General features: G+C 74.7%; 49 protein-coding genes and 1 pseudogene. 17 read left to right on the top strand and 33 right to left on the bottom strand.

What is annotated here, in order from left to right:
• From LWC35_RS27665 to LWC35_RS27620, 10 genes and pseudogenes are all read right to left on the bottom strand, one after another.
• Nucleotides 1-187 (bottom strand): annotated as a pseudogene (locus LWC35_RS27665) (pyridoxal 5'-phosphate synthase lyase subunit PdxS); the annotation flags it as partial.
• Nucleotides 188-310: 123 nt separating this feature from the next.
• The gene (locus LWC35_RS27660; RefSeq protein ID WP_232873200.1) at nucleotides 311-907 is read right to left on the bottom strand and encodes a LemA family protein; all 597 of its coding nucleotides are present in this window, start codon (nucleotides 905-907) and stop codon (nucleotides 311-313) included.
• On the bottom strand, nucleotides 904-2,040 hold the full coding sequence (locus LWC35_RS27655; protein ID WP_232873199.1) for a glycosyltransferase family 4 protein: 1,137 nt from the start codon (nucleotides 2,038-2,040) through the stop codon (nucleotides 904-906). The genes LWC35_RS27660 and LWC35_RS27655 overlap by 4 nt, the downstream gene beginning before the upstream one ends.
• Nucleotides 2,037-2,918, bottom strand: a complete 882-nt coding sequence (locus LWC35_RS27650) for a phosphatidylinositol mannoside acyltransferase (protein WP_232873198.1) — start codon at nucleotides 2,916-2,918, stop codon at nucleotides 2,037-2,039. The genes LWC35_RS27655 and LWC35_RS27650 overlap by 4 nt, the downstream gene beginning before the upstream one ends.
• Entirely contained in the window at nucleotides 2,915-3,547 is a 633-nt protein-coding gene (pgsA, locus tag LWC35_RS27645) for a phosphatidylinositol phosphate synthase (protein WP_232873197.1), read from the bottom strand. The genes LWC35_RS27650 and pgsA overlap by 4 nt, the downstream gene beginning before the upstream one ends.
• Before the next feature lie 67 nt (nucleotides 3,548-3,614).
• The gene (locus tag LWC35_RS27640) at nucleotides 3,615-4,226 is read right to left on the bottom strand and encodes an HIT family protein (protein ID WP_232873196.1); all 612 of its coding nucleotides are present in this window, start codon (nucleotides 4,224-4,226) and stop codon (nucleotides 3,615-3,617) included.
• Between the two features lie 60 nt (nucleotides 4,227-4,286).
• Nucleotides 4,287-6,341, bottom strand: a complete 2,055-nt coding sequence (thrS, locus tag LWC35_RS27635) for a threonine--tRNA ligase (RefSeq protein ID WP_232873195.1) — start codon at nucleotides 6,339-6,341, stop codon at nucleotides 4,287-4,289.
• A gap of 118 nt (nucleotides 6,342-6,459) precedes the next feature.
• Nucleotides 6,460-7,839 (bottom strand): hypothetical protein, encoded by a 1,380-nt coding sequence (locus LWC35_RS27630; protein WP_232873201.1) that lies wholly within the window; start codon nucleotides 7,837-7,839, stop codon nucleotides 6,460-6,462.
• 35 nt (nucleotides 7,840-7,874) lie between these two features.
• Nucleotides 7,875-8,315, bottom strand: a complete 441-nt coding sequence (locus tag LWC35_RS27625; RefSeq protein ID WP_232873194.1) for a hypothetical protein — start codon at nucleotides 8,313-8,315, stop codon at nucleotides 7,875-7,877.
• A 181-nt stretch (nucleotides 8,316-8,496) separates the two neighbouring features.
• Nucleotides 8,497-9,933: a hypothetical protein gene (locus tag LWC35_RS27620; protein WP_232873193.1), complete on the bottom strand. Its 1,437-nt coding sequence runs from the start codon at nucleotides 9,931-9,933 to the stop codon at nucleotides 8,497-8,499.
• 380 nt (nucleotides 9,934-10,313) lie between these two features.
• On the opposite strand from LWC35_RS27620, the gene LWC35_RS27615 reads away from it, so the two are divergent.
• On the top strand, nucleotides 10,314-10,679 hold the full coding sequence (locus LWC35_RS27615; protein WP_232873192.1) for a nuclear transport factor 2 family protein: 366 nt from the start codon (nucleotides 10,314-10,316) through the stop codon (nucleotides 10,677-10,679).
• Between the two features lie 21 nt (nucleotides 10,680-10,700).
• Here the strand turns inward: LWC35_RS27615 and LWC35_RS27610 are convergent, their stop codons facing one another.
• On the bottom strand, nucleotides 10,701-11,801 hold the full coding sequence (locus LWC35_RS27610; RefSeq protein WP_232873191.1) for an alpha/beta hydrolase: 1,101 nt from the start codon (nucleotides 11,799-11,801) through the stop codon (nucleotides 10,701-10,703).
• Nucleotides 11,802-12,386: 585 nt separating this feature from the next.
• Between LWC35_RS27610 and LWC35_RS27605 the strand changes: the two genes are divergently transcribed.
• Entirely contained in the window at nucleotides 12,387-14,981 is a 2,595-nt protein-coding gene (locus tag LWC35_RS27605; RefSeq protein ID WP_232873190.1) for a transglycosylase domain-containing protein, read from the top strand.
• 36 nt (nucleotides 14,982-15,017) lie between these two features.
• Nucleotides 15,018-15,236, top strand: coding sequence for a hypothetical protein (locus tag LWC35_RS27600; protein ID WP_232873189.1), 219 nt, complete (start codon nucleotides 15,018-15,020; stop codon nucleotides 15,234-15,236).
• 21 nt (nucleotides 15,237-15,257) lie between these two features.
• Here the strand turns inward: LWC35_RS27600 and LWC35_RS27595 are convergent, their stop codons facing one another.
• Nucleotides 15,258-15,881, bottom strand: a complete 624-nt coding sequence (locus tag LWC35_RS27595) for a nucleoside/nucleotide kinase family protein (protein WP_232873188.1) — start codon at nucleotides 15,879-15,881, stop codon at nucleotides 15,258-15,260.
• Between the two features lie 40 nt (nucleotides 15,882-15,921).
• Nucleotides 15,922-18,336, bottom strand: coding sequence for a SpoIIE family protein phosphatase (locus tag LWC35_RS27590; RefSeq protein ID WP_232873187.1), 2,415 nt, complete (start codon nucleotides 18,334-18,336; stop codon nucleotides 15,922-15,924).
• 53 nt (nucleotides 18,337-18,389) lie between these two features.
• Here LWC35_RS27590 and LWC35_RS27585 point away from each other — a divergent pair, with 53 nt between their 5' ends.
• From LWC35_RS27585 to LWC35_RS27570, 4 genes are read left to right on the top strand one after another with little or no spacing between them, the layout of a single operon-like run.
• Nucleotides 18,390-19,226 (top strand): helix-turn-helix domain-containing protein, encoded by an 837-nt coding sequence (locus LWC35_RS27585; protein ID WP_232873186.1) that lies wholly within the window; start codon nucleotides 18,390-18,392, stop codon nucleotides 19,224-19,226.
• Between the two features lie 10 nt (nucleotides 19,227-19,236).
• A complete protein-coding gene (locus LWC35_RS27580; RefSeq protein WP_232873185.1) occupies nucleotides 19,237-19,611 on the top strand; it encodes a VOC family protein in 375 nt (124 codons plus the stop codon).
• A complete protein-coding gene (locus tag LWC35_RS27575; protein ID WP_232873184.1) occupies nucleotides 19,608-19,973 on the top strand; it encodes an MmcQ/YjbR family DNA-binding protein in 366 nt (121 codons plus the stop codon). Before LWC35_RS27580 ends, LWC35_RS27575 begins: the two co-directional genes overlap by 4 nt.
• Nucleotides 19,970-20,713 carry an alpha/beta fold hydrolase gene (locus LWC35_RS27570; protein ID WP_232873183.1) on the top strand — a complete coding sequence of 248 codons (744 nt, stop codon included), beginning with the start codon at nucleotides 19,970-19,972 and terminating at the stop codon, nucleotides 20,711-20,713. The genes LWC35_RS27575 and LWC35_RS27570 overlap by 4 nt, the downstream gene beginning before the upstream one ends.
• Before the next feature lie 4 nt (nucleotides 20,714-20,717).
• Here the strand turns inward: LWC35_RS27570 and LWC35_RS27565 are convergent, their stop codons facing one another.
• The 3 genes from LWC35_RS27565 to LWC35_RS27555 all read right to left on the bottom strand — a co-directional run bounded on the left by LWC35_RS27565 (nucleotide 20,718) and on the right by LWC35_RS27555 (nucleotide 22,668).
• Nucleotides 20,718-21,155, bottom strand: coding sequence for a TIGR03668 family PPOX class F420-dependent oxidoreductase (locus tag LWC35_RS27565; protein ID WP_232873182.1), 438 nt, complete (start codon nucleotides 21,153-21,155; stop codon nucleotides 20,718-20,720).
• Nucleotides 21,156-21,171: 16 nt separating this feature from the next.
• Entirely contained in the window at nucleotides 21,172-22,059 is an 888-nt protein-coding gene (locus LWC35_RS27560; protein ID WP_232873181.1) for an SMP-30/gluconolactonase/LRE family protein, read from the bottom strand.
• Nucleotides 22,060-22,152: 93 nt separating this feature from the next.
• Nucleotides 22,153-22,668, bottom strand: coding sequence for a GNAT family N-acetyltransferase (locus tag LWC35_RS27555; protein ID WP_232873180.1), 516 nt, complete (start codon nucleotides 22,666-22,668; stop codon nucleotides 22,153-22,155).
• Between the two features lie 89 nt (nucleotides 22,669-22,757).
• On the opposite strand from LWC35_RS27555, the gene LWC35_RS27550 reads away from it, so the two are divergent.
• The 4 genes from LWC35_RS27550 (at nucleotide 22,758) to LWC35_RS27535 (ending at nucleotide 28,100) form a co-directional block, all read left to right on the top strand.
• Nucleotides 22,758-23,759 (top strand): pirin family protein, encoded by a 1,002-nt coding sequence (locus tag LWC35_RS27550; protein ID WP_232873179.1) that lies wholly within the window; start codon nucleotides 22,758-22,760, stop codon nucleotides 23,757-23,759.
• Nucleotides 23,756-24,064, top strand: a complete 309-nt coding sequence (locus LWC35_RS27545) for a GNAT family N-acetyltransferase (RefSeq protein ID WP_232873178.1) — start codon at nucleotides 23,756-23,758, stop codon at nucleotides 24,062-24,064. Before LWC35_RS27550 ends, LWC35_RS27545 begins: the two co-directional genes overlap by 4 nt.
• A 162-nt stretch (nucleotides 24,065-24,226) precedes the next feature.
• On the top strand, nucleotides 24,227-27,283 hold the full coding sequence (locus LWC35_RS27540; protein ID WP_232873177.1) for a DEAD/DEAH box helicase: 3,057 nt from the start codon (nucleotides 24,227-24,229) through the stop codon (nucleotides 27,281-27,283).
• Nucleotides 27,276-28,100 (top strand): SWIM zinc finger family protein, encoded by an 825-nt coding sequence (locus LWC35_RS27535; RefSeq protein WP_232873176.1) that lies wholly within the window; start codon nucleotides 27,276-27,278, stop codon nucleotides 28,098-28,100. The genes LWC35_RS27540 and LWC35_RS27535 overlap by 8 nt, the downstream gene beginning before the upstream one ends.
• 162 nt (nucleotides 28,101-28,262) lie before the next feature.
• Here LWC35_RS27535 and LWC35_RS27530 read toward each other — a convergent pair whose 3' ends face one another.
• The 10 genes from LWC35_RS27530 to LWC35_RS27485 form a co-directional block, all read right to left on the bottom strand.
• Nucleotides 28,263-29,174 (bottom strand): ABC transporter permease, encoded by a 912-nt coding sequence (locus tag LWC35_RS27530; protein ID WP_232873175.1) that lies wholly within the window; start codon nucleotides 29,172-29,174, stop codon nucleotides 28,263-28,265.
• Complete coding sequence (locus LWC35_RS27525; protein WP_232873174.1) at nucleotides 29,171-30,034, bottom strand: ABC transporter permease; 864 nt, start codon at nucleotides 30,032-30,034, stop codon at nucleotides 29,171-29,173. The genes LWC35_RS27530 and LWC35_RS27525 overlap by 4 nt, the downstream gene beginning before the upstream one ends.
• Complete coding sequence (locus tag LWC35_RS27520) at nucleotides 30,034-30,888, bottom strand: ABC transporter ATP-binding protein (RefSeq protein ID WP_232873173.1); 855 nt, start codon at nucleotides 30,886-30,888, stop codon at nucleotides 30,034-30,036. The genes LWC35_RS27525 and LWC35_RS27520 overlap by 1 nt, the downstream gene beginning before the upstream one ends.
• 37 nt (nucleotides 30,889-30,925) lie before the next feature.
• Nucleotides 30,926-32,047 (bottom strand): ABC transporter substrate-binding protein, encoded by a 1,122-nt coding sequence (locus LWC35_RS27515; RefSeq protein ID WP_232873172.1) that lies wholly within the window; start codon nucleotides 32,045-32,047, stop codon nucleotides 30,926-30,928.
• Nucleotides 32,048-32,340: 293 nt separating this feature from the next.
• The gene (uvrA, locus tag LWC35_RS27510) at nucleotides 32,341-35,271 is read right to left on the bottom strand and encodes an excinuclease ABC subunit UvrA (RefSeq protein ID WP_232873171.1); all 2,931 of its coding nucleotides are present in this window, start codon (nucleotides 35,269-35,271) and stop codon (nucleotides 32,341-32,343) included.
• Between the two features lie 358 nt (nucleotides 35,272-35,629).
• Nucleotides 35,630-36,304: an MBL fold metallo-hydrolase gene (locus LWC35_RS27505; protein ID WP_232873170.1), complete on the bottom strand. Its 675-nt coding sequence runs from the start codon at nucleotides 36,302-36,304 to the stop codon at nucleotides 35,630-35,632.
• Between the two features lie 51 nt (nucleotides 36,305-36,355).
• Nucleotides 36,356-36,712, bottom strand: a complete 357-nt coding sequence (locus LWC35_RS27500) for a hypothetical protein (RefSeq protein ID WP_232873169.1) — start codon at nucleotides 36,710-36,712, stop codon at nucleotides 36,356-36,358.
• 135 nt (nucleotides 36,713-36,847) lie between these two features.
• Nucleotides 36,848-37,534, bottom strand: coding sequence for a GAP family protein (locus LWC35_RS27495; RefSeq protein ID WP_232873168.1), 687 nt, complete (start codon nucleotides 37,532-37,534; stop codon nucleotides 36,848-36,850).
• A 65-nt stretch (nucleotides 37,535-37,599) separates the two neighbouring features.
• Entirely contained in the window at nucleotides 37,600-38,916 is a 1,317-nt protein-coding gene (locus LWC35_RS27490) for an AI-2E family transporter (protein WP_232873167.1), read from the bottom strand.
• An 83-nt stretch (nucleotides 38,917-38,999) separates the two neighbouring features.
• Nucleotides 39,000-39,284, bottom strand: coding sequence for a hypothetical protein (locus LWC35_RS27485; RefSeq protein ID WP_232873166.1), 285 nt, complete (start codon nucleotides 39,282-39,284; stop codon nucleotides 39,000-39,002).
• Between the two features lie 236 nt (nucleotides 39,285-39,520).
• Between LWC35_RS27485 and LWC35_RS27480 the strand changes: the two genes are divergently transcribed.
• Complete coding sequence (locus tag LWC35_RS27480; RefSeq protein ID WP_232873165.1) at nucleotides 39,521-40,864, top strand: LCP family protein; 1,344 nt, start codon at nucleotides 39,521-39,523, stop codon at nucleotides 40,862-40,864.
• A 16-nt stretch (nucleotides 40,865-40,880) separates the two neighbouring features.
• Here LWC35_RS27480 and LWC35_RS27475 read toward each other — a convergent pair whose 3' ends face one another.
• The gene (locus LWC35_RS27475; protein WP_232873164.1) at nucleotides 40,881-41,069 is read right to left on the bottom strand and encodes a hypothetical protein; all 189 of its coding nucleotides are present in this window, start codon (nucleotides 41,067-41,069) and stop codon (nucleotides 40,881-40,883) included.
• A 4-nt stretch (nucleotides 41,070-41,073) separates the two neighbouring features.
• Nucleotides 41,074-41,442, bottom strand: a complete 369-nt coding sequence (locus tag LWC35_RS27470) for a hypothetical protein (RefSeq protein ID WP_232873163.1) — start codon at nucleotides 41,440-41,442, stop codon at nucleotides 41,074-41,076.
• 77 nt (nucleotides 41,443-41,519) lie between these two features.
• On the opposite strand from LWC35_RS27470, the gene LWC35_RS27465 reads away from it, so the two are divergent.
• Nucleotides 41,520-43,655: a S9 family peptidase gene (locus LWC35_RS27465; RefSeq protein ID WP_232873162.1), complete on the top strand. Its 2,136-nt coding sequence runs from the start codon at nucleotides 41,520-41,522 to the stop codon at nucleotides 43,653-43,655.
• A 7-nt stretch (nucleotides 43,656-43,662) separates the two neighbouring features.
• Here LWC35_RS27465 and LWC35_RS27460 read toward each other — a convergent pair whose 3' ends face one another.
• Both LWC35_RS27460 and LWC35_RS27455 read right to left on the bottom strand, forming a co-directional pair.
• Nucleotides 43,663-45,198: an MFS transporter gene (locus tag LWC35_RS27460; RefSeq protein ID WP_232873161.1), complete on the bottom strand. Its 1,536-nt coding sequence runs from the start codon at nucleotides 45,196-45,198 to the stop codon at nucleotides 43,663-43,665.
• Between the two features lie 92 nt (nucleotides 45,199-45,290).
• Complete coding sequence (locus LWC35_RS27455; protein ID WP_232873160.1) at nucleotides 45,291-46,199, bottom strand: MOSC domain-containing protein; 909 nt, start codon at nucleotides 46,197-46,199, stop codon at nucleotides 45,291-45,293.
• A gap of 102 nt (nucleotides 46,200-46,301) precedes the next feature.
• Between LWC35_RS27455 and LWC35_RS27450 the strand changes: the two genes are divergently transcribed.
• Nucleotides 46,302-46,676, top strand: a complete 375-nt coding sequence (locus LWC35_RS27450) for an FKBP-type peptidyl-prolyl cis-trans isomerase (RefSeq protein WP_232873159.1) — start codon at nucleotides 46,302-46,304, stop codon at nucleotides 46,674-46,676.
• A complete protein-coding gene (locus LWC35_RS27445) occupies nucleotides 46,673-47,290 on the top strand; it encodes a metallophosphoesterase family protein (protein WP_232873158.1) in 618 nt (205 codons plus the stop codon). Before LWC35_RS27450 ends, LWC35_RS27445 begins: the two co-directional genes overlap by 4 nt.
• A 57-nt stretch (nucleotides 47,291-47,347) precedes the next feature.
• On the opposite strand, the gene LWC35_RS27440 is transcribed toward LWC35_RS27445, so the two are convergent.
• Together LWC35_RS27440 and LWC35_RS27435 are read right to left on the bottom strand one after the other, a co-directional pair.
• On the bottom strand, nucleotides 47,348-48,448 hold the full coding sequence (locus LWC35_RS27440; RefSeq protein WP_232873157.1) for a TerC family protein: 1,101 nt from the start codon (nucleotides 48,446-48,448) through the stop codon (nucleotides 47,348-47,350).
• A 233-nt stretch (nucleotides 48,449-48,681) separates the two neighbouring features.
• Complete coding sequence (locus LWC35_RS27435; protein WP_232873156.1) at nucleotides 48,682-50,406, bottom strand: purple acid phosphatase family protein; 1,725 nt, start codon at nucleotides 50,404-50,406, stop codon at nucleotides 48,682-48,684.
• Between the two features lie 594 nt (nucleotides 50,407-51,000).
• Between LWC35_RS27435 and LWC35_RS27430 the strand changes: the two genes are divergently transcribed.
• Nucleotides 51,001-54,267 carry an alpha/beta fold hydrolase gene (locus tag LWC35_RS27430; RefSeq protein ID WP_232873155.1) on the top strand — a complete coding sequence of 1,089 codons (3,267 nt, stop codon included), beginning with the start codon at nucleotides 51,001-51,003 and terminating at the stop codon, nucleotides 54,265-54,267.
• Nucleotides 54,264-55,214 (top strand): ABC transporter permease, encoded by a 951-nt coding sequence (locus LWC35_RS27425; protein ID WP_232873154.1) that lies wholly within the window; start codon nucleotides 54,264-54,266, stop codon nucleotides 55,212-55,214. Before LWC35_RS27430 ends, LWC35_RS27425 begins: the two co-directional genes overlap by 4 nt.
• On the opposite strand, the gene LWC35_RS27420 is transcribed toward LWC35_RS27425, so the two are convergent.
• Nucleotides 55,215-56,522 carry a GAF domain-containing protein gene (locus LWC35_RS27420; protein ID WP_232873153.1) on the bottom strand — a complete coding sequence of 436 codons (1,308 nt, stop codon included), beginning with the start codon at nucleotides 56,520-56,522 and terminating at the stop codon, nucleotides 55,215-55,217.
• Between the last annotated feature and the right edge of the window lie 118 nt (nucleotides 56,523-56,640).

Raw genomic sequence — 56,640 nt, 5'->3', positions numbered from 1 at the left:
CCCGCTCGAGGGCCATGACCGCGACGGCACCGGCGTCCTCGGCGATCTTCGCCTGCTCCGGCGTGACGACGTCCATGATCACGCCGCCCTTGAGCATCTCGGCCATGCCGCGCTTGACGCGGGCCGTGCCGAGCTCGGTGCTGGCGGTGCCGGCGGCGGTGTCGGACTGGGCCTGCTCGGACGACACTTTCGGTGCTCCTTCTCGGTACGGTTCCCGGGACCCCGGGCATGCTGCCGCCGCTGGTCGGCGGCCCGTTCGTCGATGGTACGCGTCGCGCGCGGCCGGTCACGCCCGCAGGTGGCGCACCCCTCAGCCGACCGGGTCGGCGGGCCGCACCACCGGCCGCACCGTACCGGCCGGCCGGGCGACGGACTCGGCGATCTCGAAGTACCCGGGCAGCGGTGCCGTGCCGTGCAGCCGCAGCCACCGGACGAGCCGGCGCGACCGCAGGTCCAGGGTGTCCCGCACGGCGTCGTTGTGCACCCGCCGGGCCAGGACGACGAGCCGCTCGGCGTCGGCGAGCTCGGACCGCAGCTCCGGGGCGAGCCGCGACCGGTCGACGCCGCCGAGCGCACGGGAGAGGGCGTTCTCGACGATCTCGCGCGCCTCGATGCCGTCCTCGCTGCGCCGCGGCAGCCCGCGGACGGTGCCCGCCCCCGCGGCGCGGGCGGCCTCGCCGAGCGCCGCCGGGACGCTGCCGGGACCCGCCTCCGAGGTGCCGAGCACCTCGGCGACCCGGATCGCGACGTCCGCCCGCCGGGCCAGCGACCGCTCGAGCCCGACGCGCGCGGCGTCGGTGCGCCGGTGCAGCCGGTCGAGCCGACGGCTGCGGGCCACGCACAGCACCGTCACCGCCACGACGACGGCCACCACCACCAGCAGCAGGAGCACGAGCAGCCAGCTCACGCCGCACCCCCGGGGAAGGCGTCGCGCCCCGCGACGACCTGGCGCGGGTCCGCCGCGACAGCCGCCTGGTAGACCTGCAGGACCTGCGCCGCGACGACCGGCCAGTCGAAGTCGGCTGCCCGCATCCGTCCCGCCGCCGACAGCAGCACTCGACGGTCCCGATCGGCGAGCAGCGCGCGCAGGGCCGTGGCCAGGGCCGTCGCGTCGCCGGTGGGGACGAGGACCCCGGCGGGCTCCGGCTCGCCCAGCACCCGCCGGAAGGACTCGAGGTCGCTCGCGACCACGGGGGCGCCCGCGGCCATGGCCTCGGTGAGCACCATGCCGAAGCTCTCGCCGCCCAGGTTGGGGGCGCAGAAGACGTCGACGGACCGGAGCGCGGCGGCCTTGGTGTCCTCGTCGACCGCACCGAGGACGTCGAGCCGGTCGGCGACCGGGCCGGCCTCGCGCCGCAGGTCGGCCGGGTCCCCCCGCCCGACGACGAGCAGCCGCGCATCCAGCGACCGCAGCGCCTCGAGCAGCACCGGCATGCCCTTGCGCGGCTCGGTGAACCGCCCCACGAACCCGATCGTCGGAGTTCGTGGATAGCCGGGGAGCATCGGACCGGCGGCGAACCGGTCGACGTCGACGCCGTTGGGGATCTCGATCGCGTCGCCGCCCAGGTGCTCCACCTGGACCCGCCGGGCCAGCGACGAGACGGCGATCCGGGCGGTGACCTTCTCCATCAGCGGCCGCAGCACCCCGCCGAAGGCCTGCAGGGTGCGGGAGCGCTCGGTGGAGGTGTGGAACGTGGCGACGATCGGGCCCTCGGCGGCGAGCAGGGCCAGCACGGAGATCGAGAACGTGGTGGGTTCGTGCAGGTGGAGGACGTCGAACGCGTTCTTCTCCAGCCAGCGCCGGGCCCGCGCGTAGGTGACCGGGCCGAAGGTCACCCGCGCGACCGAGCCGTTGTAGGGGACGCCGAGCGCCTTGCCGGCCGAGGTGACGAAGTCCGGGACCGGGGTGTCCTCGTCGGCCGGCGCGAGGACCGAGACCGCGTGTCCCAGCGCGCGCAACGCCCGCGCCAGCTCGACGACGTGCGTCTGCACCCCGCCCGGTACGTCGAGCGAGTAGGGGCACACGATGCCGATCCTCACCGGTGGCTTCCCGGGGTCAGCTCCTGGAGCATGTGCCAGTCCTCGAGGTGCGCCGCGATGTGCTCCTCGAAGGCCCGGGCCAGCTCCAGGGTGGCCTTCGGCACCGCGGCGCGGTCCGGGACCGCGATCGCCGGGGAGACCGTGGCGCCCCAGCCGCCGGGCCGGAAGTACGTCACCGCGGCGTGCAGCTGGGCCCCGGTGAGGGCGCAGAGCGACGCCGGCCCAGACGGGAGCCGGATCGTGTCGCCGAAGAACGGCACGTCGATCCCGGCGCCCGCGAGGTCCCGGTCGGCGATCAGGCAGACCAGGCCGCCGGCGCGCAGCCGGCGGGTCAGCGCGAGGTGGGCGCGCCGCCCGTCGTCCTGCGCGACGATCTCGAACCCGAGCGACTCCCGGTACCCCACGAACCGCCGGTAGACGGCCTCCGGCTGCAGCCGCTCGACGACGGTGGTCATCTCCGCGGGGAGCCCGTGCCGGCGCAGCTCCTCCAGCACGTACACGCCGGCGACGTCCCAGTTCCCCGCGTGCGGCAGGGCGAGCACGACCCCGCGGCCCTGCTGCATCGCGGAGATCGCCACGTCGAGGCCGGTGGTCGCGTGCCGGGCGTGGATGGTGCCCGGATCGAGCGCGGGCAGCCGGAACGCCTCCTGCCAGTACCGGGCGTAGCTGCGCAGGGCCGCCCGGACGAGCCCGTCCAGCTCGGTCTCCGACGCCGCCGGCCGTACCCGGCGCAGGTTGCGTCGCAGCCGCTCGACGCCCGCGCCCCCGCGCCGCCGGGCCAGGTCGGCCCCCACGCGGAACGCGACCTGGGCGACGGGCGCCGGCACGCGCGGCAGCGCGCGCCAGGCCGCGGTGAACCCGAGGTCGGCGAGGGTCACGAGGGAGGCTCCTGAGACCGGGCCGCCAGGGCCTGCGCGCTGCGGTACACCAGCACGATCCGCTGGCCGACCGTCCACACGGACGCGGCCGCGAGCCCCCACAGCAGCACGTGCAGCGCGTAGGGCACACCGATGCCCTGCAGGAAGATCCCCACCAGCACGACGATCAGCCGCTCGGCCCGCTCGACCAGCCCGCCGTCGGCACCGAGCCCGGCACCCTCGGCCCTCGCCTTGACGTAGGAGATCAGCTGCGCGCAGACCAGGCAGGTCATCGCCGCGATCCCGAGGGTCCGCTCCTCGCCGACGCCCAGGCACCACCAGGTGACCCCGGCGAACAGCGCGCCGTCGGCGATCCGGTCGCACGTGGAGTCGAGGACCGCGCCGAACGGGGTGCCCCTGCCCCGGGCCCGGGCCATGGCCCCGTCGACCAGGTCGAGCAGCACGAACAACGTGATCACGAACGGCGCCACGATCAGCTCGCCGCGCGGCAGGAACCACAGCGCGGCCGCGGACGCGCCGACGGTGCCGACGACCGTGACGACGTCCGGCGTGATCCCGCGCCCGACCAGCGCGCGGCCGATCGGGTCGGTGACCCGGTTGACGTGGACTCGGGCGACGACGTTCAGCATCGGGTGGGGCCGACTCCTGCCGGTCTCGTACGGCACCCCGCCGCGGTCGGCGGTGCGGATGACCAGCCTAGTCCCGTGGCCGGTCACTCCCCGTGTCGGGCCGCGGGGCGCCGTCGGTGCCGGCGGCCGGCTCCCAGTCCGGCTCCCAGGCCCCGGCGAGGAGCTCGCGGGTCTCGGACAGCAGCTGCGGGATCACCTTCGTCTGCCCGACGACGGCGATGAAGTTCGCGTCGCCGCCCCACCGGGGCACGACGTGCTGGTGGAGGTGCTCGGCCAGCGAGCCGCCCGCCACCGTGCCCAGGTTGAGCCCGGTGTTGAACGCGTGCGGCGCCGCGACCTTCTTCATCGCCCGGATCGCGCGCTGGGTGAACAGCGTGAGCTCCGCGGACTCGGCGGCGGTGAGGTCCTCGAGGTCGGCGACGTGCCGGTAGGGCAGCACCATCAGGTGGCCCGGGTTGTACGGGTGCAGGTTGAGCAGTGCGAACACGCTCCGTCCCCGCGCGATCACGAGGCCCTCCGCGTCGGGCAGCGACGGGATGCGGCAGAACGGGCACCCGCCCTCGCCGGCCTCCTTGATGTAGGCCAGCCGGTGCGGGGTCCACAGCCTGCGGAACCCGTCCGGTGTGCCGACCCCCTCGATGCCCTCGATCTCGGGGGCTCCCCGCTCGGGCTCGGACACGCCGTCGATCCTAGTCACGCGCCGGCCCCCGCCCCGCGGCGACACCGGCCGAGGGGCCGGTCACAGGGTGAAGGTCTCCGCGGTCGGGCTGACGTTGGAGCGGCTCGCGATCCAGCTCGTGACCGCCTCGACCGCCTGCGCGACCGGCACGCCGTTGGTCTGTGAGCCGTCGCGGAACCGGAAGCTCACGGCACCGGCCTCGACGTCCCGCGCGCCGGCGAGCAGCAAGAACGGCACCTTCTGCAGCGTGTGCGTGCGGATCTTCTTCTGCATCCGGTCGTCGCCGGCGTCGAGCTCGACCCGCACCCCCTTCGCCCGCAGCTGCGCGACGACCTCCTCCACGGCCGGGACCTGCTCGTCCGTGACCGGGATCGCGACGACCTGGGTCGGGGCGAGCCATGCCGGGAAGGCGCCGGCGTAGTGCTCCAGCAGCACGCCGAAGAACCGCTCGATCGAGCCGAACAGGGCGCGGTGGATCATGACGGGCCGCTTGCGCGAGCCGTCCGGTGCCGTGTACTCGAGGTCGAAGCGGTCCGGCAGCATCAGGTCCACCTGGATGGTGGACATCTGCCAGCTGCGGCCGATGGCGTCCTTGGTCTGGACGCTGATCTTCGGGGCGTAGAACGCGGCGCCGCCCGGGTCGTCGACCAGGGTCAGGCCGGTCTCCTCCGCGACCTTCCGCAGCACGGTGGTCGCGCGCTCCCAGTCCTCGTCCGACCCGATCGACTTATCCGGGTTGCGGGTGGAGAGCTCAAGGTGGAAGTCGTCGAGCCCGTAGTCGCGCAGCAGGCCCAGCACGAAGTCGAGCAGGGAGGCGATCTCGCCCTCCATCTGCTCCTCGGTGCAGTAGATGTGGGCGTCGTCCTGGGTGAAGCCGCGGGCGCGGGTCAGCCCGTGGACCACGCCCGACTTCTCGTACCGGTACACCGTCCCGAACTCGAACAGCCGCAGCGGCAGCTCGCGGTAGCTGCGTCCGCGGGCGTCGAAGATCAGGTTGTGCATCGGGCAGTTCATCGGCTTCAGGTAGTAGTCCTGGCCGGGCTTGCGGACCGTCCCGTCGGCGTTGAGCTCCTCGTCGAGGATCATGCCCGGGTACATGCCCTCCTCGTACCACTCGAGGTGGCCGGAGGTGCGGAACAGCTGCCCCTTGGTGATGTGCGGGGTGTTGACGAACTCGTACCCCGCCTCCTCGTGCCGGCGCCGCGAGTAGTCCTCCAGCTCCTTGCGGATCACGCCGCCCTTGGGGTGGAAGACCGCGAGCCCGGAACCGATCTGGTCCGGGAAGGAGAACAGGTCCAGCTCGGCGCCGAGGCGGCGGTGGTCGCGGCGCTCGGCCTCGGCGACGCGCTCCAGGTAGGCGTCGAGCGCCTCCTGGGACTCCCAGGCGGTGCCGTAGATGCGCTGCAGCTGCGGGTTCTTCTCGCTGCCCCGCCAGTACGCCGCGGCGGAGCGGGTGAGCGAGAACGCCGGGATGTACTTCGTGGTCGGCAGGTGCGGGCCGCGGCAGAGGTCCGACCAGACCGTCTCGCCGGTGTGCGCGTGGACGTTGTCGTAGATGGTCAGCTCGCCGGAGGCGTCGACCTCCATGACCTCGCTGTCCGCCTCGGTGCCCGTGCCCTTGAGGTCGATCAGCTCGAGCTTGTACGGCTCGTCGGCGAGCTCCTTGCGGGCCTCGTCGAGCGAGTCGAAGCGGCGGCGGGAGAAGCGCTGCCCCGCCTTGATGATCTTCTTCATCGCCGACTCGAGCTTCTTCAGGTCCTCCGGCGTGAAGGGCTTCTCGACGTCGAAGTCGTAGTAGAAGCCGTCCGTGATCGGCGGCCCGATGCCGAGCTTGGCCTCCGGGTACAGCTGCTGGACGGCCTGCGCGAGGACGTGCGCCGCGGAGTGCCGGATCACGCTGCGGCCCTCGTCGGAGTCCGCGGTGACCGGGACGACCTCGGCGTCGGCCTCGGGGGCCCACGCCAGGTCCCGCAGGGTCCCTTCGGCGTCCTTCACGACGACGACCGCCTGCGGCCCCCCGGTCGGCAGGCCGCCCTCGCGGACGCGGGCCCCGGCCGTCGTCCCGGCCGGCACCAGGATCGGCGCGGACGCGGGCGGGGCGGGTACAGCGGACACGAGGTGCCTCCAGGAGTGCCGTGCGGGTTGACCCCCCGATGCTAGAGGTCGGGCCCGACAGGTTTCCCGCTGGCACCCGCCGGGCTCAGCACCGCGGGCGCGGCCGCCCCTGCGCAGCTCAGGAGTGGTGCGGCAGCCCGACGTGCGCGTGCGGCTCCTCCGGCTCGGCCACGACCCGGCGCAGCGGCGGCGGGCTGCCGGGGGTCACGGGGCTGAACCAGTCCACCTCGCTCAGGCCGGGCCGGTCGGCGAGGCCTGCCAGGTCGGCACCGGGCTCGTCCGGAATCGGGTCGGGCCGCGCCTCGCTCCGGCCGGCGGGGCCGCTCTCGGCGACCGCAGGGCGGTCGGCCGGGGCGGGGCGGTCGGCGGGCTGGTCGGTGGCCGCAGGACGGTCGGTGGGCGCGGTGTCGGCGGGGGCGGTTTGCTCGGCGGGGGCGGTTTGCTCGGCGGGGGCCGGACGGTGCGCCGTGGGGGCGCCGCCGTTCGAGGCGGCGGGGGCACACCACCCGCGGGCGCCGGGACCCGCCGGCACGAGCCGGGCCAGGGCGACCGCCGTGACGGGTGCGGGCACGCGGGAGTCGCGCGCGCCAGGGCCCGTCCCGGTGGAGGGGACCCGGGCGGAGGCCGACCCCGCACGGACCGGCCCGGCACCGGCTGACCCGGCACCCACCGGCCCCGAACCCACCGGCCCCGAAGCCACCGGCCCTGCACCGACGGGGCCGGGGCCGTCCGTGCCGTGGGCGGTGAGCAGCGAACCGTGCGGTCCCGGGCCGGGGGGTGTCGAGCCGGCCGGGGTGCCGGCCGGACGGGCGACCCAGGCCGGCACCGGCGCCGCCGCGGCCCGGCCTGCGGCCGGGCTCACCGCCCTCCCGACCAGGGCGGGACCCGCGACGGGCCGCCCGGGTACCGGACCGATCGGACCGGCAACGGCGCCCGGAGCGGCCGCCGGGACGGGACCGGCGGTGCTCGCCGTCCCGACCGACGCGGACGGGCCCCCGGGCGCCGCGGAGGAGACCGCCGAGGACACCGCAGACGACACCGCAGACGACACCGCAGACGACACCGCAGACGACGCAGCGGCGGGCGCTGCCGCCCGCGGACGGCGCGGCACGAAGGCCGCCGGGTCGATCCGGTCCAGCACGCGCCGGACCTTGCGCAGGTTCCGCTCCGGTGTCACGACCAGCACCGAGAGCACGATGCCGGGGCCCGCCGGGTCCGGCAGCAGCCGGATGAGGTGCAGCACGGCGGACCCCTGCTTCACGACGACCTCGGCCGGGGCACCGCGGACGACCTGGGCCAGCGCCTGCGCGGCGCGGATCACCTCGGCCTGCGCGGCGGCCACGGCCTCGGTGTCGAGCCGCGCGCGGTCGGCCGTCTCCGCGTCGAGCGTCAGACCGCTCTCGACGTCGACGAGGGCGCACGCCAGCACGGACGGCTGGCGCAGCACCTCCTTCGCCGCGACGCGCAGGACTCCGGGACTGCCGGGGATGCTCAGCACGCCTGAATTTGTATCGGGACGGTCGCGGACCGCGATCAGCGGTGGGCGTTGGCCTGGAAGTACTGGTTGTCGCCCTGCGGCGAGCGGGCGCCGGCGTTCGGGTGCGACATGTAGAACTCCTGCTCGATGACGCGCAGGTCACGCCGGGCCATGGCGAGGTTCGCCTGCGCCCGGTTGAGGACCAGGTACAGGAAGAGCTTCTCGTCCGGCAGGCCGCGGATCAGGCGGATGAGGTGGTACTGGTTGTCCAGCGTGATCAGGATGTCCTCGATCTGCTCGCGCAGGCCGAGCTTCTGGGTCACCTCGATCTTGCTCTTCACGACGTCGCTGTTGCCGGGGGCCGCGACCTCGAGGTCGAACTCGGCGCTGCCGCCGCGGGACCCGAGCATCATGCCGCTCTCGTAGTCGACCAGGGCGACGGCGAACGCGCCCTTGATGTTGGCGGCCATGTCCAGGGAATGCTCGATGGAGCTCATCGTGTGCCTCCGACCGCCGGTCGCGGGGGAACGGTTTCCGGCGGTCTTCGAAAGGTGGGACGGGGGAACCCGAAGAGTATCGCAGAATCGTTGCGCGGAGCACCGGGGGTGCATTTCCCGCGGCGCGGAGAAACGGCGACCGAGAGCGGACCGCGCGGTTCCGGCACCCGGCCGCCGGGAATCAGCGCAACCGCCTCCGCAGGCCGTCGGCCAGGCGGCGGAGCGCGTGCAGGTCCGTGGCCCAGCGTCGCTCCTGCTCGGCCTCCTCGGGCTCGCGCGGCGGCGGGATCACGGTGTCGCCCGTGCGGCGGGGCAGGGCGTCGGCGGGCGGGGCTGCGGCGTCGTCCGACGGCGACGGCCCGGTGCCGCGCGGTCCGCCGTCGGCGGTCCGCTCGGGGACGTCCCGCCGGCGGCCTGCGGCAGTGCGGGCGGCGGCACCCGGGTCCAGGGGAGCGACGGGCGCGGAGTCGCCGGGACCGGGCGTCACTCCTTTCCCGTTCCGGGTGGCGGTGGCGCCGTCCGGGACGTCCTCGGCGGCCTCGGGCGTCGTCGGGGCGGGAGTGTCGGGCGCCGGCCTGGGTCCCGGGCCTCGGTGGCGGGGTGCGGGCGAGGCCGGAGCCGCCGAGAGGCGCTCGGTGGGCGGACGCGGTCGTGAATCGCGTTCCGCCCGGCGGCTCCGCGTCCCCGTCCGGTCGGCCTCCCGCGCGCGCTCGGTTCCGGGACCGGACGCGCCCGGCGGATCGGGTGGCAACGGCGGGCGGGCCCGCTGCGCTGCCGCGAGGAACTCCGCAGCGAGAAACGGCGACCGGCTGCTGACCAGTACTTCTTCCCGCCCGTCGGCCGGCTCGCGGGGCTGCGGACGCCGGGTGGCCGGCGCGGCCGCCTCGCTGTGGGCCCGCTCCGGCTCGGCGTCCGGCGCGCCGGCAGGACGCCCGCTCCGGGGTGCCTCCGCCGGCTCCGGCGGTGCCGTCAGCACGGCAGCCGACGGGAGGGCGGCGGGTGTCGCCGGCGGTGCTGCCGGGAGGGCCGGTGCAGGCGGGGTCCGCGGCGTGGGACTCGGAGCGAGCACGCTCCGGCGCGAGCCGGCCGGGGACGCGGCGGGCGGCGCCGGTGCCGGCGCGGCGGGGAACCCGCCCGTGGAGGTCGAGCCCGGCGCCGCTCCGGGCAGGGCCGCTCCGGGCAGGGCCGACGGCGTCGCGGTGCGGACCGAGGAGGGCAGGGCGGCCGCGGCGGCCCCGGCGCCCTGCGTCCGGCCGCTCGCGCCCCGGGCACGCCCGCCGGTGACGCCCTCGACCTCACGGAGCGCGGACGCGAGGTTGGCCCGCGCCCGGACGAGCCGGAGGTACAGCACCCCCGCCGCCCCGTCCGCGAGCGGGACCGGCGCGAGCAGCTGGACCACGCGACTGCCGGTCACCACGACGGTCCGCACCGTGCCGGCGCGGGGGCCGGCGACTGCCGTCGCGCTGTCGAAAGCGTCGACCATCTCGTCTGCGGAAAGGCCGGAATCGGCGGTGCCGGAAGACGCGAGAATCGTGCGGGAATCGCGCTCCAGAACCGAGACGTACGACACCCCGGACAGTTTTCCCAGGGTGTCGATCACGCTGTCCGGAACGGGCACGCGAAAGTGTCTCACACGGTGAGGGAACCATTGGTCCGGCGCCTTTCCGGCGCATTCCCGCAGCGCCCTCCGGAGGCCGCGGATGGGCCGGACGGCGCGCCCCCGAGGGGGCCGTTCGCGCACCGTCAGGCCGTGGCCGGGGGCGGCGCGCGCACGACGGCGATCACGGATCTCGGTCTCGGCGCGAACGGCCCCGCGCCCCGGCGTGTCCGGTCCTGCGCACCGGCGCGCCCGGCCCTGCGCGAGAGATCCACGCGGTGATCGGGACGGAGGTGACGCCGCACACCTTCTGCGCCGGCGGCGGCCCGACATCCGGGCCGCCGCCCCCGACCGGACCGGCCACCTGGCGCCCCGACCGTCCGGAGTGGTCGGATGGGGCCGTGAGCGCAGCAGCCTTCCGGGCCGCCGTCGAGCGCGGCGACGCCGACGCGGCCACCGACCTCTTCACCACCGACGCGGTGTTCCACTCGCCGATCGTCCACCGGCCGTACGAGGGGCGTGAGGCGCTGCGGGCGATCCTGCGGGCCGTCGTGCAGGTGTTCGAGGACTTCCGGTACACCGACGAGTTCGCCGGGGAGACCGGGCACGTGCTGGTCTTCCGGGCCCGCGTGGGCGACCGCGAGCTGGAGGGCGTCGACATCCTGCGCGAGGGGCCCGACGGTCTCGCGGAGCTGACCGTCATGGTCCGGCCCTACTCCGCCGCCACCCTGCTGCGCGAGCGGATGGCCGCCCTGCTCTCCCCCTGACCGCCGCCCGACACGACCCTCCTACCTCGCCGTCGTCGTCGCCCTGGTGTGGACCGCGGTGAGGAAGCGGTGCACGGCCCGCACCGTGTAGGCGGTGCGGGCGGTGGGCAGGCCGTCGAAGCCGTGCTGGGCGTGCGGCAGTTCCGCGTAGCAGACGGGTTCCCGCGAGACCGCCCGCAGCCGCGCGACCAGCCGCCGCGACTGCCCCACCCCGGCGACGGTGTCCGTGTCGCCGTGCACGACGAGGAAGGGCGGCGCGTCGGGCCTGGCCCGGTGCACCGGCGAGGCGGCGCGGTAGGTCGCCTCGTCGGCGGCGTAGCTGGTCCCGATGACCTTGCCCTCGAGCAGGTTCCACAGGCCCTGGTCGTCGAGGGTGAAGTCGTGCACCCCGTAGAACGGCACGGCCGCCTGGACGGACGTGTCGGCCTCCTCGAACCCCGGCTGGAAGGCCGGGTCGTTCGGGGTCAGGGCGGTGAGCGCGGCCAGGTGCCCGCCCGCGGACCCGCCGGTCACGGCGACGAACCCCGGGTCGCCGCCGAACCCCGCCACGTGCTCGCGGACCCAGCCGAGCGCCCGCTTGACGTCGACCACCATCGCCGGCCACCGGGCGGCGGGGGCGAGCCGGTAGTCGACCGTGACGCACACCCATCCGCGCGCGGCCAGGTGCGCCATCAGCGGTACCGCCTCCTTCGTGCGCGAGCCCAGCGTCCAGGCCCCGCCGTGCACCTGCAGCAGGACCGGGGCGGGGCCGCCGTCGCGGAGCAGGCGCAGGTCCCGGCGCGCCCAGACGTCGAGCCGGTGCTCGGGTTCGGGGCCGTAGGCGACATCCTGTGCCACGACGTACCGGCCCGCACCCTGCGCCCACTCGCGCACCCGCCGCGCCGCGCCGGGGATCGGGCGGTCCAGGCCGCGGACGCCGAGCGGGGCGAGCGCCTCCTGCAGGACGACGGCGGAGCGGCGCGCGTCGGTCCGCAGCCCCGCCAGCGCGACGGCCGCGGCCGCGTTCGTGCCGACGGTCGCCAGCGCCGATGCCACGGAGCCGGCGTCGCGCGGCCGGCGCACCAGTTCCGCGACCCCGCCGGCCGCCAGCGCGGCGTGCGCCAGCGCGTCCGCGACCGGCATCTCCGACGCGGCGTGCAGGCCGCCATCTGGGCCACCGACGTCGGCCAGCGCCGCAGCACCGGCCGGCGCGCACCCGCCGCTGCCAGAACGCCCAGGATCCCCGCCACCGTGCCGGTACGCCCCATCCGAGCTCCCTCGCTCCCGTGATCGCCGTCGATCCCCCTGATCCTCGCGCGTGCCGGCCCGCGGTTCTCCCCCGCCACCTCGCTCACATCCGTCCGGCCCAGTCCGGCACCGAGATCGTCACGCACCGTCGCGACGGTGCCGCGCGACACGCGCCCGTGATGCCGTCATTCGGGTGAGTTCGATCTCCGCCCGCACCGTGCCCGCGGGGTGCTCCGTTGACCACCCAGACGGTCGCGCGGGGCCCGAACGGTCTCGCCGGGTGCTCCGCACGGCCGACGCCGGCCCGGCCGCCGTCCCGCACGGCCACCCGGGCCGGGACGGACGGCGGACGACGGGGGAGGACGAGCGAGAGTGCCCGGAGGAGGTCACGGACCGGCGCCGCGCGCGAGCCGACAGGGCCCGCCGCCGCAGCACCCGCGTCCCCGCACCGCCCAGCCGGCCCGTCCCCTGCCCCCGCCCGTGCGCCCGGACCTCCCCGGCCGCCCGGGCCCGATCCCCGGTCCGCCGGTCTCCGGTCGCCCGCTGCCGCCCCCGCCGCGGCGCGCGCCCGAGCGCCCGTCGTCGAGCCCGCTGTCCACCCCCTCGCGGTCGATCCCGTCCCTCGGGGACGCGCGGCCCGACCGCTCCCGCAGCAACGCGGCGCGCACCGGCGGCCACTCGCGGAGCGCCACGGCGCCCGCCGCCGACCGCTCCCGCGGCACCGCTCGCGCCGCGCGCAGCGGGGCCGCCACGACGGCAACGACGCGGACCACCGGGCCGACCCGCCGTGCGGCCGTCCCCCGCGCCCGCAGCCGCCGCTCCCGCACCGGCGTCGGCTGGTGGCAGACCCCGGACCCGAAGAAGGCGACCGCCACCGCCACGGGGCTGACCCCCGTCCCCGAGGCCACCGGCCCGCAGGGCCCGCTCGACGTGCTGCGCCGCCGCCTGGGCGGGTCGGCCCACCGCCGCCCGCTCACCCCGGCGCAGCGCACCGCCCGCCGGCGCCGGCGCGTCAAGTGGGGCGTCCTCGGCGGGGCCGCCGCCCTCGTCCTGCTGCCGCTGCTGCTGCTCGGGATCGGCTGGCTCGCGTTCTCCGTCCCGACGGCCGACGACGCCGTCAACAACCAGGTCGCGACCATCTCCTTCGCCGACGGCACCGACCTCACCCGGCTCGTCCCCGAGCAGGGCAACCGGACCAAGGTCACGGTCGACCAGATCCCGGTGTACGTGCGCGAGGCCGTGCTGTCCGCGGAGGACCGCAGCTTCTACTCCAACCCCGGCTTCGACTTCACCGGCATCCTGCGCGCGGTGTGGAACCAGCTGCGGGGCGGCGTCGGCGGCGGGTCGACGATCACCCAGCAGTACGTGAAGAACGCCCTGGTCGGTGACCAGGTCTCCTTGTGGCGCAAGTACAAGGAGCTGATCGTGTCGCTGAAGGTCAACCAGGAGAAGTCGAAGGACGAGATCCTCACCGACTACCTCAACACGATCTACTTCGGCCGCGGGGCCTACGGCATCCAGTCGGCGAGCCAGGCCTACTTCGGCAAGGACGTGGGCCAGCTGACCGTGCCGGAGGGCGCACTGCTGGCCGGGGTGATCCAGTCGCCGTCGCGCTGGGACCCGGCGATCGACCCGAACAAGGCCGTGCAGCGCTGGGACTTCGTGATGGACGGCATGGTGAGCCAGGGGTGGCTCTCCCCCGGCGACCGCTCCGCCGCCACCTTCCCCGCCACCCAGCAGCGCAAGGCCGCCCCGGGCAGCGGGTCCTTCTCCGACAGCCGCGGGCACGTCGTCAACGCGGTGAAGGCGGAGCTGGACTCGCTGGGCATCACCGACCAGGAGATGGCGCAGGACGGCCTGCGCATCACCACCACGATCGACCCGGATCAGCAGCGGCGGGCGGTCCAGGCCGCGCAGAAGACCCTCGACGGGCAGCCGGACAACCTGCGCTCGGCCGTGGTCGCGATCGACCCGAGGACCGGCGGGGTCAGCGCCTACTACGGCGGCGAGAACGGCGTGGGCCTCGACTACGCACGGGTGAGCAAGCAGCCCGGCTCCACCTTCAAGCCGTTCGTGGTGCTGGCCGCCCTGAGCCACGACCCGCCGATCGGCCTCGGCACGGTGTTCGACGGCAGCGAGGAGACCGGCCTGCGCAACGCGGAGGGCGCCGACTGCCCACGCTGCGACATCAAGCAGGCGATGACGCTCTCGAACAACGTCATCTTCACGAAGCTGGCGGCCAGGGTCGGACCCGAGAACGTCGCCGCGGCCGCCCGCGCGGCGGGGATCACCTCCCCGCTGGACAACCCCGACGCCCGGCTGGCGCTCGGGAACAAGGAGGTCACGCCGCTGGAGCTGGCCTCGGCGTACGCCACGATCGCCGACGGCGGCGTCTGGCACGCCCCGCACTTCATCTCGAAGGTGGTGACCGCGGACGACCGGGTGCTCTACGAGGCGCCGGACTCGCAGGGCGAGCGGCGGTTCAGCGAGCAGGTGGCGCGCAACACCATCGAGGCCATGCTCGGCGTGGCCCCGAACGACGGGCTCGGCATCGGCCGGCCGGTCGCGGGCAAGACGGGCACGGTGCAGTCCCGGTTCGAGGGCGAGAACAACGACGCCTGGTTCTCCGGCTTCACCCCGGACCTGGCCACGGCGGTGTGGATCGGCACGGACATGAACTCGCCGATCCGCACGGCCTCGGGCACCCCGGTCGAGGGCAAGACCCTGCCCGGCGAGGTGTGGCAGACCTTCATGAAGCAGGCCGTCGCGGACGAGCCGCAGCAGGACGGCTTCGGCACCTACAAGCCGATCGGCGAGCCGGCCTCGAACCTGCCCCCCAATGCGACGCCCTCCGCGACACCGACCCCCAGCGCTCCCCCGAGCGCATCGTCCGAGGTCCCGCCGCCCCCGCCGGCGGCGCCGCCGGCGACCCCGACGACGGAGCCGCGGCCGGGCGGCGGCGCCCTGCCCGACCGGGACGAGCCGCTGTTCGGCGACGAGACGCCGGTGACGACGGCCCCCGGCTCCCCGCCGACGGCCCAGCGTCAGGACTGCTCGCTCACGCCCTGCGGCTGAATGCCTCCGCGTGCGGGCGCGGCTACCGTGGGAGAGGTGAGCAGCTCGCGGCGGTTCGCGGTCGACGCCTGGCCGTCGGACCGCGCCCTGGTGCTCTACGTGCCGGAGATCGAGGCCGCCACCGCGGTCCGCGACCTGCGCGACGCCGAGTCGGCCGCGCGCGACCTGATCGCCGTGCTCACGGGCCTGGACCCGGCCGGCATCGAGTGCGAGGTCCGGTTGTCGCGGCGCGCCCGTATCGCCCCCTGGCGCTGAGCCCTCGGCCGAGCCACGCGGTCACGGTCCCAGGGTCTCCAGCACCGCGCTGGACACCACCAGGTGCGCCCGGTCCCGGGTCGCGGCCACCCGCTCGGCGTTGGGCCCGTCGACCCGCCGCACCCACTCCTCCGCGGCGGCGGGTTCCTTGCCGAACCGGACGTGCCGGTCCACGAGCCGGCGCACCCGCAGCTCCTCGCGCAGGTCGCAGAACCACACCTCGGTGAGCTCGGCGGCCACGGCGGGCCACGGTGCCTCCGGCAGCAGCAGGTAGTTGCCCTCGGTCACCACCAGCCGGGCCTCCGGCGGCACCGCGATCGCCCCGGCCAGCGGCTGCTCCAGGTCCCGCTCGAACATCGGCGCGTACACCGGGCCGGGCTCCCCCGCGCGCAGCCGGCGCAGCAGCGCGAGGTAGCCGGCGGCGTCGAACGTGTCCGGGGCGCCCTTGCGGTCCCGCCGTCCGAGCCGGTCGAGCGCGACGTCGGCGAGGTGGAAGCCGTCCATGGGCACGTGCACCGCGCCCGGGACGGCGGCGGCCAGGTGCGCCGCGAGCGTGGTCTTGCCCGAGCCAGGTGCACCGGCGATGCCGAGCAGGGCCCGTCCGCCCGCGGCGAGGGCCGTCGCACGGGCGACCGGGTCGATCATGCCGGGAGCGTACGCGGACGTCGCGCGCCGTCCGGGACCCTCAGGCCCGGTACCGCACGGCCAGCACGACGATGTCGTCGCCGGTGTCCGCGGTCGTCCCGGCCACCAGGTGGTCGCAGAAGTCCTCCAGGTCCAGGTGCGCCCCGGCCTCGACGAGGGCGAGCAGCTCGCGGGCGCCACGGTCGTCGACGTCGTCGCGCCGCTCGGCGAGCCCGTCGGTGTAGAGCACCAGCGTGGCGCCCGGCACCAGCTCGATCTCCTGGTCGTGGCGCAGCCGGTCCGGGTCCACGCCGAGCACGACGTCGACGGTGCCGGAGGCGTAGCGGGCGGCCCCGTCGGTGCCGAGGACCACCGGGAGCGGATGCCCCGCGTTGGACCAGCGGAAGAAGCGCTGCTCGCCACGGAGCAGGATGCGACCGTGCAGCAGCGTGGTGAACCGGGTGACGTCGAGCCGGGAGGCGACCCGGTCGAGCCGGCGCAGCACGTCGGACGGGGCACCGTCGCTGTCGAACGCCAGCGCGCGCAGCATGCTGCGGAGCTGCCCCATGGTCGCGGCGGCGGCCAGGTCGTGCCCGGCGACGTCGCCGACCGCGAGCGCGAGGTCCCCGAAGGGCAGCCGGAACACGTCGTACCAGTCGCCGCCGACCTGCAGCTCCGCGGCGGCCGGCCGGTAGCGGGCGGCGAGCTCGATCCCGCCGATCCCGATCTCGGGCCCGCCCGGCGGCGCGGTGAGCATCGACTCCTGCAGCGCCAGCGACACCTGGCGGGTCTGCTGGAACCGCCGCCCGTGCTCGACGGCGGCCGACGCCCGCGCGGCCAGCTCGGTGACCAGCGCCAGGTCGTCGGCGGTGTAGGGCACGCGTTCGCCGCAGCTCGCGAACAGCAGGCCCGCGATGACCCTGCCCCCGGAGAGCACCGGCGCGACCAGCCGCGAGTTCATGCGCACCTCGCGCGCCCAGGCGTACATCTCGGGTGTGCCGGCCCAGTGCTCGACGTCGAGCGGGTCGAGCTCCAGCTCCGGCCGGCCGGTCCGCACGCTGCGGGCCAGCGGGTGGTCGGCGCCGAACACGAACCGCGCCGCGCCGTCGGGGCCGATGTCGCCGGGCACCGGGGGCAGGCCCGGGGCGGCCCGGGTGACGGAGCGGCGCCCGTGGACCGGACGGCCGGCGCCCAGCGGCTCGGCCTCGTCGACCAGGTAGACCCGGCAGAGGTCCGCGAACTCCGGCACGACGGCGTCGGCCAGGGCGAGCAGCTCGGTCTCCGGGTCCAGCGCCTTGTTGACGGCGAGGGTCGCCCCGGCCAGGACGTCGAGCCGGTGCCGGGACCGGAACTCGTCGTCGATGTCGGTCTCGGTGCCGACCCACTCGACGAGCCGGCCCTCCTCGCGGACCGGGACCGCCCGCGACCGGAACCACCGGTACCCGCTCGTGGCCGTGCGCAGCCGGTGGACGTGCTCGAAGCTCGCGTCCCCGCCGGCCCGTGCCCGCCCGACCGCCGCCTCCCAGGCGGCCCGCTTGCGCAGGCGGTCCTCCGGGTGGATCGCGTCGAGGAACCCCCAGCCCGCGTACTCGTGCGGGGCCTGCCCGGTGACGACCCGGTAGCTCGGCGAGTCCTCGCGCGCGCTGCCGTCGGGCTCACGGATCCACACCGCGGCCGAGGTGGCGTCGACGAGGCTGCGGTAGCGGCGCAGCAGCGACTCGCGGGCCGCCGCCAGCTCGGCGAGCGCCCGGCGGGTCTGCTCGGTCTCGGTGATGTCCACGACGACCAGGCCCGCACCGAGCACGCTGCCGTCGCGGTCGTGCACGGGGTAGGAGTTGAGCACCCAGGTCTGTTCGGGGCCGCGCCCGTGCCAGAGCCGCCCGGTGAGCGGCGCCTCGGTGAGCGGCCGGTCCTGCTCGAGGACCCGGCGCAGCAGCCCTTCGATCCGGGCCCCGGTCTCGCCGTGGACCTCCTCGAGGGTGCGGCCGATACGGTCGTCGGCCGTGCCGCCGTCGATCGAGGTGACCGCGGCGTTCACCCGCCGGTACCGCAGGTCGCGGTCGAAGTAGGCGAGCCCGACCGGGGCGTTCTGCCAGAGCGCGTCGAGCAGCGAGAAGGCCTCGACGCCGGCCCGTGCGTCCGTGGCGTCCTGCAGCACCCCGACCACGGCGACCTGACCCGAGCCGGGCGCCGCGTGGACGTAGAGGAGGCGGCCGGTGGGCACGACGGCGGGCAGCGGGTCGCTGACCCGCCCGGAGCGGGCGCGGGCGAGCATGTCCCTCGCCGCGGCCAGGTCGACTGGCGGTCGGACGCGCTCGACGCCGTTGCGGCCGAGCACCGTGTCCGCCGACCAGCCCGTCAGCCGCGCGGCCTCGGCGCTCCACAGGAGCACGCCACCGGTGGAGTCGAGCGCGAACAGCCCGACCGGCAGGTCGGCGACGACGTCCGCCGCGAGCTGTGCCTGCGGCCCGTGCATCCGCGCATTATGGGGGTTGGCGCCGACCGGGCGATACGGGCCACACTCGGCCGGTGGGGGCGGGCGAGTACGTGACCGTGATGCCGCATCCCGCCCTGCGCCGCTACGTCCGCCGCCTGCAGGGTTATCGGGAGTACAGCGCAGCGCCGTTGCGCCGGCTGCAGGCCCCGGTCGGGTCCTGCGCGCTGATCCTGGGCTTCGGCGGCCCACTGCGGCTGGACGGGCCCGCCGGACCGTCTTCGCCGCACGCGTTCCTGGCCGGGATGCAGACCTCGGCGGTCCGCACCGAGTTCCGCGGCGACCAGCACGGCATCCAGGTGGACCTCACGCCGCTCGGGGTGTTCGTGCTGCTCCGCCGGCCCACGGCGGAGCTCACCGGCGCCGTCCCCGCCCTCGACGAGCTCGACGACCCCGGCCTCGCGGCGCTGCCCCAGCGGCTCGCGGAGGACCCGGACTGGCCGCGGCGGTTCGCCCGCGTCGAGGCGTTCCTCGCCGGGCGGCTGCTCGCCGAGCGGGTCCGGGAACCCGACCCCGAGGTCGCCTGGGCCTGGCGGACGCTCGTACACCGGGGCGGGGCGGTCGGGATCGCGGAGCTGGCCGCCGGGACCGGCTGGGGCCGCCGGCACCTGCTCGACCGGTTCCGCGCCCAGGTCGGGCTGGCCCCGAAGACCGCGGCCCGTGTGCTGCGCTTCGAACGCGCCGCCGGGCTGGTCGTCGGCGGCGGGCCGTTCGGGTCGCCGGGCCCGCGGCAGGACCTCGCCGCCGTCGCCGCCGAGTGCGGCTACGCCGACCAGGCGCACCTGAGCAGGGAGTTCCGTGCGCTGGCGGGTGTGACGCCGACGGCCTACCGGTGCGCATTCGTTCAAGCCACGCCCGCCGCGGGCTCCTAGGTTCTCCGGTATGGGCATCCACGTGACACTGCGCTACGACGACCCGCGCGCCGCCATCGCGTTCCTCACCGGCACCCTCGGACTCACCCCCGGTCCCGTCATGACCGCCGACGACGGCTCGGTCGGGCACGCCGAGGTGTTCTGGGAGGACACCGCGGTCCTGATCGGCACCAGGTCCGGCGGGGGCGACCGCTTCGACACCGGCCGCGCCGTCCTCTACCTCACCACCGACAGCCCGGACACCCTGCACGACAAGGCCGTCGGCGCCGGGGCCGAGCTGGTGTACGGGCTGACGGACCAGCCCTACGGGTCCCGCGAGTTCGCCGTCGCCGACCCGGAGGGCAACGTCTGGTGCTTCGGCACCTACCGCCCGGTGGCGCCGTGACCGCCGGCCCGACCCCGCTCGAGCGGCTGCGCGCGCTGTGCCTGGCGCTGCCCGAGGTCACCGAGAGGATCAGCCACGGCGAGCCCACCTGGTTCGTTCGCAGGACGTTCGTGTCGTTCGCCGACCACCACCACGACGACCGGCTCGCCTTCTGGTGCGCCGCACCGCCCGGGGTGCAGGAGGAGCTGGTCGCGGCGGACCCGGAGCGGTTCTTCCGGCCGCCCTACGTCGGCGCCCGGGGCTGGGTGGGCGTGCGGCTCGACGTCGAGGTCGACTGGGACGAGATCGCCGAGCTCGTCGCGGACGCGTACCGCACCGTGGCCCCGCGCACACTGATCGCGCTCCTAGACTCCCGGGCGTGAACCGGGTCGAGGTCGACGGCGCCGCGTACGAGTACGAGGACGTCCCGGGAACCGGTGTCCCGCTGCTGTTCCTGCACGAGGGGCTGGGGTCGGTGGGGCTCTGGCGCGGCTTCCACCGGCGGATCGCCGCGGCCACGGGACGGCGTGCGGTCGCCTACTCCCGCCTCGGGCACGGCTTCTCGGACCTGCCACCCGCCAAGCGCACCGTGCGCTTCGCGCACGAGGAGGCCGCGACCGTCGTCCCGGCCCTGGTCGAGGCCCTGGAGCTCGGCGAGCCGGTCCTGGTGGGGCACAGCGACGGCGCCTCGATCGCCCTGCTCGCCGCGGCGAGCCTGCCGGTGTCCGGGCTGGTGCTGCTGGCGCCGCACGTGCTCGTGGAGGAGATCGGGCTGCGGGCGATCGAGGAGGCCAAGCGCGCCTTCGAGTCCGGCGACCTGGCCGGGCGGATGGCCCGGCACCACCGCGACGCCGAGGTGTGCTTCCGCAACTGGAACGACGTCTGGCTCGAACCGGCCTTCCGGGACTGGGACCTGCGGCCCGAGCTCGCCGGGATCAGCTGCCCCGTGCTGGGGATCCAGGGGAACGCCGACCCCTACGGCACCGCCGTCCACGTCGAGGCCGTCCGCGACGCCGCCCGGGGGGACACGGACCTGTTGTTCCTGCACGGCGGCCACGCCCTGCACCTGGAGCGCCCCGCCCTCGTCGACGCGGCCGTCGCCGGCTGGCTGCGCGGCCTGTGAGGTCTCAGCGCGCCGACCAGCCCGTGACCGCCGTCGGGGTCAGGACGAGCAGCGGGCCCCGCGGGCGGGCGTCCCGGTAGGGCGGGTACTTCGCCTGCAGCGCGTCGAGCGCCCGCTCGCGCAGGTCGGCCGGATCGTCGCCACCGGCCTCGTGGACGGCCACGGTGCCGTCGACCCGGACCCACCACAGCCGTGTCCAGTCGTCGGCGTACTCGTCGACCACGACGGCGGCCCGCGGGTCCCGGGCCACGTCGGAGAGCCGGGCCAGCCGTGGCCCCCGCTTCGGCTTCACCTCGTCGACCGCGGAGCAGACCAGCCCGTCCACCAGCGCGTACGTGATCGGGACGAGCCGGGGCGTGCCGTCGGCGCGCAGCGTGGCGAGCCGGGCGACCGGGTGCGCCGCGAGCCGCTCCCGGCACGCGCGCTCGTCGAGGGACGGCACGACCCGACCCTAGCCGTCAGCTCGCGAGCGGCACCTCGACCCGCGTCGACAGGAGCACCGCGTCCCGGGTGTCCCGGCGCTCGTGCTCGAGGAAGCTCGGGGCGGCCGCGAGGAACAGGGTCCGGCCGTCCGCACCGCCCAGCGCCACCGCGTAGGTCTGCAGGTCGCCGACGGTGACCTCGTCGAGGATCTCCCCGCCCTCGCGGACCCGGATCGCCCGGTGGTGGTCGGCGTCGGCGACCCAGATGGCGCCCTCGGCGTCGGGCTCGGCGATCCCGTCCGGCACCACGGCCAGCCCCGGCAGCATCTCCCCCACGTTCCGCGTCGTCGGCAGGTCGCCGAACCTGGCCCAGTCCCGGCGGCCGCCGAGCGAGCCGTCCGGCCGGATCTCGTAGGCGGACATCCGGTTGCCGAAGCTCTCCGCGACGACCAGGGTGTCGTCCCGGGCCACGGTGCCGTTCGGGAAGTACACCTCCTCGGCCACGACCTCGGCGGTCCCGTCCGGGTCGACGCGCATGACCAGCCCGGGTTCCAGGTCGGCCCCCGCCATGAGGTCGAAGCCGAAGCACCCGACCCAGCAGCGCCCCTGCCGGTCGACCGCCATGTCGTTGAGCACCCCGCGGGCGAGCCCGCTCAGGTCGGCGTGGGTGACCAGCGTGCCGTCCGGCTCGCGGCGCAGGATCCTCCGGTCCCGCATCGACGCGATCAGCAGCCGGCCGTCGGGCAGCAGCCCGGTCCCCGACGGCTGGGCCGGCACGGTCGCCTCCACCCGCAGGTCGCGGCCGTCGGCCTCGGCACTGAGCACCCGGTGGGTGTAGAAGTCGCTCACCCAGACCCGGCCCTCGAGCCAGCGCGGGCCCTCCAGGAACGACAGCTTCTCCAGCACGACGGTCGGCTCGGTCACGCGGCCCCCTCGGGATCCGGACCCCCGCCGCGGTGCGGGGGCGACGAGGTCAGTCTGGCCCGGGCAGGACGGCGGGTCGAGACCGTCCGACGATCATGCGTCGCCGACGAGCGAGCGCTGCCAGAGCGCCGTGTCGAGGACGCGTCCGTGCTTGCGCCCGACCCCGCGCAGCATCCCGACCTCCCGGAACCCGGCGCGCCTGTGCAGGGCGACCGAGGCCGGGTTGCCCCCCGGATCCGCGATCACCGCGACGACCTGCTCGAACCCGGCCGCACGACACTCGTCGAGCAGGCGGCTCAGCAGCGCCCCGCCCAGCCCCCGCCCGGCCGCGGCCTCCGCGAGGTAGACGGTGTTCTCGACGGTCCGGCGGTACGCGGCCTTGGCGCCCCGCCAGGGCGAGGCGTAGGCGAACCCGGCCACCCGCCCGTCGAGCTCGGCGACGAGGAAGGGCAGGGCACCTGCGGTGAGCGCGGCGAGCTTGGCCTGCCAGGTCTCCAGGTCGGGGACGTCCTCGTCGAAGGTCGCGACCGTCCGCTCGACGTAGGGGGCGTAGACCGCCGCGACGGCGGGCAGGTCGTCGAGGGTCGCGGGCCGGACGGGTCGTTCCACGGGACCATGATGGAACACCACGGCACGGGCCACGGTTGAGGCCAATACTTGCGAGCTCAACCAGATGCCCGCCGACCCGGGAGGTCCCGATGCCCGCCGTCACCGTCGCCGACGTCACCGCGCTGCCGCGCGTGCCCGAGCCCGGTCCCACCGACCTCGACCGCGGCGTCCGCTCGGTCACCACCGCACCCCGCGGCTACGAGGGCGAGGGCTTCCCCGTCCGCCGCGCCTTCCAGGGGGTCGACCTGCGCGATCTCGACCCCTTCCTGCACATGGACCAGATGGGCGAGGTGGAGTACGCGCCGGGCGAGCCGAAGGGCACGTCCTGGCACCCGCACCGCGGCTTCGAGACCGTCACCTACATCATCGACGGCGCGTTCGAGCACCAGGACAGCCACGGCGGCGGCGGGAACATCACCAACGGCGACACGCAGTGGATGACGGCCGGCGGCGGGCTGCTGCACATCGAGCGGCCGCCGGAGGCGCTCGTCGCCAGCGGCGGGCTGTTCCACGGGCTGCAGCTGTGGGTGAACCTGCCGAAGGCCGACAAGTGGCTGGAGCCGAAGTACCAGGACCTCCGTGCCCGCGAGGCCGCCCTGCTCACGACGCCCGACGGCGGCGCCCTCATCCGGGTGATCGCCGGCGAGCTGGCCGGGCACGAGGGACCCGGGTCGACCTACACGCCGATGGCGATGATGCACGCGACCGTCTCCCCCGGCGCGCGGATGCGCCTGCCGTGGCGACGGGACTTCAACGCCCTGGTCTACGTGCTGTCCGGCGCCGGGACGGTGGGCAGGGACGACCGGCCGATCCGCGAGGGGCAGCTGGCGCTCTTCGGGCCGGGCGACCTGATCTCGGTGGCCGGGAACCGCGGGCAGGACTCGCGCACCCCGGCGCTCGACGTCGTGCTGCTCGGCGGGCGGCCGATCCGCGAGCCCGTCGCGTGGGGCGGCCCGTTCGTGATGAACACCCGCGCCGAGGTCCTGCAGGCCTTCGAGGACTACCAGAAGGGGAAGTTGGGCGTGATCCCCGCCTCGTACGTGCCGCACGGCGGCCTGGGCGGATCGGCTCTGGGAGGATCGCCGGCATGAGCGAACCCATGATCCTCGACGTCGCCGAGTGGTCGCGTTTCGAGATCCACGTCGACGGGAGGCTGGCCGGCTTCGCCCAGTACAAGGCGGAGCCCGGCACGATCAGGTTCGTGCACACCGAGATCGACTCGATGTACGAGGGCCAGGGGCTGGGCGGCAAGCTCGCCCGCTTCGCACTCGACGACGCCCGGACCCGGGGGCTCGCGGTGTACCCGGACTGCCCCTTCATCCGGGGCTGGATCGAGAAGCACCCCGACTACGTCGACCTCGTCCCGGTCGAGGCCCGCCCCCTGTACTCCCTCTAGTCTCGCGGTCCGCGCCCTCCTCCCCGCGGGTCGGCACTTTCGCGCGACCGAGTTGCACCTCGTCGTCGCCCGGGACGTGTCGTTCGGTGTCCTGACACCGCCGACTCGCGGGGGGTGTGCCGGGAGTGTGGAACTGTCGGGGGTGGCTCGTAGCCTGATCCCGTGTTGGTCGTCCACGCCCTCTGGTCCCCCGCCCGGGGCGTCGTGCTCTGGGCGGAGGACGGCGAGCGCCCCGCGACCACCTCGCGCCGCTCGCTGCGCAGCGCGCGGCCGCACCCGTTCGCGGTGCCGGCGTCACAGCTGGCCGGGATCCACCCCGGCAAGCAGGCCTCGCTGACCCTGCTGCTCCCCTCCCGCGCGAGCGGGCCGGTGGAGTCGCCCGAGCTGGTGCGCCGCAGGCCGACCGGGCGGCGGTCGGCCGAGGTGTCGTTGACACCGTGGACGGTGCCGGCGGTCGTGGTCGAGCCGGGCGAGCTGGCCGACCCGGCCGAGGACGTGCGCTACGGCGCCTCCGTCGCCCACCTGCGGGCCCTGGCGGCGTTCGCGGACGACCTCGCCGCGCGCGGACGCGTCCTGCCCACGCTGCGGCCCGGACCCGAGGCACGATGGCGGCCCGTCGTGCAGGGTCTCGACGCGGTGGCCCGGCGGTCGCTGGTCGACGCGCTGCCCCCGGTGGGCCGCGCCGAGCAGCGGCGCTCGGGCGACACGGCCGGCCACTCCCCCGAGCTGCTGGTCGACGCCGCGCTCGACGCGCTGGTCGACGCGGCGGTGCGCGAACGCCTCGCCCGGGCGGACGCGCCGGTCGCCCTCGTACCGCCGCGCCGCGGCCGCGTTCCGAAGACACTGCCGGCCACGGAGGCCTGGCTCGCCGCCCTCGACGGCCCGGACCCGCGGTTCGAGGCCACCGAGCAGGAGCTCGCCACGCTGGCCGACGCGCTCGCCCCGTGGGACGCCGTCACCACCGAGGAGACCGGCCCGGCGCGCGCCACCTTCCGGTTGGCCGAGATCGGGACGCTGCACGACCCGGCCGACCCCGCGGACGACCCGCTCGACCAGACCGGCGACGGCACCCGCTGGGTCCTGGAGTTCCAGCTGCAGTCGACCGAGGACCCGAGCCTGGTCCTCCCGGCCGACGACGTGTGGGCGGGCCGCGCCGACCGGCTCATCACCTCCGCGCAGGAGCTGCTGCTGGCCGAGCTGGGCCGGGCCGCGCTCGTCTACCCGCCGCTCACCGGCGCGCTGCGCCGGGCCCGGCCGGAGGAGCTCGACCTCGAGCTGGACGAGGCGCACCGCTTCCTCACCGAGGACGCCGCGCGCCTGCTCGCGGCCGGGTTCGGCGTGCAGCTCCCGGCGGGGTGGAACGGGCGGCGCCCGCTCGGGCTGCGCCTGTCGGTGTCCTCGCCGGCGGCGCCGGGCGTCGTCACCCGCGGTGGGCTGGGCCGGGAGGAGCTCGCCCGGTTCCGGTGGACCCTCGCCGCCGGCGACGAGGAGCTCGACGAGGAGGAGATCGCTGCGCTCGTCGCCGCCAAGGCCAAGCTCGTCCGGATCCGGGGGCAGTGGGTGAGCGTCGACGCCGACGCGCTGGCCCGCGGCCTGGAGTTCCTGCGCCGGCAGAACGGGCGCCGCGGTGCCGGCACGGTGGCCGACGCGCTGAGCCTGGCCCAGGGCGCGGTGGACACGCCCCTGCCGATCACCGCCGTGGCGGCCGAGGGCTGGATCGGGGACCTGCTCGGCGGCACCGCGGACCGCACGCTCGAACCGCTCGACCCGCCGCCCGGCTTCCGCGCCGAGCTGCGGCCCTACCAGAAGCGGGGACTGTCCTGGCTGGCGTTCCTCGCGTCCCTCGGCCTGGGCGCCTGCCTGGCGGACGACATGGGCCTGGGCAAGACGATCCAGCTGCTGGCCCTCGAGGCCCTCGAACGCAGCGGGGACCCGCCCGGTCCCACCCTGATCCTCTGCCCCATGTCGCTGGTCGGCACCTGGCAGCGGGAGGCCGCACGGTTCGCCCCGGACCTGCGCGTCCACGCCCACCACGGCCCCGGGCGACCGCGCGGCGAGGCGCTGCGCGAGCGGTTGGCGGACACCGACGTCGTGGTCACGACCTACGGCACCGCGTCCCGGGACATCGAGGAGCTGGAGGCGCTGTCCTGGCACCGCCTGGTGCTCGACGAGGCGCAGGCGATCAAGAACAGCAACGCCGCCCCCTCGAAGGCCGCGCGGCGGATCGTCGCCGGGCATCGCATCGCGCTGACCGGCACGCCGATGGAGAACCGGCTGGCCGAGCTCTGGTCGATCATGGACTTCCTCAACCCCGGGATGCTCGGCAGCCCGGAGCGCTTCCGCCAGCGCTTCGCCGTGCCGATCGAGCGGCACGGCAGCCCGGAGGCCGCGGAGACGCTGCGCCGCATCACCCGGCCGTACCTGCTGCGCCGGCTGAAGACCGACCCCACGGTGATCGACGACCTGCCGGAGAAGATCGAGATCAGGCAGGAGTACCACCTCACCCGGGAGCAGGCCTCGCTGTACCGCACGATCGTCGACGAGATGATGGAGAAGATCGAGGACTCGGTCGGCATCCAGCGCCGCGGCAACGTCCTGGCCGCCATGGCCAAGCTCAAGCAGGTCTGCAACCACCCCGCCCAGCTGCTGCACGACGGTTCACCGATCGGGAAGCGCTCCGGCAAGGTCGCGCGGCTGGAGGAGCTGCTGGCCGAGATCCTCGCCGAGGGCGACAAGGTACTGTTGTTCTCCCAGTTCACCGAGTTCGCGTCGATGCTGGTGCCGCACCTGTCCGCCCGCTTCGACCAGGAGGTGCTGCACCTGCACGGCGGCACGCCGAAGAAGCAGCGGGACGCGATGGTCGAGCGCTTCCAGTCCGGTGAGGGCCCGTCGATCTTCCTGCTGTCGCTCAAGGCCGGGGGCACGGGGCTCACGCTCACCGCGGCCAACCACGTCGTGCACCAGGACCGCTGGTGGAACCCGGCCGTCGAGGAGCAGGCCACGGACCGGGCCTTCCGGATCGGCCAGGGGCGCACGGTCCAGGTGCGCAAGTTCGTCTGCCCCGGCACCGTCGAAGAGCGGATCGACGCCCTGATCGAGTCGAAGAAGGCGTTGTCGGACATGGTGATCAGCGACGGCGAGGGATGGCTCACCGAGCTGGACACCGGCGAGCTGCGGTCCGTGTTCGCGCTGGGCGCGGAGGCGGTCGCCGATGAGTGACCAGCCCTTCTGGGCGCAGGAGGACCACCCGAAGCGCCCGCTGCGCGTGGAGAACGGGATCCAGATCCACTCCACCCGCGGCACGGTCGCGCGCACGTGGTGGTCGAAGCGGTTCCTCGTCGTGCTGGAGGCGCTCGGGGTCGGCGGGCGGTTGCACCGCGGCCGCAGCTACGCGCGTTCGGGGCAGATCGTGTCCTGCGAGGTCGACGCGGGGTCGGTGGTCGCGCTGGTGCAGGGCACCCGGCCGACCCCGTACAAGGTCCGCATCGGGATCCCGGCATGGGGCAAGCAGGACTGGTCGCGCGCCGAGCAGGCCCTGGCGGACGACGCGTGGTACGCCGCCGCCCTGCTGGCCGGCGGGATGCCGACGGAGATCGAGGAGCTGTTCGCCGGGCTCGGCCTCGCGCTCTTCCCCACCTCGCAGCGCGACCTGTCGATGGACTGCACGTGCCCGGACCCCACGGTGCCGTGCAAGCATCTCGCGGCGGTGTTCTACCTGCTGGCGGAGCGGTTCGACGCGGACCCGTTCGAGGTCCTGACCCTGCGCGGGCGGGACCGGGAGACCCTGCTGGCCAACCTGCGCCGCCGCCGCGGGAGCACGGCGGCACCCGAGCCCACCGGCGAGGAGGACGCGCGCCCCCTGGGCGAGCTGCTCGACGACTTCTACGCGGCCGGCCCGCTCGACCTCACCCGGTTCGCGCCGGCGGAGCCCGAGCCGGGCGCGCTGCTCGAACAGGTTCCGGAGCTGCCGATCGAGGTGCGCCGGCACAAGGTCCGCGACCTGCTCCGGCCCGCGTACGAGCAGCTCGCCGAGTGATCTCTCCGGGCTGAGAGCGCATGATGGTTCCCTCACGCGATCGCACGCCCGCCCTGATCGCACTATGGTTCCATAACGCCTGTTCAGGCCTTCCGTGAAGGCGTTATGGTTCCATAACGCCTGTTCAGACCCTCTGTGACGGCGTTATGGTTCCATAACGCGTCAGCCGGCGCTGACGCCGGCGTCCGGGCCCCAGCGGGTGAGCAGGGCGGCCTCGAGGATGGTCGCCAGCTCGTAGAGCACGATCGACGCGATCACGGCGAGGGCCACGATCGTCCAGACGCCGCCGTAGTTGCCCGAGCCCTTGTAGCCGGACAGCACGCCGCCCATGCCCGCGAAGCCCACGAGCCACTCGGCCAGCATGGAGCCGACGATCGCGCCCGGGACCGAGATCCGCATCGCCGCGAGGAACTCCGGCAGGGCCGACGGGATCCGGACCTTGACCAGCGCCGTCAGGGCCGACCCGCCGTTGACGGTGATGAGGTCCAGCGACTGCGGCGAGGCCGAGTTGAGCCCGACCACGATGTTCACCAGCACCGGGAACAGCACCACGATCGCCGCGATGACCGCGATCCCGACCTTGCCCTGGCCGAAGATCAGCAGCAGCACCGGCGCCATCGCGACCAGCGGCACGGAGCGCAGCAGCAGGGCGATCGGCATGAACGCGAACTCGACCGGCTTCCAGAGCACGAACCCGATCGCGACCAGCGTGGCGACGACCATGCCGGTGACGAAGCCGATCAGTGCGTTGAGCAGCGTGGTGCCGAGCGCGCCGAAGCTGTCCGCCCGCGCCTGTTCCGCGCTCATCGACGCCGGCCGCACCCCGCGCGGCGGGGTGTCGGAGAACAGGTACTGCACGACGTCGAGCGGCGACTTCCCGACGAACGAGGACACGTCGAACACCTGCAGCAGCGCCTGCCACAGCAGGCCGAGCACCACGAGCGCGACGACGATCGTGACCCCGGCCCGGCCGGCGCGGCGCAGCAGCGCCCGGGTGGTCGCGGCGCCGCCCGCCGTGGTCGCCTCCTGCCCGAGGGGGGCGGTGGTCGCCTGAGTGGTCGGCGTGGCGGTCATCTCGCTCCTGCCGGGACGTCGGCGCCCGTGGTCCACGGCGTGACCAGCTTCGCGACCAGCCCGACCATGACGAAGCCGAGGCCGGAGATGATCCCGCTGACCAGCGCGAGGTACCAGAGCTGGGGTGCGTCGGACTGGGACTGCGCGGCGATGACGGCGCGGCCGAGCGTCGAGTCGCCGCCGCTGCCGAGGTACTCGGCGAGGATCGCGCCGAGGAACGCCGCCGGAGCCGCGATCTTCAGGGCCGCGAACAGGCTGGGCAGCGCGGAGAACAGCTGCACCTTGCGCAGCGCGGTCCAGGTGCTGCCGCCGTAGGCCCTGATCAGGTCGATGCTCGTGCGCGGGGCGGCACGCAGGCCGAGCAGGCAGCCGACCGTGGTGGTGAAGAAGCAGCTCATCGCGGCCAGCACGACCGACGCACCCGACGGCGCGTCCCGCCCGGCCACGATCACGATCACCGGCCCGATGGCCACGAGCGGGATGCAGTAGCTGACCACGGCGATCTGGTTGGCCAGCGCCTCCAACGGCGGCACCAGCAGCACGATCACCGCCAGCACGATCGCCACGAGGTTTCCCCAGAGGTAACCGAGGGCGGCCGAGCCGACCGTCCCGCCCGCGTTGTTCAGGGTGGCCGACCACTGCCCGGCGTCGAAGAACTTGCCGACGACGGAGGGCGGCGTCGGGATCGCCCCGCTCCCCTGGTAGAGCGTGAGCGACGCGATCCACCAGACGGCGACGATCACCACGACGCCGACGATCCCGCCCACCCACGGCGGCACCGCGCGGAGGGCGGTGAACCGGCCGCCCTCCTCCGGGGAGGCGGCGGCCGGTCTGACGGGCGAGACGGCGGGCGCCGCCATCAGTGCGCGTCGGCGGGTGCCCCGCCGCGGCCGAAGAGGATCTCGGAGAGCCGGTCGACGTACTCGTGGAACTCCGGCGTGCGCTGGAGCTCCGGCAGCCGAGGCCGCGGCAGGTCGATCTCGACCACCTCGGCGATCCGCCCCGGCCGGGGGCTCATGACGGCCACGACGTCGGACAGGAACACCGCCTCCGCGATGCCGTGGGTGACCATGAGCGTGGTCGCCGGGCGCTCGGTCCAGATCCGCAGCAGCTCGACGTTCAGCCGCTGGCGGGTCATGTCGTCGAGCGCGCCGAACGGCTCGTCGAGCAGCATCACGGTCGGCTGCACGGCCAGGCAGCGCGCGATGGCCACGCGCTGCCGCATGCCGCCGGAGAGCTGCCCCGGCTTGGCCTTCTCGAAGCCGGACAACCCGACCAGCGAGACGAGGTCGTCGATCAGCCCCGGCTCCGGGGTGATGCCGGCGACCTCCAGCGGCAGCCGGATGTTGCTCGCCACGGTCCGCCACGGCAGCAGGGCCGCCTCCTGGAAGGCGATGCCCAGCTGGTGGTCGCGCTGGATCTCCCAGGTCGACCGGCCGTTGATCAGCGCGGTCCCCGCGGTCGGCGTCTCCAGCCCGGCGAGGATGCGCAGGATCGTCGACTTGCCGCAGCCCGAGGGGCCGAGCAGCGAGAGGAACGAGTTCTGCGTGGTCCCCAGGTTCGTGGACGCGAGCGCCTGCACGGACCGGCGGCCCATCGAGAAGACCTTCTCCAAGCCCTGGATGTTGATCCCGGTGGCCGCCCGTGCCTCGGCCCGGGGGTCCGTGGTGGACGACCTGCTGCCCGCGTGCCGGTCGAGGTGTGTCCCCGTCACAGCCGCCTCCTCCCGCTGCTCGCTCGTGCCGGTCCGGTCAGGCCTCGAGCAGGCTCGGGTCGGACGCGTAGATCTCGTCGAGCAGGGTCAGGTCGAACAGTTCGGCCGGGGTGATGGTGATGCCGATGTTGCCGAGGGCCTTGACGATGTTCTCCTGCAGCGCCGGGGACAGCGTGAACAGGCCGTTGGCCTGGGTGTCCGGGCTGACGACGAGCTCGTTCTGCGCCTGCATCTGCTCGGTCTGGCCGGCGACGTCCAGGCCGAGGTCCTTGCCGTAGGTGTTGACCGCGAGCTCGGCCGAGGCCTTCGGGTCCGCGACCGCGTCGTTCCATCCCTTGATCTCGGCGGTCAGGAACGCCTTGAGCTTGTCGCGGTCGTTCTCGATGGTCTCCTGCAGCACGACGAAGGTCTCCGCGGTCAGCGGCAGGCCGTTGTCCGCGAAGGGCAGGGTGACCGGGGTGAAGCCGTCCGCCTTGATGAGGAACGGTTCGTTGGTCGTGTAGGCCATGAAGCCGTCGACGCTCTTCTCGGTCAGCGGGGTCGGCTCGTACTGGACGACGACCTGCTGGACCCTGCCCGGGTCGATGTCGTTGGCCTTGAGGAACCCGGCGAAGATCTGCTGGTTCGTGCCGGCCTGGATGCCGAGGCGCTTGCCGATCAGGTCCTGTGGCGTGCGGATCGGGGTGCCCTGCTCCATGGACAGGATGCAGAACGGGTTCTTCTGGAACGTGCTGCCGATGATCTTGAGCGGCGCGCCCTGCTCGGTGATGAAGCGGGCGGTCGCGTCGGGCGCGGAGAGGCCGACGTCGACGTTCTTGGCCAGGACCAGCGCGTCGGCGCTGTCGACCGGGCCGGTCACGAGGTCGACCGAGTCGAAGCCGGCCGCCTTGTAGTAGCCCTTCGAGTCCGCCATGTACTCGCCGGCGAACTCGATGTTCTTGATCCACGACAGCTGGAGGGCGAGCGTGCCGTACTGGCCGGGAGCGGCCGAGGCCGCACCGGAGGCCGAGGCGCTCCCGGAGCCACCGCCGCCGCAGGCGGCGAGGGCGACGCCCGCGGCACCGACACCGACGCCGAGGCCGGCGAGGCGCAGGAAGCCGCGTCGGCTGGGGCCCGGACCGGTCGGGGGCTGGTGGGGCGGCGGGACGAGCAGCGTCATGGGGCGATCTCCTCCGACGTACGGTCGGCGTCCTGGGTCGGGACGGCCGGCGGGCGCACCGGTGGTGTGCCGGTGGTCGACACTCGTTCCCCCGACGCGCCGCCCCGCAGAACCTAGGAAGATCCGGGTTCGCTGCGGTTTCGCGGCTGTTACGGCGGTGATGCCGGTCGGTCGCGCTTGGGCAACACGAGTGGGTGACCCCCCACGCGCTCACCGTGCGTCGCCTGCTACGAACGCAGCGTGCCCGGGACCACCGCAGCGGTCCCGGGCACGTCCGGTCGCGACGACGACGCTCAGCTCGCCGCGGCGGCCTTCTTCCGCCGCGTGCGCCGGGCCGGGGCCGCCGGTGTCACGAGGTCCTTGAGGAACAGGCCGGTGTAGCTTCCCTCGGTGCCCGCGATCTCCTCGGGCGTGCCCTGCGCGACGACCGTGCCGCCGCCGGAGCCGCCCTCGGGGCCCATGTCGATCACCCAGTCCGACGTCTTGATCACGTCGAGGTTGTGCTCGATGACGACGACCGAGTTGCCCTTGTCGACCAGCCCGTTGATCACCATCAGCAGCTTGCGGATGTCCTCGAAGTGCAGGCCGGTGGTCGGCTCGTCGAGGATGTAGATCGTGCGGCCGTTGGACCGCTTCTGCAGCTCGCTGGCCAGCTTCACCCGCTGCGCCTCACCACCCGAGAGCGTGGGCGCCGGCTGCCCGAGCCGGACGTAGCCGAGCCCGACGTCGACCAGCGTGGTCAGGTACCGGCTGATCGAGGTGATCGGGGCGAAGAACTCCGCCGCCTCCTCGATCGGCATGTCCAGCACGTCGGCCACGGTCTTGCCCTTGTAGTGCACCTCGAGGGTCTCCCGGTTGTACCGGGCGCCCTTGCAGACCTCGCAGGGGACGTACACGTCGGGCAGGAAGTTCATCTCGATCTTGATCGTGCCGTCGCCGGAGCACGCCTCGCAGCGGCCGCCCTTGACGTTGAAGGAGAAGCGCCCGGCTTGGTAGCCACGCACCTTCGCCTCGGTGGTCGACGCGAAGAGCGTGCGGATCTTGTCCCACACCCCGGTGTACGTGGCCGGGTTGGACCGCGGCGTGCGCCCGATCGGCGACTGGTCGACCCGCACGAGCTTGTCCAGCTGCTCGACGCCGGTGATCCGGGTGTGCCGGCCCGGCACCTGGCGGGCGCCGTTGAGCTTGTTCGCCAGCACCGTGGCCAGGATGTCGTTGATCAGCGTGGACTTGCCGGAGCCGGAGACGCCGGTGATCGAGACCAGCCCGCCCAGCGGGATGTCGACGTCGATCCCCCGAAGGTTGTGCTCACGCGCACCGACGATCGTGAGCCTGCGCTCCGGGTCGAGCGTGCGGCGCACGTCGGGCACCGGGATGCTCCGCCGGCCCGACAGATACGCGCCGGTCAGCGACGTGTCGTGCGCCTCGAGCTCGGCCACCGGACCGGAGTGCACGACCTCGCCGCCGTGCTCGCCCGCGCCCGGGCCGATGTCGACGGCCCAGTCCGCGGCCCGGATGGTGTCCTCGTCGTGCTCCACGACGATCAGCGTGTTGCCCAGCTCCTTGAGCCGGGTCAGCGTGTCGATCAGCCGGCGGTTGTCCCGCTGGTGCAGGCCGATCGAGGGCTCGTCGAGCACGTAGAGCACGCCGACCAGGCCGGAGCCGATCTGGGTGGCCAGCCGGATCCGCTGCGCCTCGCCGCCGGACAGCGTGCCCGCGGCGCGGTCGAGCGAGAGGTAGTCCAGCCCGACGTCGAGCAGGAAGCCGAGCCGGGCCTGGATCTCCTTGAGCACCCGGCCGGCGATCATCGCCTGCCGCTGGTCCAGCACCATCCCGTCGAGGAAGCCGGCGCACTCGGCCACCGACATCGCCGAGACCTCGGCGATCGACCGGTCGCCCTGCTCGCGGTGCGCGAGCGTGACCGCCAGGACCTCGGGCTTGAGCCGCGCCCCCTTGCACGCCGGGCACGGCACGTCGCGCATGTAGCCCTCGTACCGCTCGCGCTGCGACTCGGACTCGGTCTGGTCCAGCCGGCGCTCGAGGAACGGGATCACGCCCTCGAAGTTGGCGTAGTAGGCGCGCTCGCGGCCGTACCGGTTCCGGTACCGGACGTGCACCTGGTCCTCGCTGCCGTGCAGCACCGCCTTCTGTGCCTCGGCCGGCAGCTTGTGCCACGGCGTGTCCATCCGGAACCCGACCGCCTTGGACAGCCCGGTGAGCAGCCGGCCGAAGTACTCGGCGGTGTGCCCGTTGTTCCACGGGGCGACGGCGCCGTCGGCCAGGCTGAGCTCGGGGTCCGGGATGACGAGCTCCGGGTCGACCTCCTTCTTGATGCCGATGCCCGAGCACTCGGGACACGCGCCGTAGGGCGAGTTGAAGGAGAACGTGCGGGGCTCGAGGTCGTCGAGCGTGAGGGGGTGGCCGTTCGGGCAGGCCATTCGCTCGGAGAAGCGGCGCTCGCGGTGCGGGTGCTCGTCGTCGAGGTCGACGAACTCCAGCACCACCAGCCCGTCGGCCAGGCGCAGCGCGGTCTCGACCGAGTCCGTGAGCCGCTGCTTGGCGCTCGGCTTCACCGACAGCCGGTCGACGACGACCGCGATGTCGTGCTTCTCCTGCTTCTTCAGCTTCGGCGGGTTGCTCAGCGGGTGCACCGTGCCGTCGACCAGGACGCGCGAGTAGCCCTGGCCCTGCAGGGTGGTGAAGAGGTCGACGAACTCGCCCTTGCGGGTGCGGACCACGGGGGCCAGCACCTGGAAGCGGCTGCCCTCCTCCATCGCCAGCACCTGGTCGACGATCTGCTGCGGGGTCTGCTTCTCGATGACCTCGCCGCAGACGGGGCAGTGCGGCACGCCGGCTCGCGCGTAGAGCAGCCGGAGGTAGTCGTAGACCTCGGTGATCGTGCCGACCGTGGAGCGCGGGTTGCGGTTCGTGGACTTCTGGTCGATCGACACCGCCGGCGAGAGGCCCTCGATGAAGTCGACGTCGGGCTTGTCCATCTGGCCGAGGAACTGCCGCGCGTACGCCGACAGCGACTCGACGTACCGGCGCTGGCCCTCGGCGAAGATCGTGTCGAACGCGAGGCTCGACTTGCCGGAGCCGGACAGGCCGGTGAAGACGACGAGGCTGTCCCGCGGCAGGTCGAGATCGACCCCGCGCAGGTTGTGCTCGCGGGCGCCGCGCACGACCAGCCGGGGAGCGTCGTGCGGGGTGCGGGCCTGGGCCACGAGGGCGCCTCCTTACGGGTCACCGGGGATCGGCGGGCCCGGTCCGCGGCAGACCGGGGACCCGCGATCGATGCTAGGCCGGGGGTCCGACAGAAAGCGTGCCCACCGTCCGGACCTCGGGTCCCGGTCGGCGGATGCGCGCCGTGATGCGCCGGGCGACCACGCGCCGGCGATGTCACCGCCCGCGCCAGGACCGCCGATCGGATCCCGTTCGGCCCTCCGCCTCAACGCCGCGGACCGCCCGGTGCTTCCCGACGCGCCCGCCGGACCAGGTGACCACTGTCGCACACATGTTCGACGGCGGTGCGGCGACCCCTGCTCCCCGCCTGCCCTCGGACCGGGCGGCGCGATTGTCAGGTCACCAGCCCCGCTCGCGCCACTCCTTCAGCGACGGGCGCTCCTTGCCCAGCGTGGTGTCGTCGCCGTGGCCGGGGTACACCCAGGTGTCGTCCGGCAGCTCGCCGAACACGCGCGACTCCAGGTCGTCCATGAGCGAGGCGAAGTCCTCGGGCGACCAGGTCTTGCCCGGGCCGCCCGGGAACAGGGAGTCCCCGGTGAACAGGTGCGGGCGGTCCGGGCCGCGGTAGAGCAGGGCGATCGAGCCGGGCGTGTGCCCGCGCAGGTGGATGACCTCGAGGGAGATCTCGCCGAACTCCACGCTGTCGCCCTGCGAGACCAGCACGTCCATCGGGATCGGCAGCTCGGGGGCGTCGAGCGGGTGCGCGATCTGCCGGGTCTGGAACATGCCCGCCACCGCGCCCAGCGCCTGCCAGTGGTCCTGGTGGCGGTGGGTGGTGACGAGGTGCCGCAGCTCGGGCCTGCCGTCCTCGGCCCCGACCAGGTCGGCGAGGCGCTCCGGCTCGGCGGCCGCGTCGATCAGCAGCGCCTCGTTGGTGGCGGTGCAGGTCAGCAGGTAGGCGTTGTTGTCCATCGGGCCGACGGAGACCTTGCTGATGGTGAGCGGGGCCAGGCTCCGCCGGATCGCCGCGCCGCCGGGGTCGGTGTGCCCGCTGTACTCGTCCAGGACGTCCACGCGCGGCAGCCTAGTGCCGTGGGCCGTCCCGCGTCCCGCCGCGGAGGCCGGTCAGCCCCCCGCCGGGAAGATCCGCGGGAAGGTGTCCACCGCGTCCTGCACGACGAGGTACCCGTACACCACGAGCGCGATGAACAGCAGGCTCGCCAGCGAGGTCAGCACGTAGGCGACGATCCGCAGCACGGTGAGGGCCCGGCCGTCGCCCGCGGCGGGCAGGCGCTGGCCGCGCGGCGGGGTGTGGGCGGGCGAGGGCCGCCCCGCGGGGGCCCAGCCGGCGCGGGTCGCCTGCTCCCCCACGGTCGCCGGTGGGGCGGCGTCGGGCGCGGCCCGCTGGTACGGGACCGGGGGTTTCTGCCCGACGGCCCGGAAGCCGCCGCTCCCGCTCGTCGACGCCCTGTGCGTGCTCACCCGTCGAACCCCCTGCCCGCGTCCCCGGTCCTGCGGGCCAGTCTGGTCGGTGGAACCACGGTTGGTCACCCCGGTGGCGGGCGTCCACCCGTTCGTGGTACGCCCGTTGCGCCCGAGCGCCTTCGCTGCGTGGTGTCAGGGCGTCCGGGCGACCAGGTCGAGGATGCCGGAGGTGAGCAGGTAGCCGCCGAGCCCGCCGAAGAAGAGCACGGTGATCGGGCGGCGGTGCACCCGGATCCAGGCGACGAGCCGCTCGAGCACCTCCCGCGCGAGCTGCGGCCGGTGCGTCGCGAGCACGAGGGCCACGATCACGGTGCTGAACCAGATCGCGTTGTACACGGCCACCTGGACGAGCCGGTCGACCGCGCCCGCGGCCGAGGCCACGATCGCGTTCAGGGCGGCCAGGTAGGTCAGACCCGGCAGGTGGGTGAGAACGCCCGCCCCGGCGGCCCCGCGCACCGTCAGCCCCTGCAGCCGCCGCTGCATCCACGTCGGTTCGTCGCGCGGCGGCCGCTCGGTCCCCCGGCTCAGCGGCCAGGGCGACGGCCACCGCGCCCAGGCCGAGATCGCGTAGGCCAGCGCCGCCACGCCGAGGACGACGTCGACGAGCGGCCTGCTCGTCGTCGTCGCGGTGCGGGCGTTGAGCCCCTGCAACAGCACCACGACCAGGACCCCGACCGCGAGGGTGAACGCCAACCCGCCCGCCAGGTACGCCGTCAGCAGCCGCCGCGGGTTCCGGCTCGCCAGGATGGCGAACAGGGCGGCGAGCGCGGTGGGCCGGAGGACCGCGGAGAGCGCCAGCACCAGCGCCTCGGCGCTCACGGCTCGGTACCCACGAGTGGACCACCGGGCACGCGGTCAGCCACCGGCGCGCGTCGCACCGGGGCTCACGGGGTGACCTTCGGGTCGCCGCGCGGCGGTTCGGGCGGCTCGGCGGGACCGGACACGGCGGCGGACTCCCCGTCGGTGCCGCTCGCCCCGCTCGCGACGCCGGCCGGCTGGGGGTGCCGGTGCGCCTTCCGGGCGTTCCTGCCCTCCTTGCGCGCGGCCTTCCGCTCGGCCTTGCGCGCGGCCTTCGCCTCCTGGTCGGCGGCCGCCTCCTCCGCCTCCTTGGGCGTGGACCGCAGCCAGGCGTCCGCCCACCGCGCCTGCGGGTCGATGTCCACGAGCAGGGCCTTGACCAGCAGGGTCAGCGGGATCGCGAGGATCGCGCCGAGCGGGCCCAGCAGCCAGGCCCAGAAGAACAGCGCCACGAAGGTGATCGTGATCGACAGGCCCACCGCGTCGCCGATGAACCGGGGCTGGAGGAGCGACTGGATCACGAAGTTCAGCGCGCAGTAGACGACCACGACCACGATCGCGAGCTGTGGTCCGCCGACGAACAGCGCGAGCAGGGCGGGCGGGATCAGCCCGATGACGAACCCGATGTTGGGGATGTAGTTGGTGACGAAGGCCAGGAGGCCCCAGGTGACGGCGAGCGGGACCTTCAACAGCGCCAGCGCGATCGAGTCGAGCACGGCGACGATGAACCCGAAGATCGTCGTGACCAGCAGGTACTGCCGTGTGCCCCAGGCGAAGTGGCCGAGGGCCCGGATGACCTCGGGCCGGTCGGCGCCGATCGAGGCCAGCCGGTCCCGCACGCCCCCCGCCTCGACCGTCAGGAAGAGCAGCAGCGCGAGGAGGAAGACGAGGCTCGACGCGAGCCCGGCGACGCTGTCCAGCAGCGAGCCCAGCAGACCGGCGAGCTTGCCGAGGTCGAGCGAGCTCGCGGCCTGCTTCAGCTGGTCGGGCCCCACCCCCGCCTTCTTGAGGGCGGAGGTCAGCGACGTGACCAGCCCGTCGGCCTGCGACGCGTACTTGGGGACCTCGGTCGCGAGCCGCGCGATCGAGGCGACGATCCCGAGGGCGAGCACGATGAGGACCGCGTAGACCAGCAGGACGAGCACGAGCGTCGTCGCCCAGGCCGGCCAGCCCTTGCGCTTGAGCCGGTCCTGGACGGGGGCCACCGCGATGACGATGATCAGCGCCATGAACGCCGGGGCGATCAGCCAGGCGACCGCCTTGACACCCGCCAGCACCACGACGACCGCCGCGGCGCCGAGCAGCACGACGAGCGCGCGGGGCAGGCCCCGCTCACGCGGCCGCGTCCCGTTCCCCGGCAGGTCGTCCGGGGTGGCGGCGGGGGGTGGCACCGGAGTCGTCACGCGGCGACGCTAGGTCCGGCCGGGGGAACCCGGCCTCACCCGCCGCGGGCGAACGGGCGCCTCCCCCCGGGCGCTCCCGCTGGTCAGGGCACCGGTACCGCTCCCCGGCGCGGGGGTTCCGCGGCGCGCCAGGCGCCCGCGCCCGCGCCCGCGGCCGCCCGTGCCTGGGCCCACTTGAGCCTGGCGAGGTCCGCGGGCGGTAGCTCCGCCCGCTTGCTCCAGCTGCGGGCCGCCTTGACCGCGGCCGCCCCGGCCAGCAGCGACCCGCCCAGGCCGGCGAGGGCGCCCACGGCCAGCAGGACCACCGCCCCGATCAGCAGCCCGTGGTCGAGGTCCTCCCACGACGGGTCCGTCCGACGATCGCTCATCCCGGTCTCCTTCCTCCTGCGGTTCCGGGCGCAGCGTCGCGCCGCCGGCGCCGCCCCCGCCTCACCCGGCCGGAGTGACCGCGGGAGTTGGGCCGGACGGGTGGAGCTGATCATCCGGCCGCCGCGGGCGCCCGCCCGAGGCCGTACGCTGGGCAAACGGCCCCGGTGGCCGTGTCTCTCCTCTGGACGGTCGCAGCGTCGGGACGTGCAGTGGTCCCTGTGCGTGAGAGGAACGGATGGAGAAGCCGTCGCGGTCCCGCACGCTGCGCCGCGTGGTCGCCGGCGCCGGGCGGACGGGCGTCGTGCTGCTCGCCGTCGCGGTCCTCGCCGGCACCGGCTACGTCTGGGTCATGTCCCGGACCTTTGCCGCGGACCTCACCACCAGCTCGGTCCTGGCCGCGCGCGCGGGAGGCCCGGCGGGGTCGGCAGGGTCGACGGCGGCGCCGCGCCGCAGCTACACGGCGCTGCTGGTCGGCCTCGACAGCCGCACGGACGCGCAGGGCGAACCGCTCCCGCCCGACCTGCTCGCCGAGATCCACGCGGGCGACGACGGCGGGCAGCTGCACACCGACACGATCATGCTCGTGCGCGTCCCGGCCGACCCGGGCTCCCCCGTCGTCACCGTCTCTTTTCCGCGCGACTCCTACGTCCCGCTGGCCGACGGCAGCGGGCGCCACAAGATCAACTCTGCGTACGGCCGCGCCTACCGCGCCGAGCAGGAGCGCCTCGAGGCTCAGGGGGTCAACGGCGTCGAGCTGGACCGGCGCAGCCGGGAGGCGGGGCGGGCGAACCTCGTCGCGACGGTCGAGGCGGTCTCCGGCACCACGGTGGACCACTACGCGGAGGTCAACCTCGCCGGGTTCGTCGAGCTCACGGCCACGCTGGGCGGGGTGGACGTCTGCCTGAACCAGCCCGTCGACGACCGGGCCTACTCCGGGGTGGACCTGCCCGCCGGGCCGCAGACGGTCAGCGGCGCCGCGGCGCTGGCGTTCGTCCGGCAGCGGCACGGGCTCGACGGGGGCGACCTCGACCGGATCACCCGGCAGCAGGCCTTCCTGGCCGCGGTGGCCCACCAGGTGCTGGCCGCGGGCACCCTCGCCGACCCCGCCACCGTGTCCGGCCTGCTCGCGGTGGTGACGCGGCACGTCGTCGTCGACGCGGGGTGGGACCTGCGACAGCTCGTCGGGCAGCTGGGCCAGCTGGCGGGCGGGGACGTCGTGTTCCGGACCGTCCCCTCGCTCCGCCCGGACCTGTGGACCCCCGTCGACGGCGTGGCCGTCGAGGTCGACGACGACCAGGTCCGGGACTTCGTGCACACGGTGCTGTTCACGGACGCCCGCGCCGACGGCACCGCGCCGGAGACGGCCGACCCCGACGCGTCGCGGGTCCGGGCGAACGGGCCGACGCCCACCAGCACGCCGACCAGGACGCCGACCACGACCACGACCGCCTCACCGACCCCGAGCGCCATGCAGAACACCGCGGCCGGCACCGCGCCGACCTCCACGATCGGGGCACCCGAGGACCAGTGGCAGCACCGCCCGCTGATCGACGCCGCCGCCGTGCCCTGCGTGAACTGAGAACGCCGGGCCGGGGTCAGCCCGCCGCGTCCTGCTCGATGCGCGCCGCGCGGTCCCGGATCCGGTCCGGCGACCACGTGGCGACCTCGCGCAGCTGCTCGACCAGGGCGATCTCGACGGCCGCGTGCACGGCCGCCGGCGACACGGCCGGATCCACCGACCGCGCCGCGGCCAGCGCGCGGGCCGAGAGGTACACGTTGATCATCCGGTCACCTCCGATGGTGCAGATGCATTCCCAACGCCGCGGACGCAAAACGGAGACGGGCCGCGGGGCGAGCGGTCCTCCCGGTGGGGCGAGCGGGTCGGCGTTCCAGGAAGGCCGCCATCCGTTCCCGGTGCTCGGCGGTGCCGAAGAGCGGGCCGCCGCCTCGGCCGCCGCGGCGAAGCCCGCCTCGGTCCCGGGGGTTGACGAACGCCTTGCCCACCTCCACGGCGAGCGGCGGCAGCGCCGCCCTCTCCTCGGCCGGGTCCAGCGCGGCCGCCGGCGGCGCCTCCGGCACCAGCCCCGCGCGGGCGGCGGTGGCCGCGTCGATCACCCGCCCGGACAGGGCAAGCAGCCGTGTCCGGTGTCGGCCCATCACCTCTGCCAGCCACCGGTCGTTCGGCAGGGAAGGCCGTCCGGTCCCTGGGGACCCGGTCCGGCAGACTGCCCCTCGTGAGCCAGCCGATCACGCCGACCCGGCCCACCGCCGAGTCCTTCCCCCGCCTGCACGCCCGCACCCGCCGGTTCACCCTCGGCGCCCCACGCGGCGTCACCGTCTCGCCCGACGGCGGCCGGGTGGTCTTCCTGCGCAGCCGTGCCGGGACCGACCCCGTGACCTGCCTGTGGAGCCTCGAGGTGGAGACCGGCGAGGAGCGGTTGACCGCGGATCCCCGCGAGCTCGACACCACCGACGTCGAGGACCTGCCGGCCGAGGAGCGGGCGCGCCGCGAGCGGGCCCGGGAGCAGGCCGGCGGCGTGGTCGGCTACGCGACGGACCGGGCCGTGACCCGCGCGGTCTTCCCGTTGTCCGGCAAGCTCTACCTCGCCGATTTCGCCGGCGGCCTCGCCCCGCGGCTGATCGAGACCGACGGCGCGGTGATCGACCCCCGCCTCGACCCGACGGGCGCGCGGATCGCCTTCGTGTCCGGCGGCGCGCTGCACGTGCACCTGATCGCCGCACGCCTGACCGAGACGCTCCTCGTGCCCGAGTCCGACGACGTCACCTACGGCCTGGCCGACTTCGTGGCCGCCGAGGAGATCGACCGGATGCGCGGCTTCTGGTGGTCCCCCGAGGGCGACGCCCTCGTCGTCGCGCGGGTCGACGAGTCCGCGGTCCCGGTGTGGCACATCGCGGACCCGGCCAACCCCGACCGCACCCCGACCCCTGTGCGGTATCCCGCGGCGGGCACCACGAACCCTGCCGTGAGCCTCGAGGTCGTGGGGCTCGACGGGCGCCGCACGCCGATCAGGTGGGACGCGGGCCGCGACGAGTACGTGGTCGACGTCCTGTGGGACGACCGCGGCCTGTTCGTGATCGTGCAGCCGCGGGACCAGAAGGCCCTGCGGATGCTCCGGGTCGACCCGGCGACCGGCGCCACCACGCTCGTCGACGAGGAGACCGACCCGGTCTGGGTCGACGCCACCCCCGGCCTGCGCGCGCACACCGCCTCCGGTGCGCTGGTGAAGCTCGCCCACCGGGACGGGGCGCACCGCGTGCTGGTCGACGGCGAGCCGGTCACCCCGCCGGAGATCCAGGTCCGCAGCCTGCTCGACGTCGACGGCGACACCCTGTTGATCAGCGGCTCCACCACGCCCGCGTCGGTGCGGCTCTGGACGTGGAGCGCGGCCGGCGGCCTGGTGCCCGCCTCGCCCGAGGAGGGCGTGCACTCCGGCCGCCTCGCGGGGGGCACGTTCGTGCGCACCTCGACCGACCTCACGTCGCCGGCCGCGACCAGTGTCCGGGCGGCGGGCGGCGAGCGGGAGATCGCCTCCTACGCCGCCGAGCCGGGCCTCGACCTGCGGATCTCCCTGCACCGGGCCGGGGAGCGACGGCTGCAGACGGCGTTGCTGCTGCCGTCCTGGTGGGAGCCGGGTACGCCGCTGCCGGTGCTGATGGACCCCTACGGCGGGCCGCACGGCCAGCGCGTCTACGCCGCCCGCAACCCGCACCTGACCAGCCAGTGGTTCGCGGAGCAGGGCTTCGCGGTGGTCGTGGTCGACGGGCGCGGGATGCCCGGCCGCGGCCCGGAGTTCGAGCGGGCCGTGCACCTCGACCTCGCCGCGCCGGTGCTCGACGACCAGGTCGACGCCCTGCGCGCGCTCGCCGTGGAGAACCCGGACCTCGACCTCACCCGGGTCGGGATCCGCGGTTGGTCCTTCGGCGGGTTCCTCGCCGCGCTCGCGGTGCTGCGCCGGCCCGACGTCTTCCACGCCGCCGTCGCGGGGGCACCGGTCACGGACTGGGCCCTCTACGACACCCACTACACCGAGCGCTATCTCGGCCACCCGGACCGGGAGCCGGCCGCCTACGAGCGCTCCTCGCTGCTCGCCGACGCCGCCACCCCGGCCTCCGAGGACCGGCCGGACCGGCCGCTGATGATCATCCACGGGCTCGCCGACGACAACGTCGTGGCCGCCCACACCCTGCGGCTGTCCTCGGCGCTGCTCGCCGCGGGACGGCCGCACCAGGTGCTGCCACTCTCCGGCGTCACGCACATGACGCCGCAGGAGGTCGTCGCGGAGAACCTGCTGCTCCTGCAGGTGCGGTTCCTGCGCGACGCCCTGGGGGTGCCCACGCCGCCGGCCTGAGCGTGTCTCAGTCGTGCGAGATGTGGTGGGGCGTCCCGTCGTCGGCGGTGGCCCCGTCGCCGCGGGTGTCCGGCGCGTCGGGGTCCGGGGCACCCACGCACGACGCGTGCCGGCGCTCGTTGCGCAGGTCCCAGATCGCCACGCCCAGCGCGATCAGTGTCGTCAGGACGGCCACACCCAGCGCGCCCGCGATGCCCGCCTGGTACGAGCGGCCCGCGGCGGCCAGCACGCCGTAGAACACCCCGGCGACGACTGCGGTGCCGATGGCCGCGCCCACCCGCTGGCCCGTCTGCAGGGCGCCGCCGGCCGACCCCGCCATCCGGACCGGCACGTTGCGCAGGGTCATGGTGATGTTCGGCGAGATCACGAAACCGCCCCCGATCCCGCCGACGAGCAGGGCGGGTGCGGCGGCGATCCCGGCGCTCCCGCCCGGGACCAGCGCCAGGATCGCGGCGGTCGTGGCGATCCCGACCGCGACCAGCGCGAGGCCGAACACCGTGAGCCGGCGGCCGAAGCGCTCGACGAGCCGGCCGGCCACCACCGCGGACACCGCGGAGCCGACCGCGAACGCCGTGACCGAGAGCCCCGACTGCAGCGGCGTGTAGCCCAGGCCCGCCTGGAAGAACTGCGCGAACACGATCCAGACACCGGAGAACCCGGTGAAGTAGACGAGCCCGAGCAGGGCACCGGGGGCGTAGCCGGAGGTCTCGGTGACCAGCCGGACGTCGAACAGCGGCTCGGCGCCGACACGGACCTCCCGCCGCTCCCACCACAGGAACACCACCGCCAGGACCACGCCGATCGGGAAGAGCCACCACAACCGCGCGAGCCCACCCGACTCCGCCTGCACCAGCGGCAGCAGTAGCGCGAGCACCGCCCCGCCGAGCAGCCCGGCCCCGGCCCAGTCGATGTGCGGCCGTGCGCCCGTGCGCGCCTTCGGCAGCAGCCGCGCCGCCAGGACCACGGCCAGCACGCCGATCGGGACGTTGACGTAGAAGATCCACCGCCAGCCGTCGGGCTCGCCGAAGGCGGCGAGCAGCAGCCCGCCCACGATCGGTCCCGCCGCGGTCGAGATGCCGACCGTGGCGCCGAAGAACCCGAAGGCCCGGCCCCGCTCGGCGCCGCGGAACAGGCTCTGGATCAGCCCGGAGTTCTGCGGGGCGAGCGAGCCTGCGGCGAAGCCCTGCAGGAGCCGCGCGACCACGAGCAACTCGATCGTGGGCGCCGCGCCGCACACGGCGCTGAACGCGACGAACGCGGTGAGCGCGACGAGGAACATCCGGCGGCGGCCGAACGCGTCGCCGAGCCGGCCCGCCGGGACCAGCGCGAGGCCGAAGGTCAGCGCGTACCCCGAGACCACCCACTGCGCGCCGGCCGGGTCCGTGCCCAGCCCCCGCTGGATCGACGGCAGCGCCACCGAGACGATGCTGACGTCGAGCAGGGTCATGAACCCCGCGGCGAGTGTGACGGACAGGGCCCGCCAGCGCCGCGGGTCCGGCGTGTACTCCTCCTCGGTCCCCTTCCGGGCAGGGGCCGAGGTCATGAGGCGATGCGGGCGGGGTGAGGGCGTTCGGGCACGACGCCGGACGTTACCGCCGGCTCCCGCGACCCGCCTTCCGAACGCTCGTCCGGCGGTCAGACCGGCCCGAGGACGTCCCCGACCCGGACCGTGCCCGCCCTGACGACGTCGGCGTAGGCCCCCGCGCACGCCCAGGTCCCCATGCCCGGAATGCTGCGCCGGTTGAGCCTCGCGATCGTGCGCAGGGTGTCCCGGTCCTCGGCCAGGCCCTCCTGGGCCAGTGTCGTCATCACGCAGCGCATGGTCGGCATGGTCACCGTGATCCGCGCGTCACCGGCGTCGAGCGTCTCGCCGACCCACCCGTCCTCGACGAACCCGGGGCCCTCCCCCGTGTCCAGCAGCAGGTTCGGGCGGTAGCGGCGGGCGTCGAACACCGAGCCGGGGGCGGCCTCGGCGAGCGCGCCGAGCGTCGAGCCGGTGATCAGGTGCAGCACGCCGAGATCGAGGAAGGAGTCGGTCGGGGTGAGCCCGGCCGTGCCGATCCGGCTGACCGGCTCGCCCTCCTCGCTGTGCTCGACGGTGGTGTCGTCGATGAACGCCTGCGGCGCGAGCCCGTCGATCCGCGGCCACTGCTCCTCGAACTCGGCGCCGGCGGCCGGGTCGGCCGACAGCACGACCGCGCGGCCGAGCAGGTCGGAGAGGGCCGCGTCGAGTCCGGGCCCGTCGCTGCGCAGGGTGCGGCCGTCGGGGAAGGTCACGGCGACGGGCGGCGGGCCGGCGTCGGGCTCCGGATCGGCGACGAACGCGGCGTGGCAACCCAGGAGCGCGCCCCACTTCCGGGGGTACTTGGCGCTGGCCACGGTGCCGTCCTCGGCGTCGACGACGGCGTAGGCACGGTCGCCGAGGGCCCCGCCGGGCAGCAGGGCGAGCGCGTCGACCCGTTCCCCCTGCATGGACTTGACGGGGAACCGGTGGAGGGCGGTGATCGTCGCCAGGGTCGTCGCCGGTGACGCTGCTGTGGTCATGATCCCTTCGTAGCGGGCGGGCGGGGCCCCGCGCCACCTCCGGACGGCGGGGGTCTGGCAGGGTGGCGCCCGACCGACGCGAGACCCAGGAGGAACCCGACGATGGCACCGCAGAAGCCCGACGTCGACCCGATCGACGGCCCGGCCCCGACCGACCTCGAGATCACCGACATCACCGTGGGCGAGGGCGAGGAGGCGACGGCCGGCCACCGGGTGGCCGTGCACTACGTCGGCGTGGCGCACTCGACCGGCGAGGAGTTCGACGCCTCCTACAACCGCGGCCAGCCGCTGCAGTTCGGCCTCGGCGCCGGCCAGGTCATCCAGGGCTGGGACCAGGGTGTGCAGGGCATGCGGGTCGGCGGCCGGCGCCGGCTGGTCATCCCGCCGCACCTGGGTTACGGCGACCGGGGCGCCGGCGGCGTCATCAAGGGCGGCGAGACCCTGATCTTCGTGGTGGACCTGCTCGCGGTGCAGTGACGGTGCCGACGGTCGGCTCCGCAGGGTCCGCGTCCCTGCTCCTCGTCTCCGACACCCACGTGCCGGTGCGGGCGAAGGACCTGCCCGCGCCGCTGTGGGCGGCCGTGGAGTCGCTCGGCGCGGACGACCTCGTCGTCCACGCCGGCGACTGGATGGACCCCGGGCTGCTCGACGCGCTGGAGGCGCGGGCGCCCCGGGTCGTCGGGGTGTGGGGCAACAACGACGGTCCCGAGCTGCGCGAGCGTCTCCCCGAGGTGGCGCGGTTCGAGGTCGGCGGGCTGCGGTTCGCCGTGACCCACGAGACGGGTGCGGCGCAGGGCCGGGAACGGCGGATGGCGGCCCGGTTCCCCGACGTCGACGTGCTCGTCTTCGGGCACAGCCACATCCCGTGGGACACGACGGCGAGCCGTCCGGACAACACAGTGGCGAGCCGTCCAGACAACACAGTGGCGAGCCGTCCCGAGGCCACAGCGGCTCCCACCGGCCTGCGGTTGCTGAACCCCGGCTCCCCCACCGACCGTCGCCGTCAGCCCACCCACACGTGGATGACGGCGACGGTGCAGGAGGGCGAGCTGCGGCGGGTGGACCTGGTCCACCTGGAGGACCTGGGCTGACGTGCCCGTGTGCGGCGCGCGGTGCTCCGGCGTCGCGTGCCGCGCACGGGTCAGCGGTCAGGAGTGCTCGCGGTCGTAGCGGGCCATCTCCTCGTCGATCTCGCGGTCGTGCCGGTCCATCGCCTCGGCCTCCTCACGGGTGTGCGCCACCGGCACCGCGACCGCCGAGCCGTGCCCGTCGGCGAGCTCCGGCCGGCGCCGCACCGCGACCAGGCTGGCCACCGTCGTGATCGCCAGGACACCGACGATGACCAGCAGGGACACGGCGATGCTGACCTCCGGTACCGGGATCGGCTCGCCGCCGTTGAGGAACGGCAGCTCGTTCTCGTGCAGGGCGTGCAGCACCAGCTTCACGCCGATGAAGGCCAGGATCACCGCCAGCCCGTAGGACAGGTAGATCAGCTTCCGGAGCAGCCCGCCGAGCAGGAAGTACAGCTGGCGCAGGCCCATCAGGGCGAAGGCGTTGGCCGTGAAGACCAGGAACGGCTCCTGGGTGAGGCCGAAGATCGCCGGGATGGAGTCGAGGGCGAACAGCAGGTCGGTGAGCCCGATCGCGATCATCACGATCAGCATCGGGGTGACCCAGCGCTTGCCGTCGAGCTTCACGGTGGTCCTGGAGCCGTGGAACTCGTCGGTCACCGGCAGCACGCGCCGGACCAGCGAGACGACGCGCGGCTCCTTCCACTCCTCGTCGTCGCTGCCCATGCCCTGCCGGACCATGTTCACGGCGGTGTAGACCAGGAACGCGGCGAAGAGGTAGAACACCCAGCTCAGCGCGTTGATCGCGGCGGCGCCGACCGCGATGAACAGGCCGCGCATCACGAGCGCGATCACGATGCCGACCAGCAGCACGCGATGCTGGTGGATCGCCGGCACCGCGAAGCTCGACATGATGATCACGAAGACGAACAGGTTGTCCACCGAGAGCGAGTACTCGGTGATGTAGCCGGCGAAGAACTCCCCGGCGTACTGGCCGCCCGCGAAGTACCAGATGCCGAGGCCGAACAGCACGGCGAGTGCGACGTAGAACAGCACCCAGCGGGTGGCTTCCTTGATCGTCACGGCGTGCGGTTTGTGGTCGACCAGGAACAGGTCGGCCAGGATGATGGCCACCAGGCCGCCGATGGTGGCGAACCAGAGCCAGACGGGCACGTTCACGCGGGGAGCCTCCAGGGGTCTCGGGCAGCACGGGACTGCCCCGAGGTCTCTCCCCTCCGCTGTGCTGCGGATCGGTGGCGCCGGGTTCGGGACCCGCATGATTGTCGTTCCCGGGCTGCGGGCCCTTCTCCGTGCTGACGACGCCACCGTGACCGGGATACTCCCCTGCGGTGCCCGTCCAGTCTGCCCGCCCCGCTGCACCCTCCGCCAGCGGGGGTGACCGACCACACCGGTCAGAGGCTGTGAAAGGGGGACGAAGGGGACGAACCGGCGGGCACGGACAACCCGGTCGGGGTATGCGTCCAGCCCGCCGGCACCGCCGGGGCGGGTGCGCCGGGCACGGCAGGCACGCCGGGGACCGGGCGGGCCAGGTCGACGCGGTCGATCTCCTCGCCGTCGGCGGTGATCGCGTGGACCCGCATCGTCGCGATGCGGCCGGGCGCCTCGGGCTGCACCTCCACACGCAGGTAGGCGTAGCCCGCGTAGCGGACCCGGGACCAGGCGACCGTCTCCGACCTGTCGCCGTCCTTGCCGATCACCCGGCTGCGGATCTCGCGGTCCGCCCCGCCCCGGCCGCGGTACCGGTCGCCCCCGCCGTCGAGCCAGCCGTTGCTCCTGCGCCCACCGGAGCCGACACAGAGGTAGGTCGTGCCGTCCGTGGCCGGCCGGACGGTGGACCGGTCCGGGGCCTCCCGGGTCGCCTGGCCGTCGCGGATCGGGTCCGTGCGCTCGTACTGGTGGTTGTGCCCCTGCACGGCCAGGTCGACCGAGAAGCGGTCGAAGAGCGGCGCGAGGGCCGAGCGGACGCCGCCGTCGGAGGCGTGCGAGTCGCTCGTGGAGTAGGCGCAGTGGTGGAAGAACACCACGACGAAGGTGATGTCGGGATCGGCACGGAAGGTCGCGAGCGTGTCGGTCAGCCAGCCGACCTGGGCGCCGTGGCTGTAGCCGGTGTTCGCGCGGATCTCGGTGGAGAGCTCGTTGGCGTCGACGCTGACCACCCCCACGCAGCCGTGGGTGAAGGCGTAGACCGACGGGCAGCCCGACGGCCCGGTCCGCGGCAGGTCCAGCCGCGCCGCATGACCGCCGTAGCCGTGGCCGGAGTCGCCGTCGTCGTAGACGGCCTCCATGTCGTGGTTGCCGGTGGCGAACATCCACGGCGTGCTCGCCGCGCTCCTCTCGATCGCGGCGAAGTACTGCGTCCACAGGCCCGGGTCGAACGAGTCGTCCCGCTGACCCTTGCCGGCGCGGTCGGCGTAGCAGATGTCACCGGCCAGCAGGTGGAAGGCGGGGGCGTCCTGCGCGACGAGCGCGGTGAGCGCGTTCGGGGGCGCCGCGCCGCCCTTCCCGTCGCCGCCCTTGCCGTCCTCGGAGGCGACGCCCTGGTCGGCGAACGCCGTGAAGGTGAACGGCGTGCGGTCGCCCTTCGCCGGGGCGGTCCGGAAGGTGGCGTCGGGCGTCGTCGAGCCGTCGGGGAGGCGGAAGCGGTAGTGGTAGGTCGTGCCGGCCGTCAGCCCCTCGGCGCGCGCATGGGCGAAGAGCTGCTGCCCGCCCCGGACGTCCTCGCCCCGCGGCACCTGACTGACCAGCTCGCGCAGCTCCACGGGCACGCTCGCCCCGTAGCGCTCGTCGAGGCCGAGGTCGAGCAGGACGTCCCCGGCGGGCTTGCGGGTCAGCTCCCCGGCGATCGCCATGGAGGTGCGCGGGTCGTCGCCGAACGCGAGGTGCCGGCCGACCAGCCCGGTCTCCGCCGCCGCCCGCGCCACCCCGGTCCACGGCCCGCCGGCGAGCGCGAGCCCCGCGAGCGCGCCGATCCCGCCCCGCAGCGCCGCCCGCCGGGTGATCGGCCGGCGCCGCAGCTCGGTGCGGATCCACTCGTGCTGGTCCGCGATCGTCATGTCGCGGGCCAGGCGGCGCGGGATGCCGAGATCGGGCGTCTCACCCTCCGGGTTCACGGGCACACCCCGACTGTCACCCGGTGATCCTCCCGGGTGCCCGAAGCCGCGCGGCGCGTCGGGAAAGGCCGACGACCGGGTGACCGTCGGAAGGGGTACGAGGCCGGGCGAGATGCGCGGCCGGGCTCGTCGAACCGGCCGTGGTGCAGCCGTCGCTGTCGGGCGGTGGGTGCCTCGACTCCCGTCCACCCGCTCTCCGGCCCCCATGATCACTGGTCGTGGAGCACAGGCGTCGTAGAACGACCGTCGCACTCCAATGTCGACGATCATGGACCGAGGAACGCTCTTGTGTGCAGGAGCCGCAGCAGCGCGGCCGATGCACCGCGACTCCCACCGCCGCTCACCCGCCATCCCGGCAAAGATCACGAGTTGCGGAGCGCGGACGTCGTTGAGCGACCGTCCCGATCCACATCCGACGATCTTGGAGCCCGCCCTGTCGCTCAGGCCGTGTGGCTCGTCACCCGCGGACGAGCGCGCGGCCATGGCGCCGTGCTGCCGAGCCGGCTGAACTGGGCGGATCGGGCGATCCGGATACTCCCGACTGAGAGCGTCCTGAGGCGCCGCGCGCGGTGGGGCGCTCGCCGCGGATACGGTTCGCGGGTGTCCCGCCTGTTCCGCGCCGTCGGCGCGCGTGCCGTCGTGCGCCGGTCCGTGCGTGACGAGCGCAGACCCGAGCATTCCCGCACGCGCGCGGTCCCCGGAGCGCGGCGGATCCGCCGCACCTCCGCCCTCGGCACCGCGGTGATCGCCACGGTGGCGCTGCTCGCCCTCACACCGGGCACCGCCGCCGCGGCCACCGTCCCCGGCGCCACGCCGACCCCCACCCCCACCTCCGCGGACATCCGGACGAGCGACCAGCGCATCGACGTCCGCGGCGGGCCGGGCGTCCCCGGCACCGTCTCGCTGGACACCACGCTCTACCTGCCGGCGACCACGCCGGCACCCGCCGTGCTCGTCGCACACGGGTTCGGCGGGAGCAAGCGGTCCGTCGACACCGACGCCCGTCAGCTCGCGGACCGCGGGTACGTCGTGCTCACCTGGTCGTCGCGCGGGTTCGGGGCCAGCGGCGGGCAGATCGCGCTCGACTCCCCCGACCACGAGGTCGCCGACGCCGAGCAGCTCGTCGACTGGCTCGCGCAGCGCCCGGAGGTGAAGCAGGACGGCCCCGGCGACCCGCGGGTCGGCGTCACCGGCGGCTCCTACGGCGGCGCCCTGTCGCTGCTGCTCGCCGGGTACGACCGCCGGATCGACGCCCTCGCCCCCGTGATCACCTGGAACGACCTGTCGCAGGCCCTCTTCCCGAACGCCGGCGGCCCCACCGACCTGCCCGAGGACACCCCGGCCCGCGGCACCTTCGGCGGCGACGGCGTGTTCAAGCGCGGCTGGGCCGGGGTGTTCTTCTCCTCCGGCTCGAGCAGCACCGGCCCGGGCGCGGGCGCCACGGGGGACGACGCCGGATCGAGCGGGAGCACGAACGGCACCGGCAGCACGAACGGCACCGGCACCTCCGGCAGTTCGACGACCGGCTCGACGGACGGCAGCGGCGCCGGCGGCTCCGGCGACGCCGCGTCCGGCGGCTCCGGCTCCGGCGGCAGCACCGGCAGCGGTTCGGCCGACACCTCCACCACCGGTGGCACCGACCCGGGCGCCAGCCGCTCCGGCAGCGGCTCCGCCGACACCTCCACCACCGGCGACGGCACCGCCTCCGGCACCGCCTCCGGCAACAGCACCACCGGCGGCACCGACGACCTGGCCTCCGCCCTGGGCGCCCGCACCGGCGGCGGCCTCCCCGCGTCGGCCGTCCCGCCGAACGCGCCGCCCGTGACCTGTGGGCGTTTCGCCGCCGAGGTCTGCGCCGCCTACACCGAGGCTGCCACCACCGGCCGCCTCTCCCCCGCCACCGAGGCGCTGCTGCGCCGTTCCTCGCCGGTGTCGGTGACCGACCGCATCACCGCACCGACGCTGATCGTGCAGGGCGAGCAGGACACCCTCTTCGGCCTCGACCAGGCCGACGCCAACGCCCGCCAGATCGCTGCGCACGGCACACCGGTCAAGCTCGCCTGGTACGCGGGCGGGCACGACGGCGGCGCCCCCGGCCAGGCGGTCCGCGACCAGATCGGCGAGTGGTTCGACTTCCACCTGCGCGGCACCGGTGAGGACCCCGGGGCCTCCTTCTCCTACGAGGTGGAGAGCGGCATCCGCGCCGGCCGGACCACCACGACGAGCCGCACCGTCGGCGCCGACGCCTACCCCGGCCTGTCCGGCGCCGCGCCCGTCACGACCCAGGCGCTGTCGCTCGAGGGCGGCCCGCAGGTCGTCGCCAACCCGGCGGGCGGGAACCCGGCGGCGATCACCTCGCTGCCCGGCCTCGGCGGCGCGCTCGGCTCGCTGGGCAGCCGACTCTCGGCGTTCACCGCCGACCTGCCCGGTCAGTCCGCGCTCTTCACCGGGCCGGCCCTCACCTCGCAGACGGACGTCGCCGGCGCACCGCGCATCGACGTCACCGTCTCCCGGATGCCGGGCCAGCCCGCCGCCGAGGAGGCGGTGCTGTTCGCCAAGACCTACGAGGTGGGCCGGGACGGGTTGCGCCAGCTGCTCGGGAACGCCGTGGCTCCGGTCCGCGTCGCCGTTCCGGCCGACGGCAGCCCCGCCCGGGTGTCGATCACGCTGCCGGGCGTCGTCGCGCCGATCGAGGTCGGCAACCGGCTCGTGGTCTCGATCAGCACGACCGACCAGGGCTTCGCCTCCCCCGCCGAGCCCGCGGTCTGGCGGATCGGGCTCGCCGAGGGTGCCACGCTCGACGTGCCGGTGGTGCCCGGCCGGGCCGTCACGACCAGCACGGTGCCGGTGTGGCCGCTGGTCGGGATCGGCGTCGTCCTGCTGCTCTCCCTGGTCGCCTGGCTGGTCGCGGGGGCGTTGCGCCGCCGTCGGGAGGTCCCGCCGGCCGGGGCCGCGGACGCGCCGCCGCTCGAGATCAACGGCCTCGCGAAGACCTACAAGGGCGGGTTCAGCGCGGTGAAGGAGGTGTCGTTCACGGTGCGGCCCGGCATGGTCCTGGGGCTGCTCGGGCCGAACGGCGCCGGCAAGACGACCGTGCTGCGCATGCTCATGGGACTGATCTCGCCGACGGCCGGCTCGATCCGGGCGTTCGGCGAACCCGTCGGTCCCGGTGCCCCCGTCCTGGCCCGGATCGGGGCGTTCGTGGAGGGCCCGGGCTTCCTGCCGCACCTCTCCGGCGCCGACAACCTGCGGCTCTACTGGGCCGCGACCGGGCGGCCCACCGAGGAGGCGCACCTCGAGGAGGCACTCGAGATCGCGGGGCTCGGCGAGTCCGTGCACCGCCGCGTCGGCACCTACTCGCAGGGCATGCGACAGCGGCTCGCGATCGCCCAGGCCATGCTGGGGCTGCCGGAGCTGCTCGTGCTCGACGAACCGACCAACGGGCTCGACCCGCCCCAGATCCATGCCATGCGGGAGTTGCTGCGCCGCTACGCCGAGGGCGGGCGGACCGTGCTCGTCTCCAGCCACCTGCTGGCGGAGGTCGAGCAGACGTGCACGCACGTGGTCGTCATGCACCACGGCCGGGTCGTCGCCGACGGCACGGTCGACGACATCATCGCGGGCGGCGGGGCGGCCAGCTTCGGCGTCGACGCCCCGGACCGCGCGGTCGAGGTCCTCGCGGCGCTCGAGGGCGTCCGTGACGTCGCCGCCGACGGCCGCCTGGTGCACGCGGAGCTCAACGGCACCCCGCGCGCCTCGGCGGTCCAGGCCCTGGTCGCGGCCGGGATCTCGGTGGAGTCCGCCGGACCGCGCCGCCGCCTGGAGGACGCGTTCCTGCAGCTCGTCGGAGAGGACACGGCGCCATGACGAAGCAGCCGAAGGAGCACGAGTCGCGCGCCGACTGGCTGCACCGGGACGCACGGTACGCCGACCCGTCGACGCGGAAGGGCCACGTCGGCCTGCTCGCCGCCGACGGCTCACCCGCGTCCTCGTACCGCGCGAACCGCACCCTGCCGCTGCGCGTCGAGCTGGTCCGCCAGCTCAGGCGGCGCCGCACGCAGGTGACGTTCGCGCTGGTCGCGCTGCTGCCGGTGATCCTCTGGATCGCCTTCTCGCTGACCGGCGACGACAGTCCGGGCACGTCGGTCAACCTCGTGGACCTGGCGAAGGGCAGCGGCACCAACTTCGCGGTGTTCGCCCTGTTCGCGACGGCCGGGTTCCTGCTGGTGGTGGTCGTGGCGTTGTTCTTCGGCGACACCGTGGCCTCGGAGGCCTCCTGGTCGTCGCTGCGCTACCTGCTGGCGGCGCCCGTACCCCGCGCGCGGCTGCTGCGGCAGAAGGCGATCGTGGCCGGGCTGCTGTCCTTCGCGGCGCTGCTGCTCCTCCCGGTGACGGCGTTGATCGTCGGCACGCTCGCCTACGGCACCGGCGACCTGGTCAGCCCCACCGGCGAGTCCCTGGGCTACTGGGCCGCGGCCGGGCGCGCCCTGCTCGGCGGCGTCTACGTGGCGGTGAACCTGCTGTGGGTCGCCGGGCTGGCGCTGCTGCTGTCGGTGAGCACGGACGCCCCGCTCGGTGCCGTCGGCGGCGCCGTGATGACGTCCATCGTCTCGCAGATCCTCGACCAGATCACGGCGCTGGAGGACCTGCGGAACTACCTGCCGACGCACTACGCCAACGCCTGGTCGGACCTGCTCGCGAGCCGGATCGACTGGGGGGACATGACCCGCGGCGCGTTCGGGAGCATCACCTGGGCCGCGGTGCTGTTCGCGCTCGCGGCGTGGCGCTTCCACCGCAAGGACATCACCAGCTGATCAGCCCCCGGCCTCCAGCAGCGCGCGGATGCCCGGGGCGGTCGAGCCCGCGAGCACCGTCCCGGCCAGGGGCGGGACGTGCACATCGACCTCGTCGGCGATCCGGTAGGGCCGGGCGAGCAGCAGCCCGCCCAGCCCGCGGCGCAGCCTGCTCATCTCGGCGCGGACCGTGACCAGGTGGTCGCGGTCGCCGTAGAGCGCGGCGGACAGGGCGCCCGCGTCGAGCCCTCTGGCCCCGGCGCGGGCGAGCAGCACCAGCAGCTCGGCGTGCCGCGTGGAGAGCGGGTGGACCCACCGGGCCGACCCGTCGACGACCGCGCGCGGCCGGCCCGCGGCGAGGTCCAGGGTCAGGGTCAGGCCGCCCGACGTCGTCGAGCCGCCGTCGGCCGACCTCAGCAGCCATCCGCCCGGCACCGGCTCGGGGAGGCACAGCCCGACCCCGTGCACGGCCAGCGGCCGGTCGGCGCGCGGCGCGGCGACCCGCTCGATGCTCGGCATCCCGGTGACGGCGGCGACCCAGCCGTGGTCGTCGACCACCAGCCCGGCGCCGGGCACCGCGGACAGCAGCGGGGCCGCGACGCCGCGCAGCGCGTCCAGCCGGACCTCGTGCTGACGCCACAGGCTCGCCTCGGCCAGCTTCACCGCGGTCCCGACCAGCGCGACGGTCGTCGGGTGGATCGTCTCGGCGGGCCCGCTGACGTCGACCACGCCGAGCAGCTCGCCGGTCCGCGGGTCGTGTACCGGGCAGGCGGTGCAGGTCCAGACGTGGTGCGACCGCACGAAGTGCTCGGCCGCGAAGAGCTGGACGGGCGCGCCCTCGGCCAGCGCGGTCCCGATCGCGTTGGTGCCGACGGACGCCTCGGACCAGTCCGCGCCCTCGGTGAAGCCCAGCGCGTCCGCCCGGTGCCGGACCCGGTTCGAGCCCTCGCGCCACAGCAGGATCCCGTCGGCGTCGGTCACGACCATGACGTGCCGGGCGTCCTCGGCCACCGAGGTCAGCGCCGCGCGCAGCTCCGGGAGCACCCGCTGCAACGGGGAGCCGGACCGCCGCCGTTCGACCTCGTCGGCCGCGAGCGGGCCCACGGGCTCGCCGTGCTCGGGGTCGACGCCCTGGGCACGCACGCGCTGCCAGGACCGGGCGACCAGCGACCGGACCTCGGGCGACGGGCTCGCCCCGCTCAGGACCGCGTCGCGCAGGTGGGCGAGGACCTTCGCGTGCCGCCCCACGTCCGTGCCCGGGCGGACCGCGCACACCGCGCGCCCGCCCGAGGCCCCGTCGGGACCCAGGTTGATCTCCGCCCGCGCCACGTCACCTCCGCCCCGCCCCGGTACGGCTCCGATGTGCGGCCGCGGTGCGACGCGCGTCACGGCGACGGGACGTGTCCCCCACCATAGCCCGACGGCGGCGGGCACCGGGCCGTCCGAG

Origin of the sequence: Pseudonocardia kujensis, assembly GCF_021283305.1 — a bacterium.
In the GTDB taxonomy this organism is placed as follows: domain Bacteria; phylum Actinomycetota; class Actinomycetes; order Mycobacteriales; family Pseudonocardiaceae; genus Pseudonocardia; species Pseudonocardia kujensis.
Note: the sequence above shows the minus strand (reverse complement) of the source record. Positions and strands in the feature narration are given on the sequence as shown.

Coding starts and splice junctions, on each gene's coding strand:
- pgsA (WP_232873197.1), bottom strand. CDS start 3,547: ATGCTGAACGTCGTCGCCCGAGTCCACGTCAACCGGGTCACCGACCCG.
- LWC35_RS27625 (WP_232873194.1), bottom strand. CDS start 8,315: ATGAGCTCCATCGAGCATTCCCTGGACATGGCCGCCAACATCAAGGGC.
- LWC35_RS27610 (WP_232873191.1), bottom strand. CDS start 11,801: ATGCCGGTCGCGGACGCGCTGGCGCACGCCGCGCTGGCGGCCGGCGGG.
- LWC35_RS27595 (WP_232873188.1), bottom strand. CDS start 15,881: ATGATCGACCCGGTCGCCCGTGCGACGGCCCTCGCCGCGGGCGGACGG.
- LWC35_RS27590 (WP_232873187.1), bottom strand. CDS start 18,336: ATGCACGGGCCGCAGGCACAGCTCGCGGCGGACGTCGTCGCCGACCTG.
- LWC35_RS27580 (WP_232873185.1), top strand. CDS start 19,237: ATGGGCATCCACGTGACACTGCGCTACGACGACCCGCGCGCCGCCATC.
- LWC35_RS27550 (WP_232873179.1), top strand. CDS start 22,758: ATGCCCGCCGTCACCGTCGCCGACGTCACCGCGCTGCCGCGCGTGCCC.
- LWC35_RS27545 (WP_232873178.1), top strand. CDS start 23,756: ATGAGCGAACCCATGATCCTCGACGTCGCCGAGTGGTCGCGTTTCGAG.
- LWC35_RS27535 (WP_232873176.1), top strand. CDS start 27,276: ATGAGTGACCAGCCCTTCTGGGCGCAGGAGGACCACCCGAAGCGCCCG.
- LWC35_RS27530 (WP_232873175.1), bottom strand. CDS start 29,174: ATGACCGCCACGCCGACCACTCAGGCGACCACCGCCCCCCTCGGGCAG.
- LWC35_RS27525 (WP_232873174.1), bottom strand. CDS start 30,034: ATGGCGGCGCCCGCCGTCTCGCCCGTCAGACCGGCCGCCGCCTCCCCG.
- LWC35_RS27515 (WP_232873172.1), bottom strand. CDS start 32,047: ATGACGCTGCTCGTCCCGCCGCCCCACCAGCCCCCGACCGGTCCGGGC.
- LWC35_RS27485 (WP_232873166.1), bottom strand. CDS start 39,284: ATGAGCGATCGTCGGACGGACCCGTCGTGGGAGGACCTCGACCACGGG.
- LWC35_RS27480 (WP_232873165.1), top strand. CDS start 39,521: ATGGAGAAGCCGTCGCGGTCCCGCACGCTGCGCCGCGTGGTCGCCGGC.
- LWC35_RS27475 (WP_232873164.1), bottom strand. CDS start 41,069: ATGATCAACGTGTACCTCTCGGCCCGCGCGCTGGCCGCGGCGCGGTCG.
- LWC35_RS27470 (WP_232873163.1), bottom strand. CDS start 41,442: ATGGGCCGACACCGGACACGGCTGCTTGCCCTGTCCGGGCGGGTGATC.
- LWC35_RS27460 (WP_232873161.1), bottom strand. CDS start 45,198: ATGACCTCGGCCCCTGCCCGGAAGGGGACCGAGGAGGAGTACACGCCG.
- LWC35_RS27455 (WP_232873160.1), bottom strand. CDS start 46,199: ATGACCACAGCAGCGTCACCGGCGACGACCCTGGCGACGATCACCGCC.
- LWC35_RS27450 (WP_232873159.1), top strand. CDS start 46,302: ATGGCACCGCAGAAGCCCGACGTCGACCCGATCGACGGCCCGGCCCCG.
- LWC35_RS27425 (WP_232873154.1), top strand. CDS start 54,264: ATGACGAAGCAGCCGAAGGAGCACGAGTCGCGCGCCGACTGGCTGCAC.